The sequence below is a fragment of the Turicibacter sp. TJ11 genome (genome assembly GCF_021497505.1).
In the GTDB taxonomy this organism is placed as follows: Bacteria; Bacillota_I; Bacilli_A; order MOL361; family Turicibacteraceae; genus Turicibacter.
Genome location: NZ_CP069349.1, coordinates 2,070,343 through 2,128,013, shown reverse-complemented (window position 1 = coordinate 2,128,013; position 57,671 = coordinate 2,070,343). Strand labels below are relative to the sequence as shown.

Genomic DNA, 57,671 nt, shown 5'->3' with positions numbered 1-57,671 from the left:
TTAGTAATTATAGCACTAGATATACATCCAGTATTTTTTCATATCTTCATAGTCTACTAACTTCTATATGTTTACTATGATATACAAATTTTATATTTTTATCTGAAAATGATTGTTACTATTATTCTAATAGTAAATCATCTCCACTGCTAAAAAAGTAGAGGTTGTAAAATAAAGTGTGTAAACTCTTAGAACTGTTACCATAATAAGTTAACTATTTTCGAAGGAGTTTATTGTTATGACAAGAAAAGCTGCAATGAATCAATTATTTAATCTTATTCAAGATGAATACGAAATTAAATCAGCAGGGGATATCGAAGCTGCTCTATTAGACATGTTTGGAAGTTTTATCGAAAAAGCATTAGAGGCTGAATTAGACCAACATCTTGGATACAGCCGTTACGATTTTCGAAACAAAGCCACTTCAAATACAAGAAATGGACGGAAACCTAAAACCGTTCAGACTCGACTCGGAGAAACAACCATCCAAGCTCCACGAGATCGAGAAGGTTCATTTGAGCCTCAAATCATTCCTAAGCGTCAAACGAATGTTATTGGAATTGAGGATAAAATTTTAGCGCTTTATGCGAAAGGCTTATCAACACGCGATATTTCTAAAGCTTTAGAAGAGATTTATGGCTTTGAAGCGTCACATGAAACGATTTCCAATGTTACGGATAAAATCATTCCGTTAATTCAAGATTGGCAAAAACGTCCCTTAGAAGCTGTCTATCCGATCATTTATTTAGATGCTCTTCATGTCAAAGTAAAGGACGGAGTAGGAGCCTCAACTAAAGCTGTTTATTGTATCATAGGCGTCTCTTTAGATGGTCGTAAAGACGTTTTAAGTCTCTCGATCGGAGAATCAGAAAGTGCCTCTTATTGGATGAGTTTATTAGATGAATTAAAGGCTCGTGGTGTGCAAGATATTTGTATCGCTTGTGTCGATGGTTTAAGTGGTTTTAAACAAGCCATTCAAGCTGTTTTTCCTCATGCGCTCGTTCAACGTTGCTTAGTTCATTTAATCCGACAATCAACCCAATTCGTTTCCTATCAAGATAGAAAATCATTCTGTTATGATTTAAAACAAATCTATCAAGCCATCAATCGGCAAGCTGCAGAACAAGCCTTTGAGACCTTTAAGGATAAATGGAATCCTAAGGTGCCTTTAGCCGTTAGAGTGTGGGAAAATAACATCGAAGAGATTTATCAACTGTTTCATTTCCCTCAAGAAATACGAAAAATAATCTACACCACAAACTCTATTGAAAGCTACAATAGTCAATTAAGAAAAGTTCTAAAAGGTAAAGGAGCTTTCCCAAATGAAATTTCTGTGATGAAATTAATCTATCTTCAAACCATAGAAGTCACGAAGAAATGGCAACGTCAACTTTCAAACTGGAGTCAAATATTAAATCAATTATTAATCTTATATCCCGATCGTTTAACACCCTTTATATAATTTTAAAAAATTAGTTTACACACTTAACTTGACAAGGTCTAAAAGTATATAGCAAGTGACTTTGCGATATTATAGATCAAAAAACTATATTTATTAATATAATTAAAGTTAAGTATTTTGTTGTTTAAAGGAGTCAACAATTACATTTAAAAGTATTATCTTTCTAAATTGGTTATAGCTTGATTCAAAGTTAAAAAGAATTTTTTGAAAAATTATATTTTAATCTTTTTAAGATTCTCGTCAAATAATGTTTACTTAAAATGGTTCTATAATATTTGGTGTTGCTGATGAACCAACGCCTTTTTTATGGCATAAAAAAAGAGACATCAAGTCTCTATCCTGTTACACTGTTATCGACCAAGAAAACAATAGAAAGGATAGATTCGATGTCTCACTCATATTTTACTAGAAAACTTTTAACTATTAAAGATAAAAATATTTACTTCCCACCAGATTATCTTAAAGAAGTAAATCTTAATGGTTTGACTAGCTTTATTTTTAAAGGGATTTTATCCTATCAACCTACTCATTGCGAGCGCTGCGGAACTCTTTTTGATTCTAAATTTAAAAAGCATAGATTCAAAACGTCTCGAATTGTGATCCCAAAAGTTTCGCTTCATGACACCTTTTTAGAGTTAAAGAAACAGCGCTACTACTGTGGGCATTCTCAGTCGACGTTCACTCTAAAAACATCTCTTGTTGAAAAGAATCGCTTGATTTCTTAACACCAAATATGCCATTGCGTTAGAAGCACAAAATAAAATCTCGGAGTCAGATATTGCCCGTCATCATCGAGTCTCTCATTCTACTGTCAATCGTATCATTCATAGCTTCTATGAATCTCAATCACTAAATTTTAATCATCTTCCAGAAAATCTTTGTTTTCATGAATTTAAATCCGTTAAGTCTGCTGTGGGTTCCCTAGTATGCGAAGCATAAATCCTCTACTGCTATGGAATGGGCATATGTCCTTCATCTTTTGTGATGCCGATACCAAACAAATCATCGATATCATTGAAGATCGTCGCTTAAGCTCCCTTCAAGCTTATTTCAAACGATATACCAAGGAAGCTCGTGAATGTGTTAAACATATTGTGATTGATATGTATGCCCCTTATATGAGTTTGATTAAGGATCTTTTTCATCAAGCGAAAATTATCCTTGATAAATTCCATCTCATTCAACATCTCTCTCTCATGCACTGAACAAAACTCGAATCCGATTCATGAAAAAGTTTAAACCACATGCTCGCAAATTCAAACGTTATTGGCGTTTATTTTTAAAGTCACACACCTTAACTTAACACCACGACTTATCGTTCCATTTACTGCTTTAAACAACCGATGCGTGAGATCGATATCCTAAACTTTTTACTTAATTTATCTCCTGAATTCCAAACTGCTTTTCAAACGTTTAAAACGTATCAATCTTATATTGAAAACACACTAACCACTTCATACACCAATGCTCCCATTGAAGGAATTAACAATAAAATTAAAGTCACTAAACGAATCGCTTTTGGCTATCGAAGCTTTTACCATTTTAAATCAAGAATTCTTATCACTCAAAACCTAACCAAACCCAAAGTAAAAATCCTAGCAGCATAACCACTAGGATTTCAATTTAAATCACTCATTGTAATAGGTCAAAAATTAATCAGCAACACTATTTGACAAAGAGCCTATTAATTTATTTATTATACTTTATTAATTATTCCATTTCATCTTCGTGATAAATTACTAAGCCTTCGAATTCGTCTGCATCTTCGCCAACTTCTGCATTACTTTCATCACTGTAGTCATCTTCTGCTTCTTCTTCGTCTACAAAATCATCGTTTTCATGTTTATCTGTAGCATCTTCTTTGTAAACAATCTCATCAAATCCATCTGGTGTGATTACTTCGATTTCTTCATCATCAAAGTCAATATCGTATGTATCGTAATTAGCAACTTCATATTTTTGACGAGATTTTAAATCCCATTTATCTTCACCTACAGTTACGAATTTACCGCTTAATGTTAAATCTGTATAGAACTGTGGTAACTTAGATTGGAATTCTTCATCTGTTAACCCCATGATTTCACATACTTCTTTAGCGATTTTCTCAAATTTTTGAGGTTTGATTTTACGTTGAATTAGTAATTCTGCTACTTCTAACATTGACATCTCTTCATTATGTGTTGTCATTTTAATTCCTCCTCTATTTAATTACATTCTTTCAGGTGCAGTTACACCGATTAATTGTAATGCATTCTTAATTGTAATTTCTAATGCTTTAATTAAAGCTAATTTTTCATTTGTTTTTTCAGTGTTTTCTTCGTTAATCACTTTTTCAGCATTATATAAGCTATGGAATGCTGTTGCTAAGTCATTAATATAGTTACAGATTAAATGTGGCTTACGTTTAGCAGCCGCATCTGCAACGACCATTGGGAATTCACCCATTAATTTAATAACTTCAAATTCTTTTTCGTGAGAAATAAATTCATACTCATCTTTCAATGCGACAGAGAAACCTTTTTCTTCTGCTTGTCTTAAAATTGAACATGTTCTAGCATGAGCATATTGTGCATAATAAACTGGATTTTCATTTGATTTTTTAGTCGCTAAATCTAAATCGAAGTCCATTTGTGTTTCTCCACTTCGCATCACGAAGAAATAACGAACAGCATCCACTCCTACTTCGTCAACTAAGTCACGAATCGTTACAGCTTTTCCTGTACGTTTTGACATCTTAAATTCTTCTCCGTCTTTAATTAGACGAACCATTTGGATAATATCAACTTCTAACTTATCAGCTTCATATCCTAAAGCTTGCATCGCTGCTTTAACACGTGCAATATATCCATGATGATCAGCTCCCCAAATATCAACCAGCTTATCATTTCCACGATTTAATTTTTCAATATGGTTAGCGATATCCGGTGTTAAATAAGTGTATGATCCATCAGATTTTCTTAAAACGCGATCTTTATCATCTCCAAAATCTGTTGAACGGAACCATACTGCCCCATCTTGCTCATAGATATATCCCTTTTCTTGTAATAAATCGATCGATTCTTTAACTAGATTTTTATCATAGATTGCTTTTTCACTAGTAAATAAATCAAATTCAACTCCAAACATCTCTAAATCTTTTTTAATTTTGTTTAATTCATAATCTAAAGAAATTTGACGAATTAAATCATAATTTTCATCTAACTTATCTACAAACTGATCCTGATATTTTTCAGCCATCATTTTTCCTAATGAAATGATGTCAGGACCATGATATCCATCTTCAGGCATTTGAGCCTCTTTACCTAAAGCCTGTAAATAACGAGCATAGGCTGAAATCACAAGATTGTGAATTTGGTTTCCTGCGTCATTTACATAGTATTCACGTGTTACATCATAACCAGCCGTTGATAAAATACGGCATAATGAATCACCTAACGCAGCACCACGTGCATGTCCTAAATGTAAATCTCCTGTAGGGTTAGCAGAAACATACTCTACATTATACTTTAATGAATTTCCGGAGTTACTTTTACCAAAGTCAGCTCCTAGTTCAATAATATTTTTAATAGATTTAGTAAATGCATTTTTATTCATAAAAAAGTTAATAAATCCAGGTCCAGCAATTTCAACTTTCTCGACATTTGCATTTTCATTGTTAAAGTTATTTAATAGTTCCTCTGCGATCATACGTGGATTTTTTCTTGCCAATTTAGTTAATTGCATCGCAACATTTGTAGAATAATCCCCATGACTAACATCTTTTGAATTTTCTAAAATAATATTAAATTCATCATTTGCTTGAATATAGCCACATTTTACTACAGCTTCTTTAATTTCTTTTCTTAAATTATCTTTTAATGTTTGGATCATATATATTAAATGTCCTCCTTATTAAATTGAATTATTAATTTATAATTCCCAGACCTTTCACCTGATACAAATAAATCATAATCTAACGTTAACCGAATATTTGTATCATTTTCTTGTAACATATAACAATGTGTTTTGGCTTCACTATCTAACTGTCCATAAATCGTCTTAATATAGCCTAGTAGAGAATGCCCAATTTTATATGTTTGATCTATAATAACCTGTCCATCACGTCGAACTCGAATTTCTTCTTTATTAAATTCAATTCTACACTTTGTAATTGAATTATCCTCAAAATTTGTCTCATTGAAAAATAAATAATACTTTTCATCTTTTTTATAAAGAATTCCTGAGGTATCATAATTAGTTTCTGTTACATCAAGTCCTTGAGTAACCTTCATAGAAAAACTAACTAATCCAGATATTTTATTCATACTCATTTTACCATCATCCATAATGTGTAATTTTATCTACTAATTATAGCACAATTTATTTTATCGATTCTATATGATTATTGCAATAACTTTATAAATATATACGAGATAATCCACCTTTTAACATTCAAATAGTAAATCATTAACAATTAATTATCAAATTGCTAATATTAAATTCTAAAGAATCTTTTTATATTTAGTGGCTTTAACTATACCTAATCTAGTAGCTTAGACTATCTAAATTTAACTATTAATCGAAGTCTTTTACAAAAAGCCAATAATCTTCAGTTTCTGATGAATTGTCAATAAATGATTTATCCACAAGATCTACCTAAAAAAGCAACGAAAAAATCGTTGCTTTTTTGCATCAAAATACTTATATGCTTTATTTATTAATCTAAAATAAAACTTTTGATTTTAGAATTCTGCATTTTTAGGTGTACGTGGGAATGGAATAACATCACGAATATTTTCTACTCCAGTAATGTACATAATCATACGCTCAAATCCTAATCCAAATCCTGCATGTTTAACTCCACCGTAGCGACGTAAATCTAGGTACCAATCTAATTCGTCTTTTGGTACACCAATCTCGTCCATACGCTGCTCTAAAATCTCTAAACGCTCTTCACGTTGTGAACCACCGATTAATTCTCCAACACCTGGTACTAAAAGATCCATTGCAGCCACTGTTTTTTGATCATCATTTAAACGCATGTAGAATGCTTTAATATCTTTTGGATAATCTGTTACAAAGACTGGTGCTTTAAATACTTCATCCGTTAGATAACGTTCATGTTCTGTTGATAAGTCAATTCCCCATAATACAGGATTTTCGAATTTTTTATCTGCTTGTAATAAAATTTCGATAGCTTCTGTATATGGAAGACGTTTGAATTCAGAAGCTGCCACTGCTTTAATACGATCTAAGACTCCTTTGCTCACAAATTGATCAAAGAATGCCATTTCTTCTGGAGCATGTTCTAATACATAGTTAATAACGTATTTAACCATACCTTCTGCTAAATCCATATCATCCTGTAAATCAGCAAATGCGATTTCCGGTTCAATCATCCAAAACTCAGCAGCATGACGTTGTGTATTAGAGTTTTCTGCGCGGAATGTTGGTCCAAATGTATAAACATCACGTAAAGCTAATGCAAATGTTTCGGCTTCTAATTGTCCAGACACTGTTAAGTTCGTTGATTTAGCAAAGAAATCTTGTTTAAAATCAACAGCTCCTTCTTCTGTACGTGGTACGTTATTAAAGTCGAGTGTTGTCACTTGGAACATCTCACCAGCACCTTCTGCATCTGATCCAGTAATGATTGGTGTATGAACGTAAACAAAGTTTTTCTCTTGGAAATAGCTGTGAATAGCATGTGCAACTAAAGAACGTACACGAAATACTGCTGAAAATAAGTTTGTACGTGGACGTAAATGTGCAACTTCGCGTAAAAATTCTTTTGTATGACGCTTAGGTTGAATTGGATAGTTTTCCGGACAGTCTCCTTCTAAAATAACTTCCTGTGCCTTAATTTCGAATGGTTGTTTTGCGTTTGGAGTAGGAAGAACTAATCCGCGAACTGTAATCGCAGATCCAACACGGAACTTTTGAACTTCTTTAAAGTTTTCTAAGTTTTCTTCATATACAACTTGAATCGTTTCAAAGAACGATCCATCATTCACCATTAAAAATCCAAATGATTTTTGAGCTCGATTATTACGAACCCATCCATTTAATTCAACCACTTGATTAGCATAACGATCTAAGTTTCTAAATAATTGACGTACAACGATTTTTTCCATTAATGTATCCTCCTTTTAACTACTTTAAATTTTTTGTTGATTTAAATCTTATCCACAAAATTAACTTTTTATAAGCTTAATTTTAGTGATTAAAAAAATGTTTTTGTGGATAACTCATTCATAGTCTCTACTCATTTTTATAATAAGACAAAAGATAATGATGTTATTAATGATTTTATAACAACAAAAAAACAGTCTTCGCCCAAAAAGGGACGAATGACTGTTGATCCGCGGTACCACCCTAGTTTAAGAAGCTAACGTTCTTACCCTTTTCCTTTAACGCAGGATTTACGACTTAGTCTACTCGCACTTTTAATGTTGCTTTCGGTAAGTAACTCCAAGGTGTTCTTCACTTTTAACGCTGTATCAGGCTTCCACCATCCCCGACTCGCTATATCATAATTAAAAGCTACTCTCCTTTTCAACGTAAGTATTTACTTACTTAAGATATTATACTGTAAGTGATTATTAGTCAATAATTATCCCCAGAATTGTAAAAAAAACTAATTGTATACTTTTGATATTTTTACTCTCTTACTATTAGTGCGTTGTGAACAACTATAACACATTGTTCTATAATTAGAAGTTTAACTTTATTCATTGCACATATTGTAGAAGATTGTTGATTTTAATAAAGATTAGTTTAGATCTTTATTATTTATTTTTGTCGAATTATTTGTTTTATTATTTTATTAAATTTTGTATCAATTCGTCAGATTATACGGATTCATGAATCGCCCATTAAGACGTATAATGAGTTTATTAAATTATGTTATAATAGCTCATTATATCTAAAATAAAAGGAGTTTTTTTATGGGAATTATATTAGCTTCTCAATCACCAAGAAGAAAAGAATTATTGGAATTAGCAGAAATAGAGCATCGCATTGTTGTTAGTGAAGTTGAAGAGTTACTAGATAAGGATTTAGATGTAGCGGGACAAGTTCAAGATCTAGCCATTCAAAAAGCGTGTAAAGTAGCTGAATTATATCCACAAGAAACAATTATAGGTGCCGATACTATTGTCGTTTTAGATGGAAAAATACTAGGAAAACCTAAAGATGAACAAGATGCATTTAATACATTAAAAGCTTTGTCAGGACGCATTCATCAGGTAATGACTGGTGTGAGTATTATTAATAAAGAAAAAGAATTAATCACAAGCTTTGTTAATATTACAGAAGTAGAATTCTATTTTGTGACTGATGAATGGATTTTAAATTATATCAGCAGTGGAGAACCGATGGATAAAGCAGGATCATATGGTATTCAGGGAAAAGGATTTGAATTAGTTAAATCTATTTCTGGGGATTACTATAGCGTAATGGGATTACCAATTGCACAATTAAAACGAACATTAACGCATTTAAATTTAATTTAAGCAGGTCGATTTGATCTGTTTTTTTTATAGTTAATATATTATTTATTTAATAATAACTTTAATAATAACTGTTGTTGATAGTGTGGATAAATGTCTGAAAGTGTCGATTTTTCAATCTTTTTCACTGTGTATATCTTGTTGATAAGATGAGGATAACTGTCGAATATTGTCCACAAAGGTGTGAATTTGTTGTAGATAATTGATTCAAGATGTCAGATTTTGTTCATCTTCATTTTTTAGTTTTCGACAAGATTATTAAAATTTTGTTTTTATATAATCATTTATAACACTAATCTTAGATTGAAGTTGTTGGTTAGAAGAAAGAGATCCTTAATGAGTTAAATCAGATTCTAATAGCTTACATTTCAAATTAATAAAATAGTACAAAAGATAACTTGATGGGATTATATCTCAGTAAGTAGTAATATAAACATACAAATACTGTTATTAAATTAACTAAGTAATATCACTCAAAAGTTCATACTTTTTATGAAAATAATCTTTTTAATTATTAATATCGTAATATCGACTTATATGAATTATTTCACTATTTTAACTAATTGTTTAAAATACTGTTGTTTTTAGCAGCATATTTTTTTCATGAAGACCCAATTATTTTACTTATAGAGTTAACATAAATATTTTGAGATCTTTATTTTTGTGTAAAGAATAATAAAAATAGCTAGATTATTTATGATTCCATTCATATTAGTAACGCAACATACGATAGATTTAAAATTAGCTTTATATCATTTATAGTAGAGGGGGTGACATAATTATATATATTTATTTATATATAATAACCATAACAATAATAACTTTTGTGGATAATGGGGATAAATGTTTAAAAATGTCGATTTTATGATGTTTTCAGGTGTGTATATCTTGTGCATAAGATAGGGATAACTGTCGAATATTGTCCACAAAGATGTGAATTTGTTGTAGATAAGGAGTTTTTTTGTCGAATAAAAAGGACTAGATTTAAACTAATCTAGTCCTTTGTTTTTATTTACCTAAACAGAATTTGCTAAACAGCTCATCGAGTAGGGAATCTCCAATTTCTTCTCCTAAAATCTCTCCAAGTGAATACCAAGCATTTTTAATATCAATTTCAACCATATCCACAAGCATTCCTAAATTCATTGCATTAATAGCATCTTCGATAGAAGTAATCGCTTGTTTCAATTTTGCGATATGTCGAGCATTTGATAGATAAGTCATATCTGTTGAGCCAATATCTCCAATCTCAAACATTTTTTTAATCGTATCCTCTAAGACTTCAATTCCACGTTCAAGAACCATTGATGTTTCAACGAATGAAGGAAGTTCATCTATTTCGATACGTGTTTCTAAGTCTGTTTTGTTTAAAATAATAATACGATTTTTGTTCGCTGTTAAGTTTAATAATTCGCGATCATCTGGAGTTAAAGCTTCATTATTATTTAAAACAAGTAAAACTAATTCTGCTTCATCAATTAATTTCTTAGATTTTTCAACCCCAATAGCTTCAACAATATCTTGGGTTTCCCTAATTCCTGCCGTATCAATTAAATTTAACGTTAATCCTCCGATATTAATGTAACCCTCAACAGTATCACGTGTAGTTCCAGCAATATTAGTTACAATAGCTTTTTCTTCACGCATTAATTGATTTAATAAGCTTGATTTTCCTACATTAGGTCTACCAATAATCGCTGTTTTAATACCATCTCGAAGAATTTTTCCCGTTTGGGCAGTATCGAGTAATTTTAACATTTTTTCATGGATTTCTATCGAGCGAGGAAGTAAAAGATCGTTTGTCATTTCTTCCACATCATCGTATTCTGGATAATCAATATTTACCTCAATATTAGCGACGATATTTAAAATTTCTTCGCGCATCTCCTTGATTAGACGAGAAACACGTCCATCTAATCCATTTAAAGCTAGAGCTAGTGACTGCTCACTTTTGGCGTGGATAATATCCATAATCGATTCAGCCTGCGCTAAGTCAATACGTCCATTTAAGAATGCGCGTTTTGTAAACTCTCCTGGTTCAGCAATACGTGCACCGGCTACTAACAGTAGCTCAAGAATTTTATTCGTAACTAAAATTCCACCATGACAGTTAATTTCAATTACATCTTCAGCAGTAAATGTTTTTGGAGCTCTCATGACCGAGACAAGTACTTCATCTATTTTTTTATTTGTTTCTGGATCATATATATAACCATAGTTGATTGTATGGCTTGGAACAGTTGCTAAATTTTTACCACGGAATAATTTGCTGACAATTGAAATTGAATCATCTCCACTCACACGGATGATAGATATGGCACCTTCACCCATAGCAGTTGCAATTCCGGCAATTGTGTCTTGTAACATTTGGACACCTCCATTACAGTTATGTTAATTTTTAATATGATTTATTCGAAATATATTTATTTTAACATCTTCCTTAAAAAAACGTCAAAATAGACCTCTTACTAGAGGTCTATTTACTTTTTATATTTTATAACAATGTATCGATCAGGATCGACACCCTCAGATACAGTTTTAATATGCTTCCAATCGGATAAAGTTTGATGAATTAATCGGCGATCATAGGCATTCATAGCATCAAGTTTTACATCGATTTTAGTCTGTGTAACTTCTTTAGCAATTTTACGAGCGAAGTACTCAAGCTTTTGATTTTGCTGTTGTTTATAGCCGTTAATATCCACAAGAACTTTTAAATGATTTTTGGTATATTGATTGACGACTTGGCTAGTTAACGTTTGAATCGCTTGAAGCGTTTTTCCTTCACGTCCAATAATCATTCCGTTATTATTGCTGTTTATGTTAAATGTCACGAGTTTTTTAGTAGACTGTACTTCAATCGTTCCTTCTAAGCATAAATCATTTAGTAATTGAAGAAGATACTTCTTTCCCTCTTCAATGGGATCAAGATTTAGCCTAACTTCAGCTTTAATATAGGCTCCAATTCGGAATATTCCTTTCTTTTCTTCTAAGACATGAATCACTAAGTGTTGTTGGTCGTGATGAAAATGATTCTGTGCTGCCACAATGATATCATCCATAACTTTTCCTTCGAAGATTTTGGATTTCATTTTAATCACTTCTTTCTTAAAAATATATCCGACTAACGTTTAAATTCATGCTATGATTTTTCTGATTAGTTATTCCAAGTTAGATGATCGATAGATTCTAAATCAATATAATTTTTATTTTGGGATAATATCCATTTTTTTATATAATTGTTCTAATTTATCTTTAAATGTTAAATAATCTAAATCTTTTACACCTTTACGAGCAATGACGAAATAATCGTAGTTTGGATTCATTTCATGCTTATGCTCAGTTGTTACATTACGAATATAGCGTTTAATCTTGTTACGTTCAACAGCTTTTCCAATTTTCTTTCCAACTGAAATAGCGATTCTAAAGTTGTCATTATCTTGTTTGACATACTTATAAACAATAAAATAAGGATTTGCTTTAGAGCGTCCTTTTTTCATGACTTGTTCAATTTCTTGACTTTTTTTAATTCTATACTTTTTTTGCATGTTCTCACCCGCTATATTTTTTTAGCTAGTAAAAAGACCACTTTAAAGAGTGGTCTTATGCACATAACACTTTTCTACCTTTTTTACGACGACGAGCTAAAACATTGCGTCCTCCTGGTGTTGCCATACGAGCGCGGAAACCATGAGTTTTTGCACGTTTACGTTTGTTTGGTTGCCAAGTACGTTTCATCTATAACACCTCCTAAGAGTTTTATACCATAGCATAGTTCAATATTATAGTGAATCCTAACTATAAAGTCAATCATTACTTTTTGGATATATGTGTATGCACAAGTTATCCACTGTGGATATGTGATTAAGAAGAAGTTATCCCCGATTATAAAACTTCATTCCACAATATTATTCACAATTCGACAAGTTGTTTACACTCTACTTTGTGGATAATGGGGATAATTATGATAAACGTTGATATGACGATGTATTAAGCTGTTAATTATCCACTGTGGATTGTCGAAAAGTGTAGGACTTTGTTGGACTACACCACATATCCACAGTCATGTTTATAACTTTTTGTTGATTTTTTGAACATTGTGGACTTTTTTAAGATTTTGTTATGCTATAATGTTGATAGAAGAGACTTTAGGATGAGGTGTATGCGGTGGAAAAATATCAACGAATATGGGATGATGCTATTGATCGACTAAAATCTAATATTTCTCAACAATCTTTTGATATGTTCTTTAGTACTCCTAAAAAAGTATATAAAGTTAAAAATAATAAAATGTACGTTGTTGTTCAAAATAATCATGAACAATTTATGTTAGATAAATTTTATTTAAAAGAGGTAGTTGAAATGATTTCGGAAGTATCAGGATTCAACTACGATGTTAAATTTATTACAAATGATTATGTCAAAAATGATCAACACGCTTTTGATTTAACTAAACCTGATCCGAATCTTCCAAAATATTATCGAGGGAATTTAAATACTACTTATACATTTGATCGTTTTGTGGCAGGAAAAAGTAATCGTTTAGCTTACATGATTGCTTTGCAGGTCGCGGAACGCCCGGGTGAGGTTGCTAATCCCCTTTATATTTTTGGTGGGGTAGGTCTAGGAAAGACGCATTTAATGCAAGCGATTGGGAATTTTATTTTAGATGATAATCCATCATCTCGCATTTTATATTGTACGTCTGAGAAATTTATCGACGATTATCGCCATGCAACATTAGACAATAATTTTGAGGCATTTAAAGAAAAATATCGTAATATTGATGTTTTATTAATTGATGATATTCAATTTTTATCTAAAAAAGAACAAACACAAACCGAATTTTTCAATACATTTAATGAACTTTATAATAACAATAAACAGATTGTCATTACTTCGGATCGCCCAGCATCAGATTTAAAAGATATTATGGATCGTTTAACATCACGTTTTGAATGGGGACTACAGGCGGATATTCAAATTCCAGATACACAAACACGTATTGAAATTATGAAGAAAAAGTTAGCGGGAGAAAATATAAATTTAGAGGAGTTTCCAGAAGAAGTTTTAGAGTTTATTGCAAGTAAATTTAATAGCAATGTTCGTACATTAGAAGGGGCCTTAAAGCGATTAATTTTTTATGCAACCATCAATAATTCAGATTTTACTATTGAATTAGCGAATGAAGCTTTAAGAGACTTATTTAGAGCAGAACAGAAAAATTCAAAAGTAGATGTTAATAATATTATTAAAGAAGTCGGGGCGTACTATGATGTGTCAGTTGCTGACATTTTATCAAAAAAACGCAAGAAAAATATCGCATATGCACGTCAAGTAGCGATGTTTTTAACTCGTGAGTTAACAGGAAGTTCATTTCCTAAAATTGGGGAAGCTTTTAGTGGACGTGATCATACAACCATTATGCACGGTTGCGAAAAGATAGAAAAAGAGCTTAAAGAAAACGATGAACTTAAAAAAGCGATTAGCGATTTAAAACAAATTCTCTCTTAACTTATAAACAGGTAAGTGGAGATTGACAGATAGGTTATCTACAATCTATCCACAAGTTATCCACAGGTCTAAAAGACTCAGCTTATGCTGTTTTTAGTCATTATCCCCTATATCCACAAAAATTATTACTAAAACGATTATAAAAAAGCTATAATATATAACTATATAGGAGTGATTAATTTGAAAATTAAAGTTGACCGTCAATTATTATTAACCCAACTGTCGTATATTAGCAAAGCAATTCCTTCAAAAACACCATTACCAATTTTAACGGGAATTAAATTTGTAGTTTCAGAAGAAGGTCTTTATTTAACAACAAGTGATTCAGATATTACAATTAATACGTTTTTACCACTAGAGGTAAATGATACACAAGTGATTCAAATTGACTCAGTCGGATCAATTATTATTCCAGGAAAATACTTTATCGAAATTATTAAAAAATTAAATGGTGATAATATCGAGATTAGTACATTTGAAGGAAACTATGTCACAATCAAATGTGGGCGAAGTGAGTATACATTAAATGGTTTTGATGTTTCTCAATATCCAAATATTGAACTCATTAAAAACGATGATCCAATTCATTTAGAAAAACAATTACTAAAAACAATTATTCGTCAAACAGTTTTCTCAACAGCTAGTAGTGAAAATCGCCCAGTTTTAACAGGTGTAAACTTCCGTTACGATGCTGATGAATTAATGTGTGTTGCAACAGACAGTTTCCGATTATCTAAAAAGACTATTTTATTAAATAAGTTACATGATCCATTCAATATTGTCATCCCAGGGCGTAGCTTGATTGAATTATCAAAAATATTAGATGATTCTCATGAATCAGTAGATGTTTATTTATCAAATAATCAAATCTTATTCCAAATTGGAAACATTTCATTCCAATCACGTTTATTAGATGGAATTTATCCTGAGACAAAAGAATTTGTTCCAACAACATTCGGTATTGAGATTAAAGCAAATTATCATGAATTGTATAATGCATTTGATCGAGCAGCTTTAATTGCACGTGATCAAGTTTCAAATGTTGTAAAATTAAATATCTTACCTGAGGAAGGGAAGTTATTAATCACAGCTAACTCTCCTGAAGTTGGAAAAGTTGAAGAAGAAGTTCAAGTGGAGATGTTATCTGGAGGAGAATTACGTATTGCATGTAGCGCATTATTTATCATTGATGCGTTAAAAGCAATCAATAACTCTGATGTAATTATGAGTTTTAATGGAGATATGCGTCCTTTCATTTTACGTGATCAATACGATGAAACAACAATTCAGTTAATTGTACCTGTCCGTATGGAATAAAAGAGAGCCGTTTGGCTCTTTTTTTTGTGGATAAGTGGACAGTTATACACAAGGTATCTTGAGTATTTCGATCATTTTTGATAAAAAATGATGAATTTCGTTGTTAGATTCAATCGAACTTTAAAGTAACTTGAAGAAGTAAGCTGTGGACAATGAATGATTAGATTAAACCAATCAAACAAGAGAAAGAATCCACAGAATTGGTTTAGAGTCTAGAATCGTGACTTTTGTAATAATTGATCTTGTGTTAAAAAAAGACCAACTAAAGAGTTGGTCAGAGTAAATTACGATTTTTTTGTTGCTTGAATAAATTTTTTAAATACAGAATCACCTGAGTAATTTAAGATTCCATTTTTATAAACACGTGCTCCGAAGGTTAGAACCAAAATAATAACGACAATATTTAAAGCAATTGAAAGCCAAATCATCGATGTTGATACCGTCATCGTAGCTATGCGTAATGGCATAATGTATGGTGAAATGAATGGAATCATAGACATGATTTTAATAAATGGTGCTTCTGGAGATGTGATTCCAAATATTCCAATGTAGAATGAAACGACCCCGATAATCATGATAGGTGAAATGGCAATTTGATATTCTTCTACGGAACTAATAATCGAACTCAAAATAAGAACACTTACGAGATAGACAAGATAAGCAACAATTGCGAAAATGATGATATAAATGACAATTTTCGCTTGATCGGGTGAAATCATGATAGAAATATTCTCCATGATATCTTCAGGTAAGTTTTTTAGCATCGATTGAAAAGAAACGAGAAAAAGTGTCATAAAAATCGTCAATTGTGTGAGAGCGTATAGGCTATTATAAACAATTTTTCCGTAAAGTTGTTTCATTGGAGAAATAGAAGTGATGATAATTTCCATGACACGAGAAGTTTTTTCCTCCATCACTTCCTGTCCTGCATAAACAGAATAAAGGTATGAGAATAAAAAGATGAACATGATAGAGACATAGGCAATCGCTAGATTACCCATTGATTCTTCTGCGGTTTGAGCATTTTCATCTAAAGAAATTTTAGTCATAGAGAAGTTTTCAGTCAATAAATTAATTTGTTCTTGTGTTAGGCCAGCAGAGTGCATCGCGATTTCTTTATTGTAACTAGATAAAAGTTGCTCACCAATCGTGTAATGAGAGTTATTTGAAAAATCCTCAGCTACATAAGTTGCTTCAAGAAGATGTTGATCGTTATAGGCAATGACAAAATAAGCCGAAATCGTTCCATCTTCTATTTTTTTGTCTAGAACTTCCTCAGACTGATTGCTTTGTTCTAAATGAACATCAGATAATAAATGATTAAAATCTTCTTCAAATCTTGAATAAAGTTGCTTTGTTTTATCCACAATAACAATCGTCTCAGAATAATCAAAAGTTTCATTAAAAAATTTAACAATGGTTCCAAGCTGACTCAGCACTAATCCAACGATGATCAAGAAAATATTAAATCCGATGAAGACTTTACTTTTTATTTTTCGAAAATAGTTATACAGTACATAATTCCAAAATTTACTCTTCATAAGCTTGTCCCACCTTTTCAATAAAAATTTCATGTAGTGATGGTTCACAAATCATAAATTTTTCAATTTGATGATTTGGTTTTAAAGCGTCGAAGATAGTAGAGGTATACTGTTTATCATCAATTTGTACACACCATTCATCAGATTGACGTGTGACTTCAATGACATGAGGGATTGACTTAAGAAAATCATAATCAAGTTGTCCTTGAATTAAGATTTTTCGTGCATTGTAACGTTGTTTAATCTCTTTTAAATGTCCTTGTAGAACCGTTTTTCCTTTTCGAAGAATCGTTACACGATCACAAAGTGTCTCTATATGTTCCATTCGATGAGAAGAGAAGATAATTGTTTTACCTTGGTTTTTGAAATTAATAATTTCCTCTTTCATCATTTCTAAATTGATAGGGTCTAACCCTGTGAAAGGTTCATCTAGAATAATTAGTTCGGGATTGTGGATAATAGCGCAAATAAATTGGATTTTTTGTTGATTTCCTTTTGATAATTCTTTAATTTTTTTGTTTTTATAATGAGAGATTTCAAACTTCTCAAGCCAATAATCAAGTTCTTTTTCAATTTGATCTTCGCTCATTCCTTTTAGCATAGCAAGATAGCTGACTTGAGTTTTAACTGTTAATTTCTGAAGAAGTGCACGTTCTTCTGGAAGATAACCAATTAAATCATTAATGGATTCGTTTAGCGGATGATTATCCCAACTAATTTCACCTGACGTCTGCTCATAAAGTCCTAAAATCATTCGAAAGGTTGTTGTTTTACCGGCACCATTAGCTCCGAGTAAACCGTAAATCTCACCTTTTTTAAGACTAAGGTTTAAATCCATAACGGCATGAGTATCATGGAAGATCTTATTTACATTTTTTAAAACTAGCACCTGTTTCCCTCCCCATTGTTACAAAGTGATGATGCAAGGTTAGTCCAAGACATTGATATGTCTATTATGATATACAACGTTTAAGATGACAACTTTTTTATGCAATAGAATTTGGATACTGATATAGTTTATGGATTTTAAAATGAAAAAAATATAAAAAAACGTCTGATATTATCGATTTTTGTTTACTATTTTACACACAGATGTTATTTTTATTGTTTATTGTCGAGTTTTAGATGTAAAATAAGAATAGTATTTTAATAGAGTTGAAGTCTAAATGTTTACTGTAAGGAGTGAGCTTTATGATATATGATGTAATCGTCGTAGGTGGAGGACATGCTGGAATTGAGGCGGCTCTTGCACCTGCACGTATGGGTTGTCAGACATTAATGATTACTGGAGATATTAATCGTATCGGACATATGCCATGTAATCCAGCCATTGGTGGACCTGCCAAAGGAATTGTTGTGCGTGAAATTGATGCATTAGGTGGAGAAATGGGAGTTAACACAGATAAAACCCATATTCAAATGCGTATGTTAAACACAGGAAAAGGTCCTGCGGTACGTGCTCTTCGTGCACAGGCTGACAAAGTAGAGTATCCACGTGAAATGCAAAAAACGGTGTTATCTCAGGAAAACCTAGAAGTTAAAGAAGCCATTGTGGATAAGTTGATAGTAGAAGATAATATCGTTAAGGGAGTTCAACTGGAATCAGGTGAACAACTTTTTTCAAAAACGGTTATTTTAACAACGGGAACATACATGCACGCTAAAGTTATGATTAGTGATGAAATCAAATTAAGTGGACCTGATGGGGCTAAAACTTCATTAGGATTATCTCAAAATTTAAAAGATTTAGGATTTGAGTTATTCCGTCTAAAAACAGGAACACCGCCGCGTGTTGCAGCTGATAGTGTTGATTTTTCTAAAACAGAAATTCAACCTGGAGATGATGTTATTCGTGCCTTTAGTTTTGATACAAAAGAACATTTACCACTTGAGGATCAAGTTCCTTGTTATTTAACTTATACAGGAGAAGAAACACACCGTATTATTATGAGTAATTTAGAGCGTTCATCGATGTACTCTGGTGTCGTTGAGGGAGTTGGGCCTCGTTATTGCCCATCTATTGAAGATAAAATTGTTCGCTTTAATGATAAACCACGTCATCAAATCTTTTTAGAGCCAGAAAGTAAACACATTCCTGAAATTTATGTTCAAGGATTTTCAAGTAGTTTACCACGTGAAGTTCAAGAAGAAATGATTCGTACAATTCCTGGTCTTGAAAATTGCCGTGTTGTCAAATATGCTTATGCGATTGAGTATGACGCGATCAAACCAGTTCAGTTATGGCCATCACTTGAAACAAAGTTAGTTAAAAACTTATATAGTGCAGGACAAATCAACGGAACGAGTGGATATGAAGAAGCTGCTGGTCAAGGAATTATGGCCGGAATTAATGCTGCGCTTCGCGTTCAAGGAAAAGATCCATTAATTTTAAAACGAAGTGAAGCCTATATTGGAGTTTTAATTGATGATTTAGTTACAAAAGGAACGTTAGAACCTTATCGTTTATTAACATCTCGTGCTGAATATCGTTTATTATTACGTCATGACAATGCTGATTTACGCTTACGTGAGTACGGTCGTCAAGTTGGATTAGTAAATGATGAAAAGTATGAAGCCTTTTTACATAAAAAAGCAGAAATTGCAGCTGAAAAAGAACGTTTATCAGAAATTAAAATTACCCCTAAAGGCAATACGAATGATTATTTAGCAACGATTCCATCATCGCCACTTAAAGATGGAATTACAGCTTTAGAACTTTTAAAACGACCAGAAATAACTTATGAACATATTCATCATTTAATCGAAGAGAAAAACGAAGCAATCTCACAAGAAGCAATTGAGCAATTAGAGATCCAAGTGAAGTATGAAGGATATATTAATAAGGCCCTTCAACAAGTAGAAAAAGTTCAAAAGGTTGAAGAGAAAAAAATTCCAGACTCTATTGATTATGATGATGTACCAAACTTAGCTATTGAAGCTAAACAGAAGTTAAAAGATATTCGTCCATTAACAATCGGGCAGGCAAGTCGTATTTCAGGTGTAAATCCTGCAGATATTTCAATTTTAATGGTCTACATTGAATCAGGTCGTGCAAATAAAATCAGTGAATAATAATGAGAGTTAAGGTTGGAGACTTCCTTAACTCTTTATGTAATGTTGAAGGAGTAGAAGAGATGACACCGGAACAATTTTATGAGAAGTTAAAAGAATTTAACATTGAATTAACGGAAGAACAAAAATGGCAATTAAATCGTTATTACGAGTTATTAGTTGAGTGGAATGAAAAAATGAATCTAACAGGTATTACAGAAATTAATGAAGTTTATTTAAAACATTTTTATGATTCATTAATTGGATTTTTGATGTTTAAAGATATCCACAGTTGTCAAACATTATGTGATGTTGGATCAGGGGCAGGATTTCCGGCATTACCAGTTAAAATCGTTTTTCCACATTTAAAGATGGATTTAGTCGATTCCCTCGGAAAACGCGTAAATTTCTTAAATCATGTGATTGCTGAAACAAAACTAAAAAATATTACAGCCTATCATTCACGTGCTGAAGAATATGCGGCAAAACATCGTGAATCATTTGATATTGTAACGGCTCGTGCTGTAGCCCGTTTAAATATTTTATCGGAGCTTTGTGTTCCTTTAGTAAAAGAAGATGGATACTTTATCGCATTAAAGGGGCAAACTGGAGATGAGGAATTAGTCGAGTCAAAAAAAGCCTTAGAAACATTTGGCGTAGAGATTATTGATGTTAAACATATCGAACTTCCAGAAGAAGCGGGATCACGTACTAACATTTATACAAAAAAATACAAAAAAACACCGAAAAAGTATCCTCGAGCATATGGGCAAATCAAAAATAAACCATTAAAATAGGATTACCTGTCACCACGAAGGACATTACTATATAAATTCTAGAAAAAAGAAGAAAAGTACGTTATAATTTAAATATTACGTATGATTTTTGATTTTCATTATATTAAGGGGGATATAGGGTGTTTAACATTTTTTCAAGAGATGATTCACGGAATCAACCTAAAGATGAAGTAACTCAGTTGCCTATCTCGAAAATCGTTCCGAATAAATATCAACCAAGAAATATTTTTAATGATGAAAAAATTTTGGAATTATCAGAATCAATTAAAGAACATGGTGTTATCCAACCCATTGTTGTTAGAAAATTTAAAGATGGTTATGAGATCATTGCTGGAGAGCGACGTTATCGAGCATCTAAATTAATTGGATTATCTAATGTTCCTGCCATTATTCGTGATTATGACGATAAACAATCAGCTTCGATTGCGATTGTTGAAAATATTCAACGCGAAGATTTAACTGCGATTGAAGAGGCAGTTGCTTATAAACAATTGATTGATTTACATGGAATTACTCAAGCTGCATTGGCTAAACAAATGGGAAAATCTCAATCAACCATTGCGAATAAAATTCGTTTATTGAATTTATCTGAGACGGTTCAACAGGCAGTGTTGGAGAGAAAGGTAACGGAACGTCATGCACGTGCGTTGTTACTGGTTAAGGATGAAGTGCTTCAATTACAACTTTTAGAGAAGATTATTGAGAAAGACTTAAATGTGTCTGAAACCGAGCGTTTAATTGAAGAAACGTTAAATCCAAAAGAAAAAGCAACTAAGCCGCAAACGATTTCTCGTATGCCAAGAGATTGTCGAATTGCGATGAATACATTTAAACAAGCTATTATGATGGTTGAGAAAACAGGTATGAAAGTAGAGCATGAAACCGAAGAGTTTGATGATTCTTATGTGATTAAAATTTCATTACCTAAACATAAGCGCTAATAAAAACGACAGGTACTTTTGATGCCTGTCGTTTTATTTGCTGTGGAAAAGTAATGGGCTTTAATTCAGAAGATGGAATGGTTATTTTAGAGTTTGTAAGATCAAGTTATCCACAGATAAGAGAATTTCAGGGAACAATTGTTATTTAACTTTTAGTTTTTTTACGATGACAAAAGAGAGTCAAATAAAGTGTTTTGAAAAAAAGTGAGTTGTGGATAACTTCAAACGAGATTTAAATACCTAACGATAAAGAGAATATATTTTTGTAGACGATATCGTAATATTAAGTATTAAAAAGAGAATTATTAATGTTAAAAGTATAAGCTTTTACGACATTTTTAGATGAGTTAGATGATAAAAAAATCGAAGATTGTAAATAATAAGAGTCGATGCTACATATTACTTTAAAAAGTCTGAAATTTACTGAGCAAGTTCCAAAATTTTTTTTCATAACTAATCATTTCATGGTAAAATATTAACAAGTATGACTTTAGGAGGGTTAATATGGGGAAAATTATCGCTATAACGAACCAAAAAGGTGGAGTTGGTAAGACGACATCTAGTATTAACTTATCAGCATCCTTGGCTTACTTGGGTCATAAAGTATTACTTGTTGATATGGATCCCCAAGCTAACGCCTCTACTGGTATCGGTGTGTATAAAGGCGATGCTGAGTTAACAGTTTTTGATTTATTAGTGGATGAAATTCCAACTAATCAAGTTATTTTAAAAACAAATGAAGAAAACTTATTTTTAATTCCATCATCACAAGAATTAGCTGGTTTTGAATCAATGATTGTCATGGAAAAAGATCGTGAATTTAAGTTATTACCAAAACTTGAACAGGTAAAAGACTATTTTGATTATATTGTGATCGATTGCCCACCATCACTAGGACTTTTAACAATTAATGCATTATCAGCAGCAGATTCGACATTAATTCCAGTACAATGTGAATATTATGCATTAGAAGGATTAACACAGTTATTAAATACGATTCGTATTGTTCAGCGCCGATTAAATCGAAATTTATCGATTGAAGGTGTTTTATTAACGATGCTTGATCGTCGTACACGTCTAGGATTAGATGTCATTAATGAGGTTAAGTTATATTTTAAAGAAAAGGTGTTTAATACGATTATTCCACGTCTAGTCCGCTTAAGTGAGGCGCCGTCATTTGGAAAGTCAATTATTGCTTATGATCAAAAATCGTCAGCTGCTCAATTTTATATTGATTTAGCTAAAGAGGTGGTTAAAAATAATGTCGACTAATAGATTAGGAAGAGGTTTAGGTGCACTATTTCAAGAGCATGATATTGAAAGTATTGAGTCGTTTGAACAAGTAAAAGAGGGAGAAGTTATCCACCAATTAGAGGTGAATAGTTTAAGACCCAATCCTTATCAACCACGAAAATATTTTGATGAGAATAAAATTAAAGAATTAGCGATGTCAATTAAAGAGCATGGTGTTTTTCAACCAATCATCGTTAAAAAAGATATTAAAGGTTATATTATTATTGCAGGGGAACGTCGCTATCGTGCCGCACAAAAGGCAGGATTAGATACAATTCCAGCGATTGTCCGTGAATTTAACGATCATTTAATGATGGAATATGCCTTAATTGAAAACTTACAACGTGAAGATTTAACTGCCATTGAAGAAGCAGAAGCTTATCGCCTGTTAATGCAAAAATTAGATTTGACTCAAGAACGTTTAGGTGAACGTTTAGGTAAAAGTCGTGCATATATTGCAAATACAATGCGATTATTGCAGCTACCACGTGCCGTTCAAGATGATATTGAAAATAATGTAATTTCAGTAGGTCACGGAAAAGTTTTAGCAGGTTTAAAAGATGAAGAATTAGTTTTAAAATTAACCAATATTATTAAAGAAAAACAGATTTCAGTGCGTGAACTAGAAGAACTTGTTAAACAAGTTGGAGCAGAGCAACCTGAAGAAAAGAAACCTAAAAAGGAATTAAACCCACATTTAGAGTACGTGGAATCTAATTTGAAGTCTTATTTCGGAACAAAGGTGAAGATTAAAGAAAAACAAGGAAAAGGTCAGATCATTATTGATTATGTGACAATGGATGACTTAAATCGTTTACTCGAAATGATGGGGTTAGAATAGACTAAGGAGTGAACAATTTGAATGCATTTTTTCTGACTCAGGTACTAGAAAAAATCCAATTAAACTTATCGTCAGTCAATAAAGTACTGGCTGATAAAATCGAAAATTTCATTGCAACGGATCGACTGAATGAAATATTAGTGAATATCGGATTTAAAGTGATTAGTGTTCTTTTAGTTTTAATTATTATGTCAATTATTCGCCGTTTTGTTAAAAATTTGATCAAAAAAGCATTTGCGGTGAATATTGAACGTATTCAAAAAGTGACAGGTGGAACAGAAAGACGTAAAGAAACTTTTGAAAGTTTAGCTTTAAATATTTGGCGTTATACGATTAACATCTTAACAATCTTATGGCTATTATCAATCTTTGTGCCACTCGATAAATTATTAATCGCATCAAGTGGGATCTTTGTTGTGATTGGATTCGCAGCAAAAAGTATGCTAGATGATATTACAATGGGCTTTTTTATCATTTTTGAAGATTTATTCTCAGTTGGAGATTTTATTGAAATCGACGGAAACACTGGAACTGTAACGGAAATCGGATTACGTTCGGTTAAAATTCGCGTCGTAACAGGTGAAACGGTGATTATTCCAAATGGTAACATAGGTAAAGTTATCAATCATTCAGTTTCAAATGGACAAGCACTTTTAGATATTGGAATTGCTTACGAGGCTGATTTAGATAAAGCTATTTCTGTTTTAGAGCGTGTGGGGCAAGAAGCTTTTGATCAATATGAAGAAATCTTACAAATGCCTCAAGTTTTAGGCGTACAAGAGCTTGCTGATTCATCTGTTGTCATCCGTATGACGGCAGAAGTTGAGCCATTAAAACAGTGGTATATTCAACGAGAATTACGCCGATTAATTAAACTAGCCTTTGATCGTGAGAATGTTGAAATTCCTTATTCTAAAATGGTTGTTTATCAAAAAAATGAGGAGAGTGGATCAAATGAATAATGTAACATTTGGTTTAAACGATATTGTTGAAATGAAAAAACAACATCCTTGTGGAACGAATCGTTGGCAAGTTATTCGTTTAGGAGCAGATATTAAAATTAAATGTTGTCATTGTGAGCGTACTTTAATGATGCCACGACCCCAATTTAAGAAAAAAATGAAGAAGGTTTTAGAGCCTGCACAATAGACTTAAATATTATTATTTTTAAAGTGAAAAAAAGCGGCTCTTTGTCAACTGGTGTGGGTGAAGAAATTTTATACCTGTAATCGTGAGGGATTAAGCTGCTCATTGAGCAGTTTGATTCCTTTTATTTTTTTGTTCAAAGGTGTACTTATGGATAATCAAAATTCTAGCTTTGAAATGATAGAAACTACGGTATCCAAAGGCCATGCGTTTAATCACTTTAATCTTGTTATTAATCCCTTCAAGCACTCCATTGGTATAAGATGTTTCAATCGTATTTTTAATATAATCTTGGTAGTTAGTTAATGTTTTTAAAGCTGTTTTCATTTCAGGTGAAAGTAAGTCAGAGGGGTTTTGAATGGCATGATGAAAAGCATCAAAGTTGCGAAGTTTGATGGCCTGTTTGATGGTTTGATAGAAGTCATAAGTCGCTTTTAATTCAGGATCTAAAGCGAGTAAAAAGTCGATGATTTCTTGTTGAGAAATCTGCTTTTTGAAACAGTTAGAATAGAAGTAGTGGGTAGAATGGATATCCTCTTGGGCTTTTAATAAAAGGCGCCAATAATGTTTGAATTTATTGTAGAATTCTTTGTTTTGGTTCATGAAGCGAATACGAGTTTTATTGAGGGCACGAGATAAAAGTTGAACGACGTGGAACTTATCTAAAACAATTTTAGCGTTGGGAAACACCTCTTTAATGAGTGTCATATACGGAGCATACATATCAATAACAACGTGAGTTACACCTTCACGGGCCTCCTTAGAAAATCGCATGAAATAAGGTTTTAAAGTGCTTAGACGACGGTCTTCAACGATATCAATTAACTTCCCATTAGAAGCATCACAAAAAATGAATGACATAGCCCCTTCCGCTGATTTGACCGACTTAAACTCATCAAAACAAAGCACCTTTGGAAGAGAGTTAAAATGAAGGGGTTGTTGCTCGTACGATGTATGAATGATCCGATTGACCGTTGAATGGGATACGTTGAGTTCACGGGCAATATCTGACTCGGATTTTTTATGGCTAGCCTCTAGGAAAATAGCTTGTTTAAGGGGATTAGAAAGGTAACAATTAGATTCCACAAGAGAGGTTTTAAGCGTAAAGGTACGATCACAATGACGGCATTTATAGCGTTGCTTTTTTAAATCGAGATAGGTATCAAAGCCAGAGAGTTTCATCATCTTAATACGAGAGGTTTTGAAGCCGTGTTTAATGATTTGTGAGTCAAAGAGATGACCACAGTTGTAACAATGAGTCGGTTGAAAAGAGAGGATACCAGAAATCACCTTAGAGCGGATCCCGTTAATCTGAACATCTTTCATCCAATTTTCTGAAAAAGTAATATTTTTATCTTTTAAATCGAGTAAAGTTAAGATACAATTATTGTGAGACATAAACCCAATCCTTTCGTGTTTTTTTTTGGTCAATTACATGGTATAGAATTTGGGACGTGATGTCTCTTTTTTTATACTTATTTTTTATTCCAAATAAAAGAAGTGTGGGAATCACCCACACCAAATATTATAGAACCAAAAAAGCGTTCAAATCGTTGATTTGAGCGCTTTTTATTTGGGATTAACGTGTTAAAAAAATGTAAAATATGCTATAATATATATAGAAAGAAAAAGGTGATTAATATGCGAACTGAAGTACATATTACAAGTGAATTTATTACTCTTGGACAGTTTTTAAAGTTCGAGAATTTAATTGAAAGTGGTGGCAGTGTTAAGTTCTTCTTAGAGGAAGTTCCGGTCTTTATTAATAATGAGCAAGATAACCGCCGTGGTCGTAAATTATATCCAGGAGATATTATTTCGATTGAAGAATTTGGTGAGTTTATTATTGTGGCTGAATAGTAAAGGAGATTTTCATTGTTTATCAATCGATTATCACTGAAGCAATTTAGAAATTACCAAGATGCTTCTATAGAGTTTAAGAAGAATATTAATATTATCATTGGAAATAATGCACAAGGAAAGACGAGCTTAATCGAATCGATTTATGTTCTATCAACGACGAAGTCACATCGAACAAGTAAAGATTCGCAGCTCATTTTATTTAATGAAGATTTTGCTCGTATTGAGGCAGATATTACGCGAGCTGTTGATGAGTTGCATTTATCTTTAATTATTTCTAAAAAAGGTAAGAAAGCAAATTATAATGGAGTGGATCAAAAGAAATTAAGTGAATATGTTGGAAAGTTAATTGTGGTGATGTTTGCACCAGAGGATTTATCTTTAGTTAAGGGGGGGCCTCAATATCGTCGCCGATTCATGGATATGGAAATTGGACAGTTATCCCCAACTTACTTATATCACTTAGGTCAATACTCGAAGTTATTAAAGCAACGTAATGAATTACTTAAACAGTTACGTGTGAATCGTACGAATGAGTTACTTTTAGATGTTTTAACAGAACAGTTAGTACCACACGCTGTTTATGTATTAAATCATCGAATTGAATTTTTAAAAAAGTTAGAGACTTTTTCTAAGAAAGTTCACGGTGAAATTTCAAATCAATTAGAAGAAATTAATTTAAATTATGTCAATTCATTTAAAAATATCGAATTAAATGAAGAAGATATTTTTAAAAAATATAAAGATCTATATGATCAGGATATTCAATTAGGATCAACTAGTTTAGGCCCGCATCGAGATGACTTTAGTGTTTCAATTAATGGCGTTAATACACATCAATTTGGATCACAAGGTCAACAACGAACAGCTTCGTTATCGATGAAATTAGCCGAAATTGAGTTGATTTATTCAGTTTTAAATGAGTATCCCATTTTGTTGTTAGACGATGTTTTAAGTGAGCTAGATGATGCACGTCAAACACAACTATTAAATACGATAAAAAATAAAGTTCAAACCTTTATAACGACAACTAATATTGATGGAATTGATGAAAATGTCATTGAATTAGCTGATATTTTTACCATTGATAATGCCAAGATTAGGATAGGTGATCAGAATGACGCAAGAAGTATCGAAAACACAACAGTATGATGCTAGTAATATTCAAGTATTAGAAGGTCTTGAAGCCGTTCGAAAACGCCCTGGGATGTATATCGGTTCAACAAGTGGACGTGGATTACATCATTTAGTTTGGGAGATTGTTGATAACTCAATCGATGAAGCTTTAGCTGGATATTGTACTGAAATTAATATTGCGATTACAGAAAATAACGAGATTATTGTTAAAGATAATGGGCGCGGAATTCCAGTTGATATTCATCAGCAAACCGGAAAATCAACCGTTGAAACAGTTTATACTGTTTTACATGCCGGAGGAAAATTCGGTGGTGGCGGATATAAAGTTTCTGGAGGATTACATGGGGTAGGGGCCTCAGTAGTTAATGCGTTATCAGAACATTTAGAAGTTACGGTTAGCCGTAATGGAAAAAAATATTTTCAACAGTTCGAAAAAGGTCAGCCTATAGATGAGTTACATGTGATTGGTGAGGCTGATTCAACTGGTACTGAGGTTAAATTTAAACCGGATCCGACAATTTTTACTGAAACAACGGTTTATGATTATGATATTTTACGTAATCGTATTCGAGAATTAGCTTTTTTAAACAAGGGATTAAAAATCACGTTAGAAGATCTTCGTTCAGATAAACCACAACGTCATGAGTTCCATTATGAAGGTGGAATTAGTGAGTATGTTCGCTTCTTGAATAAAAATAAAGAAGCCATTCACGAAGAAGTCATTCATGTTGAAGGTGAGCGTGATGGAATCAGTGTTGAGATTGCTATGCAATATAACACGGGGGTAGCCGGAAACATTTATTCATTCGCAAATAATATTAATACACATGAGGGTGGAACACATGAAGCAGGGTTCCGTGCAGCATTAACACGTATTATTAATAGTTATGCGAAGAAGTTAAATCTATTAAAAGGTGATGATGCATTAATCGGGGAAGATATTCGTGAAGGATTAACGGCTATTATCTCTGCAAAGCATCCTGATCCACAGTTTGAGGGACAAACGAAAACAAAGTTAGGAAATAGCGAAGTTCGTCGTATTGCTGATAATGTCTTTTCAGAAGGATTTGAGCGTTTCTTAATGGAAAATCCACAATCAGCGAGACTAATTATTGAAAAATCATTAATGGCGGCTCGTGCTCGTATGGCTGCAAAACGTGCGCGTGAAATGGTTCGTCGTAAGTCACCTCTTGAGTCATTAGGGTTTAAGAGTAAGTTAGCTGACTGTCAATCACGCGATGCTAATATTTCAGAGCTATTTATTGTCGAGGGAGATTCTGCCGGAGGATCAGCAAAACAAGGACGCGATAATAAATTCCAGGCGATTTTACCTCTTCGCGGTAAAGTTTTAAATGTTGAAAAAGCTCGTATTGATAAAGTTTATGCTAATAATGAAATCAAAAGTATGATTCATGCGATCGGAACTGGAGTTGGAGATGAATTTGATCTTTCAAAAGCTCGTTATCATAAAATTGTGATTATGACCGATGCCGATGTCGATGGTGCGCATATTCGTACGTTATTATTAACATTCTTCTATCGTTATATGAGACCTTTAGTTGAGAACGGATATGTTTATATTGCTCAACCACCGTTATTTAAAATCGCTCAAGGAAAACGTATTGAGTATGTTTATACAGAAGAACAATTAGAAGCAGTAATGGCGTCTTTACCAGCAACTCCTCGACCAAATGTTCAACGTTACAAAGGGCTTGGAGAGATGAATGCTGAACAGCTATGGGAAACAACAATGGATCCAGAAGTACGTACATTATTACAAGTAACACTTGACGATGCTGTTGAGGCTGACGAAATTTTTGATATTTTAATGGGTGATCGCGTCGAGCCACGTCGAGAATTTATAGATGCTAATGCTAAATATGTTACAAATCTTGATATCTAATTGGAGGCAACTACATCTATAAGGAGGAACGAAAATGTCTGCATATGATCAAATTAAGCCACATAACATCGCAAAAGAAATGAAGACATCATTCATTGATTATGCGATGAGTGTTATCGTATCACGTGCTTTACCGGACGTTCGTGACGGTTTAAAACCTGTTCATCGTCGTATCTTATATTCGATGAATGACTTAGGAATGCATAGTGATAAGCCATATAAAAAGTCAGCCCGTATCGTCGGGGATGTTATTGCTAAATATCACCCTCATGGAGATTCATCGGTTTATGATGCAATGGTTCGTATGGCGCAAGATTTCAGTTATCGTTATCCATTAGTTGATGGACACGGAAACTTCGGTTCTATCGATGGTGATGGAGCGGCGGCGATGCGTTATACCGAAGCAAGAATGTCTAAACTATCGATGGAAATGATGCGAGATATCCACAAGAATACGATTGACTATCGACCAAACTTTGATGGTGAAGAACATGAACCAATTGTGTTACCTGCACGTTTCCCTAATCTTTTAGTGAATGGGACAACAGGAATTGCGGTCGGGATGGCAACTAATATTCCGCCACATAATCTATCTGAGGTTATTGATGGTTGTTTAGCCTATATGGATGATCCAGAAATCGATGTCTTAGGATTAATGCAATATATTAAAGGACCAGATTTACCAACAGGTGCTTTAATTTTAGGAACAAAAGGAATCCGTTCTGCTTATGAAACAGGAAACGGTTCGATTATGATGCGTTCAAAATGTGAAATCATTGAAGGACATGGTGGGAAATATTCAATTCTAGTGACAGAAATTCCTTATCAAGTCAATCGCGAACGTTTAATCGAAAAAATTGCAGAATTAGTAAAAGAAAAACGTATCGATGGAATTACAGATTTACGTAATGAATCAAATCGTGAGGGAACACGTATTGTTATTGAATTACGTAAAGATGTTAATCCACAGGTTATGTTAAATAATTTATTTAAATTAACACAATTACAAGTCTCTTACGGGATTAATATGTTAGCTCTTCAAGATGGGCAACCTAAAGTTTTAAATTTAAAAGAAGTAATTGCTGCTTACATTAAACATCAAGTTGAAGTCATTGTTCGTCGTACAAAATTTGACTTAAATAAAGCAGAAGATCGTGCTCATATTTTAGAAGGATTACGTATTGCATTAGATCATATCGACCGAATTATTGCGATTATTCGTGGTTCATCTAATGACGAAGAAGCATTAAACGCATTAATGTCAGAGTTTTCGTTATCTGATCGACAAGGGAAAGCTATTTTAGAGATGCGTTTACGTCGATTAACAGGATTAGAACGTGGCAAAATTGAAGAAGAATATCAAGGATTAGTGGCTTTAATTGCTGATTTAAAAGAGATTTTAGCGAATAAATCACGCGTTCATCAAATTATCCGTGACGAGTTATTAGAAGTTAAACAAAAGCATGGAGATGAACGTCGTACAGAGATTGTTCGAGGATCAGATTTTGATATAGAAGATGAAGATTTAATTCCAGAAGAACAGGTCATCATTACGTTAACGAATAACGGATATATTAAACGTCAACCAATTTCAACTTATCGTTCACAAAATCGTGGTGGACGTGGAGTTCAAGGAATGGGAACACATGATGATGATTATGTTAAGGAGTTATTATCGACATCAACTCATGATCATTTACTATTCTTCACAAATAAAGGTAAGGTTTACCAGAAAAAAGCTTATACAGTTCCTGAATATGGACGTACTGCTAAAGGATTACCGATTGTAAACATTATTGAAATAGCACAAGATGAGTATATTAGTGCAATCATTCCGGTTAAAGAGTTTAATGAAGATGAATTCTTATTCTTTGCGACACGTTTAGGAGTTGTTAAACGTACAACGTTAGCAGCATTTAGCAACATTCGTACAAATGGTTTAATCGCACTTTCTTTACGTGAAGATGATGAATTAATTGGTGTAAGAAAAACGTCAGGTAATGACGATATTGTTATTGCATCAAGTGGTGGAAAAGCTGTATGGTTTGATGAAACACAGGTCCGCCCAATGGGACGTACAGCAGCCGGAGTTCGAGGAATTTATCTTGATGAAAATGAACTTGCTGTTGGTATGGAAATGGTCACAATGGATCAAGAAATTTTAGTTGTAACAGAACACGGATTTGGTAAACGTACATCGATTAAAGAATATCGTAAAACAAGTCGTGGTGGAAAAGGTGTTAAAACACTAACCATTACTGAGAAAAATGGTACATTAGTTGCTATGAAAGCTGTAAATGGTGATGAAGATTTATTAATCGTAACGAATAAGGGAATTATTATTCGTACACCAGTTAGTCAAATTTCACAAACAGGACGTGCAACGCAAGGTGTTAAATTAATTCGTCTTTCAGATGATCAAGCGGTATCAAGTGTTGCTGTCGTTGAACACGAAGAAACAGAGGAATTAACAATTTCTTCTGAAGAAACTGTTGTGACAGATGATCAAGTAGTAACAGAAGAATAAAATAAATAAGGTCTTATGCGCATATAAAAAGAAACACAAGATATACTAATATTGACAAAAAAAATAGATAATGCTATATTACAATTAAATAAAAAAGCATTGATTAGGAATAGTACTTTTTACTTCATACTGTAGAGAGTCAGTGGGTGGTGCAAACTGATGTATAAGTAATTAGAAATCAACCTAGGAGTGGAATGAAGAACATTTTTATAAGTATTCATTCACGGTCTAACCGTTATCTTTGTAAGTGGTATCACAATTTTGTTCTACGTGGAACAAAATTGTGGACAACTAGGGTGGCAACGCGGGTTAAGTCTCGTCCCTAATATAGGGATGAGACTTTTTTATTTTCTAGGATGACTAATCAAAATTAATAAATAGGAGGAAAGAAACATGTTAGATTTAAAAAGAGTACGTGAAGATTTACAAGGAACTATTGCTCGCTTAGAAACACGTGGTGGAGATTTTAGCTATTTAAATCAAATTACACAATTAGATGAAAAACGTAAAAACATTATTTTAGAAGTAGAACAATTAAAATCTAATCGAAATGAAGTATCTAAGTTAATTGGACAGTATAAACGTGAGAAAAAAGATGCTTCTGAGTTATTAGCCCAAATGAACGGTGTTGGAGAAAAAGTTAAAGAATTAGATGAGCAATTACGTCTAATTGATGAAGAAATTAAAAATCTTTTATTAGGAACTCCTAATGTTCCATGTGGAACAATCGCTGTTGGGAAAGATGAAACAGATAATGTTGAAATTCGTAAATACGGAGAACCAACAACGTTTGATTTCGAACCAAAAGCACACTGGGATTTAGTTGCAGAGTTAGATATTATTGATTTTGAACGTGCTGGAAAAATTACAGGAAGCCGTTTTGCGGTTTATAAAGGATTAGGAGCTCGTTTAGAGCGCGCTTTAATCAGTTTTATGTTAGATTTACATACTGGAGATCATGGATATACTGAAATTTTACCTCCAGTTATCGTTAATCGTGCAAGTATGACAGGAACTGGACAATTACCGAAATTTGAAGAAGATGCATTTAAATTAGTAGATACGGATTACTTCTTAATTCCAACGGCTGAAGTACCAGTGACTAACTTACATCGTGATGAAATCTTAAATGCCGATCAATTACCAATTAAATATACAGCTTATAGCCCATGTTTCCGTGCAGAAGCTGGTTCAGCTGGACGAGATACTCGAGGAATTATTCGTCAACATCAATTTAACAAAGTAGAATTAGTTAAGTTTGTTAAACCAGAAGATTCTTATGCAGAATTAGAAACATTAACAGCAAATGCTGAAAAAGTATTACAATTATTAGGATTACCATACCGTGTGATCGAGTTATGTACAGGAGATATCGGATTCTCAGCAGCTAAAACATATGATATTGAAGTATGGTTACCATCATATAATGAGTATAAAGAAATTTCTTCATGTTCAAACTTTGAAGATTTCCAAGCACGTCGTGCTAATATTAAGTTCCGTCGTGATGCAAAAGCTAAACCAGAATTTGTTCATACATTAAACGGATCAGGTCTTGCAATCGGACGTACGGTGGCTGCTATTATTGAAAACTATCAACAAGCTGATGGAAGCATCGTGATTCCTGAAGTATTACGTCCTTATATGCGTAATTTAGAAGTTATTAAATAATTTTTTTAAAATGAAAAGGGTACACTTAGTACTCTTTTTATTATGGAAATGATGTCATTACTTAATCAAAAAAGCTCTATTTTAATCAGTGCTACGAAACTTTTATTATTAGTTTGATATAGATTGTTTTCATCAAATTCATCTAAGTCTTAGATTCTTTTTTTGCTAATTTGTGACGTGATAGGGGATTGTACTAGATTCATTTAAGTAAACATGTTAAAATGAATCATCGAAACAAAAAGCTAGCTTAAAAGATGAAATTAAGACCTTAACTAAAGTTTTTTGATAGAAGAATAGGTGATAGAATGAAGGTTTGTGTATTATCTAGTGGGAGTATAGGAAATGCTACAATTATTGAAACAGAACAAACATCTATATTAATTGATAGTGGATTGTCTTTGAAAAAATTACAGGAATTGATTAAAAAAAGTGGATTCGACGAGAATAAGATTGAACATATTTTAATTACTCACGAGCATGCTGATCATATAAAAGGTGTTGGGGTTTGTACACGAAAGTGGAAGTTAAATGTTTGTGCAACCCAAAAAACAATTGATGAAATGTATCGTAAAAATATTATTAAACCAGGCATTGAAAAGGTAATGGCAGTTGAAAAAGATGTTTGGTATCATCTTGGAGATTTAAGTATTATGCCATTTAGAATTTCTCATGATGCAGTTGATCCAGTGGGGTATATGATTAAAAAAGATGAAAAAACGTTAGTTTATGTGACAGATACCGGGTATATTACGGGTGACATTTTAAAAACCTTGAAAAATGCTGATGCATATATTATGGAAACCAATCATAATGTTGAGATGCTGCAAATGTGCAATCGTCCGTGGTCATTAAAACAACGAATTTTAGATGATTGTGGTCATTTATCAAATGAAGATTCGGCATATGCAATGAGTCAGCTTATTGGAGAAAAAACAAAGCATATTTACTTAGCTCATTTAAGCCAAGAAGCAAATTTACCTGATTTAGCTGAAATGACAGTGCGTCACATTTTAAAAGAAGAGAATATTGATTTAAATAAATTAAATTTACATATGACTTATGCGATGCATCCATCAAAAGTGATTAAGTTATAGGAGGAATAGGTATGTATAGTTGTTTAGAACATATTGAAGAATCAATGGATCATTTTTTAGATGAACACGGGAAATTACCCATTTTAGTAGAAGTAGAAATTGAGCATCGTTGTCATCATTGTGAAAATGCAGCTGTTTATAAGATTATTGAGGGAATGATGATTGATGAGGATGATTCATTCTAAAAAATATTAAACTTTAGAATTCAAATAAAAAATTCCCTACCTATCAGGGAATTTCTTTTCATGTATTGGAGGTTTTTTAATGAATATTACTATTATTTCGGTTGGGAAAATTAAAGAAAAATACATCAAGCTAGGAATTGAAGAATTTTCGAAGCGATTATCTCGCTACTGTAAATTAACAATGATTGAAGTACCAGATGAAAAAACACCTGATAATGCTTCAGATCGTGAGATGGAACTGATTAAAGATAAAGAAGGAAAACAAATTTTATCTAAGATTAAAGATAATATGTATGTTATTGCGATGGATTTACAAGGTGAAATGAAAACATCAGAGCAATTTGCTAAACAATTGAGTCAATTAGCTTTAAGTGGTGATAGTAATGTGGCGTTCATTATAGGTGGATCATTGGGGTTAGCTGATGAAGTCAAAAAACGTGCGAATTATAAACTATGTTTTTCTAAAATGACATTTCCTCATCAACTATTTAAATTAATTTTACTTGAGCAAGTTTATCGTGCGTATCGAATTAATAATAATGAACCGTATCACAAGTAAGTGCGAACTTTACCAAAATTGGATATATAAATGAAAGGTAGGTCTGCTTTAATTCTGCAATGAAACTCACAAAAATCTAAAATTTGAATTTTTGTAGGTTATTGTAGTTTTATTCATAGGTTCTTCGTTTTTCACCTATTTCAGCAAATTAGAATTTGTTTTTTCTAATCTATAGTATTGAAAGAAATTGTAAAACATTCCACAAATATATTTTTTATATTCATTTCAGATTTAGGTTAAAGTTAGTAGTTATTCTTTTGTGTATATAAGTTATTTGAAGTAATAAAGTTTCAATTGAATTTGGATAAATATGAATATAAAAGTATTGAAAAAAATAAAAGTTTATATATAATGTAATTATACTAAAATATAAACATGAAAAATATAAATGTAAAGGAGATGTAAATATGCGCAAAGAGGTAGTTTTTAACTAAACTAACTGAATAAGGATTATTTTAAAAAGTATATGAAAAAAATCTTGGATAACTCAAGGTTTATTTGTGGTAGAAACAATTATTAACCTAAATTATTCACCATAAAAATGTAAAAAGCGTTGAGTCCTTAGTGGAATCAACGCTTTTTATCTATTTTTTATTTCACCTTTTAAGTGAAGCATTTTGCTATGAAAATAATCTCTCATTTGATATCGTTTTAATTGCTAAACCAAAACATATTTAAGGAGAGATTACTTTTTTATGATACATCAAGACCAACTTCATTTCAATAAAAAGATTAAATTTAATTTTAAAGGTGGAGATTTAACGTCGGATGCAGGACTTTTATTAATCCAAGAATTTATGCATCACGTGAAGTTTCCAGAACTATTGAAACAACATTTTCATTTAGAAACTGATCAAGCGATTCGAACTCATACGAATCATGAGCTTTGTCTTCAACAAATCTTTCAAACGATTGCCGGTTACCACTGCGCTGATGATGCGGATGAATTGCGAGTTGAACCTTTATTGACAACTTTGCTTGATAAGCCCTCGTTAGCTTCTCAACCAACTTTATCTCGTTTTACTCATCGATTGACGCAGGAAACAAGTAAGCAATTTGAACTCATCAATCAAAAACTCCTTTCGCAATTTTATCAAGTCGAAGCTCCTAATCATTTTATTTTTGATGTGGATTCCACTCATTTTCAGACCTATGGTCATCAATATGGGAATGCCTTTAATGCTCATTATCAAGCCCAAGGGTTTCATCCCCTCATGGTTTTTGATGGAATGACTGGAGACTGTTTAAAAGTTGAGCTTCGTGCGGGGAATGTCTATACTTCAAGGAATATCGTTTCTTTTATTGGTCCCTTATTATCACGCTATCAAAAGGAGTTTCCATCGAGCTATCGACTCGTTCGCGGAGATAGTGGATTTGCTCATAAAGAACTTTATAAGTTATGCGAAACGTTAAACACAAACTATGTGATCCGTTTAAAGGCAAATGCCACTCTCTATCGTTTAGCTAAAGAAGTAACGGATGTTTTTTTCGAAGAGTGTTCGCTTCAATATTCTCAACAATTCTATGGGGAGTTTGACTATCAGGCAAAGAGTTGGAATCACCCAAGACGTGTCATTGTTCAAGTGAGACGAAAAGCAGGTGAACTCATTCCCGATTATTTATTTTTAGTGACGAACATGGAAACAAGACCAGAGATGGTTGTTAGCCTATACGCTAAACGTGGGACGATGGAAAACTATATCAAAGAGTGTAAAAATGGATTTAGAATGGATAAAGTGAGTCATAAATACTGGATGACTAATGTCAACCGAATTCAACTCGTGGTGTTAGCCTACAATCTCATCAACGGATTCAGACGATTAACGTTACCTCATGAGTTTTCTAAGATGCAGATTGAAACCTTACGCACTAAACTCATTAAAATCGCTGCAAAACGAGTGAAACAATCACGAAGAATCGTGTTCAAACTCTGTAGTCACTATCCCTACAAAGAAATTTTTCATCACTGTTTAAAAACGATCCAGTTGATTCAGTTAGAGTAAGTGAGTGGATTCGTTCTTTGAAAACGAAATATTTTTTAGAGAAACACATCACCAAGGGGGGAGTCTACCCTTTTTTAGGGAGCTGGAGTATTAATTTACCCAAATTTAAGATCAAAACGATAAAAAGCTGTGGTTTAGGCTAAAATTTAGTCTACCCACAGCTTTGTTTGAATGATCATGAATAATTCAGGATTAATAATATTGATATTACCATGTCTATTTGTGTACTCTAAAAATAATCAGTATTATAATGAGCATATTACATCTTTATTTGAAGAATAGGAAAACTGTGTTCTAAACACGGTATTTTTATGCCTATTTTTACTATATTTATAGATATGATATAAGACTTTAATTTGCATAGCTTAATCATAAGTTATATAAATTAAAGTTGTATATTTCATGTTTATATTTAGGTTATATAATTATGAGGCTGTAAGTGAATTATGTTCACTTACAACTTTTTTTATTTAAGGAGATTATTTTGATGATTTATATATTTAAATATGAAGATTATGAAAAACAAATAAATTTTTTTAAAAATACTAGGATGGTGATTATTAATGGTTAATAAACTTTCAGCATATAAAACTTATTTATTATTTTCAGCTATTACAGCAATGTGTTTTTCACTAGTAGCTACAGTTATGATAGTGTATCACATTGAAACGGTGCATTTAAATCCACTTCAGCTTATACTTGTTGGAACTACTTTAGAAGTAGCATGCTTTATATTTGAAATTCCTACAGGAATAGTTGCAGATGTGTACAGTCGTAAACTATCTATTGTTATTGGTGTAGTTTTAACAGGAGTGGGATTTATTTTAGAAGGTTCTATTTCTAGTTTCGTTTTCGTACTTGTAGCACAGATTGTATGGGGATTAGGTTCTACTTTTATTAGTGGATCTGTTGAAGCTTGGATTGCGGAAGAAGAGAAAGATAAAGATTTGGATAAAATTTATATAAAGGGAGCACAAGCAGGACAGATAGGATCGGTTATTGGAATAGTACTAAGCACTGTAATAGCTAATTTATCTGTAAGACTACCTATTATAGTTAGTGGAGTCTTATTTATAATTCTTGCATTATTTTTATGGTTATATATGCCAGAAAATAATTTTAAATCATCTGCTCCAGAGGATTTAAATACTTTTAAAAAGATGGGATATACCTTTAAATCTGGTCTTAAATTTATAAAAAATAAACCTATAATTATAATTTTGCTTTCAGTAACTTTATTTTATGGATTATCCAGTGAAGGTTATGATAGACTTTCTAATATGCATTTTTTACAAGATACTATGCTTCCTAAACTTGGAAACCTTAAACCAGTGACTTGGTTCGGAATTTTTGGAATTGCAGGAATGATATTGAGTGCTATAGTAATGCATTTTATGGAAAAGAAGCTTAAGGATGATGATAAGAATAAAAATGGAAAGCTGTTATTATGTATAAATATATTTTATATATCATTTATGTTCATATTTGCTATTACAAAAAGATTTAACTTAATGCTAATAGCTTATTTAGCGACAAGTACCTTTAGAACTATAAATGAACCTATATTTAGTGCATGGCTTAATGGACATATAGATGACAAGGCCAGATCTACTGTACTTTCTATAAATGGACAAATAAATTCCTTAGGTCAAATTTTAGGTGGACCAATTATAGGAATCATAGCTACAAATATTTCAGTGAGTATGGGTATAGCATGTACTTCGTTATTAGTAACACCGGTATTAGTGTTATATATTGTTGCTATGATAATGGATAAAAAGGTGGTTGATAGAGTTGGAGGTATTGATTATGAAGAAAATAATTAATATAGGAATCGTAGCACACGTGGATGCAGGAAAAACAACTATAACAGAAAACTTATTATATTATAGTGGAGCTATAAAATCAGTTGGAAGAGTTGATTTAGGCAATACACAGACGGATTCTATGGAGCTTGAGCGTAAGAGAGGGATTACCATTAAATCATCAACCATATCTTTTAATTGGAATAATGTCAAGGTTAATATTGTTGATACTCCAGGACATGTGGATTTTATTTCGGAAGTTGAACGTTCATTAAGTGTTTTAGATGGAGCGATACTAGTTATATCAGGAGTAGAGGGTATTCAGTCACAAACAAGAATATTATTTGAGACATTAAAGGAGTTAAACATTCCAACAATAATTTTTGTAAATAAGCTAGATAGAATTGGGGCAAATTTCAATAAAGTATTTGAAGATATAAAGAAGAATATGTCCAATAAAGTAGTTAGATTACAAGAAGTATATGATGTAGGAAGCAAAGCTGTTTATATAAAAAAACTATTTGATACATGCATGATAAATGATGATGCTATTGATGTTTTATCAGACTTAGACGAAGCATTTTTAGAAAGATATATTGGTGGAATAGAACCTGATAAAGAAGAAATACAAGAAAAGCTTTCATTATATGCAAGTGAAGGAAGTCTATATCCAGTATTTTGTGGTGCGGCAGCAATTGGACTTGGAGTTGAAGACTTATTAGATGGAATTTGTAGTTATTTTCCATTTGCAGGTGATGATTGTGAAAGTGATTTATCTGGAGTAGTATTTAAAATCGAAAGAACAAGTAAAAATGAAAAGAAGGTTTATGTAAGATTATTTGGAGGAAAAATATCTGTAAGAGATAAAATTCAAGTACCTAATAAGGAGATAGCAGAAAAAGTAAAGAAAATTAATAGGTTAGAAAATGGGGGAGTTGTTGAAGCACAGAGGATAGAAGCAGGGGATATAGGTATTTTATATGGACTTACAAGTTTCCAAGTGGGAGATGTTATTGGAATTTCAAATGATAAAATTAAAAATATATCTATAGCTAAACCAGCATTAAAAACAACAATTTCTGCAATTGATAAAGAAAAAAATCCAGAGCTATTTAAAGCATTAACATTACTTGCAGAGGAAGATCCACTACTAGAATTAGAGATGAATGACATAGATAAAGAAATTTATGTCAACTTATTCGGTGAAGTTCAAATGGAAATACTAAGTTCCATGTTAGATGATTTATATGGAATAAAAGTAGAGTTTTCGAATATTGAGACTATCTATAAGGAAACACCTAAAGGTTTTGGAGCGTCAATAATGCATATGCAGGAAGACTTAAATCCATTTTGGGCGACAGTAGGCTTAGAAATAGAACCAGCAGGGAGAGGCGAAGGTCTTAGGTATATTTCTAATGTTTCAGTAGGGTCATTGCCAAAATCTTTTCAAAATGCAATTGAAGAAGCAGTTATTAAGACAAGTAAACAAGGATTATTTGGATGGGAGGTTACAGATGTAAAAGTCACTCTTAGCTGTGGTGAATTTTTTAGTCCAGCCAGCACTCCAGCAGATTTTAGAAATGTGACACCTATGGTATTCATGGAAGCATTATATAAAGCACAAACTGTTTTATTAGAGCCATTACATGAGTTTGAGTTAAAGATTCCTCAAAATGCTTTAAGCAAAGCGGTATGGGATTTAGAAACTATGAGGGCAACCTTTGATAATCCTATTGTTATAGGGGATGAATTCTCAATAAAGGGATTAATTCCAGTAGAAAATTCAAAAGAATATAAAATGAAAATAGCTTCATATACAGAAGGTAGAGGAATGTTTGTGACAAAATTTTATGGGTATAAGGAAGCTTCAGCTGAATTTTCAAAAGCACGCAAAAAAACAACGTATGATCCATTGAATAAAAAAGAGTATTTGCTTCATAAACTAAACGCAATTAGAGATTAAATTTAAATAGATAAGTTAAATTTTTATATGTAGGATTTAAATATAAGACATTCAAAGCCTAAAAGTAAAGGAAGGGTCGTCTGAAGAAGATGAAGACCCTTCCTTTTTTCATGTTACTATGCTTAATTGTAAGTGCTTGAAATTTGTAATATAATGTAAATAAAGTTTTTAATAATAAGGGGACGCACAAATGAAAATCGACTTTAAAATAACAAAAGATGACTATATAAGCTTCAATTTACATCATTTAGAAAACTCGAAATCACAGAAAAGTACATTTAACATACTTAGATATGCTGTACCCATAGTACTTTCTATACCAATCTACTTTACAGGAACGGGGATATTTAATCAACCGAATATATATTGGATTATAGTAGCGATAGTTTTTTTAGTCATTTGGATTTTAACATATCCTAAGCAATACAAAAAATTAGTAGCTAAAGAAACTGATAAACTCATAAGTTAAGGAGATAATTCATCAATATTTGGAAGTAAGACTTTAGAAATTATTGATGGGACAATAGTAGTAAAAGGGGATTCTATATCAGAAACAGTATCGTTAGAAAGTATAAAAGATGTAAAAGTTTACGAAGATATGATCCTTATATATATAAGTGGATTTGTAGCTCATATAATTCCAAGGAGATATTTAGATAAAGAAATAGAGAAAGAACTTATGAAAGAGCTTAAAAAATGTAAGGCTTTAGAACAATTAAAGTAAAACGTGCTCCTTTGGAGGTGTAACGGAGAACCGTACCACAAATAAGTAAAGTTTTTACTAAAATTGTAAATAGATAAAAGCAGTTATAACAATTAAGAATCTTACTTGTATTAAATATACAGGTAAGAGTTCTAATTTAAAATAATGACTTAATATATTTATTGAAAATAGAATAATATAATAAAATATGAAGTAATAACTTACGATAAATTCGCGAATTAAATTCAATATAATAGAAGGGGAGGGCTCAAAATGATTTTTTGAGCTCTCCCCTTTATTTTATACTTTTAAAATTCACATGTTTCTCCATCAGCAGGAATTAATAATTTATCAGAGAATTGTTTTTCTACTGCATATTCTCTTAAATCTTTTCTAGATACCATTAAGTGGTTTACACCTTCCATATGAGTTGCTACAAATTGAGCATTAGGAGCTACTTTTACTGCTTCAAATAAATCATCTTTACTCATGATTAAATATCTCCCGTCAACAAATTGAGCATTACCAGCGTTTACTACTACAACTTCCGGACTATATTTAGCGAAGACACTTTTTAATTCATCATACCAAACAGTATCGCCCATCACGTAGAGTGTTTTTTTATCTGCGTGACTAAATACAACTCCACAAGCCTCATCTGCAGTACTTAACTGATGAAATAACTCTATGATTGAATCGTCAGAGTAATGTTTAGCAGGAGTTTTTGTTAATGTGATATCGCCAAATAGAGTTCCTTCTTCTTTTAAAACTTCTACATTGTTAAATCCTGCCTCTTTCATTTGATTTGCTTCATCCTCGTTTTGAGCAAACATCTTCATGTTTTTTGGAATAATTTCCATTGCTACTGGATCAAAATGATCTAGATGGATATGTGTTACAATGACAGCGTCCACATCAAGAATTTCTTCCATTGAAACTGGTAATTCTACAAGGGGATTATTTAAATGTTGATTATGAGTTCCTGGAAAGGGAGGATAAGTTCCCTTTTCAGCTAACATTGGATCTATTAAAAATTTCTTTCCTGCATATGTTACAATTAAAGTTGCATTTCTTATTTGTTTAATTTTCATATATAATACCTCACTTTTTATCTTTAAATTATTTTTATCGCTTATAAAATTTAATATTTAAGCTCAACAGCTTATATACTCAATATGCCATAGATTAGTTTCTGAAACAAACAGAAAAAAGGTAGTTTGTATCAACTAAAAGGTTGATTTATAATGTGTTTATTAAAATTATCATACTTACAGGAGGTTCTATGAGTCCAAGACAGTTAGAATATTTTTTAGAAATTTATAATCAAAGAAGTATAAAAAAAGCCGCAGAGAAATTAATTATCTCTCCTCAAGCAGTAAGTAAAAGCATTAAAGAGATGGAAGAAGAATTACAAGTAGAGTTATTTATTAGAGGAAAGAAGTCTTTAGAGCCAACAGTTGAGGCTGAGTATTTAAAAAATCATGCAATTAAAATATTGGAAGAGTTTGAGAAAATAAATACTATAAAAAACTTTACTCAAAGAGAAAATAAAGTTCTTACAATATATTCTGTAGATGGATTTCTACAATATGTAACAGTAAAGTTTATTGAAGATTTCCAAAAATATTTCTCTGGAATCACTTTAAATATTATTGAAACAACAGAAAAAGATATAGTTAAAAAGCTAGAGAAAAGGGAAATAGATAACGCAATTATAACTACACCTTTAGATAGTGAGGTTTTTAGTCATACTTATCTTTACAGTAATAAAAACTGTTTAGTTATTCATAAAGATAATCCTCTAGCTAAGAAGAAGAGTATCTCTGAATTTGAGTTAGATAAGCAACCTATTGCTGGTAAAGGCTCTGCTTATTCCTGTTATAATTCAAATATGAAAAAGTTTTTCCAAAGTAATATTAATCCTCAAATTATCTTAGAGACAACTAATGATTCTTTAATTATAGAAATGGCAGAGCATAATCTTGCTATAGGTATTACTCTTGACTACATTGCTTTTACTGCTAATAGCGAAAATATAGTCATTAAGCCTTTTGAACAAGAGGGAATAGTAAGAAATGTCTTTTGGATTGAAAATAATAATGCACTACTTACAAAAGAAGAACAAAGTTTTCGTAAGTTTCTTTTTAATTGGATTGAAGAGCATAAGTCACAACTTTTTAGTTGGATTTAGATAGATACTCAAAATCTTTTAATAAATGGCTATGTTAGCCACATTCATGATAAATAATATACTTTAATTCAAGCTCAACATCAGAATTGGTTCTTGATGAAAAGTTGATGACAATAGCTGAATCAAAGAGTTAGAATTTCAGTATTTTGTCATTAATAATGAGGATCTATTAGAGTTAAATAAAAGTAGTAAATTTTTTGATAATAACCTAGAGTTAATACTTATAATCAGTCATCAGATGAAAATAAAAAAGACTAGTTTGATACTAGTCTTTGATTAACTAATAAGGTTAATGAAAATGGTAATAATAGCTGAGTTAACGAAGTCAATAAAGAGACCTCCAACGATAGGAACAACGAAGTATGGAGTATGAGCAAAACCAAAACGATTTGTTAATTCATCCATATTGGCGATGGCATTTGGTGTTGCTCCCATCCCAAATCCACAAGTTGCAGAGGCAAAGACGACTCCTTCATAATTTTTACCCATTATTCGATAGATAATAAAATAAGCAAAAATTCCAACTAGTAGGACTTGAGCGATGAGCATGATTAGAAGTGGAAGGGCTAAATCAAAGAGTTGCCAAAGCTTTAGTCCCATCAGTGCCATTGTTAAGAAAAAGGATAGGGAAAGTCCGCCAATCGTTTCAATTTCTTTTTCATAGATTTCTTTTTTTCTAATATCATAGACGTTTCTAATCGTCGCTGCCACTAACATAGCACCGATATAAGATGGGAAGGTGAGACCTGATGTTTGGATTAGCTTAGATATTAGAGATCCAATCCCCATTGCAATGAATAAGAAACAAGCAGCATTCATTAACTTTTTAAAAGATAAGATATTAGGATTTTCTTCATTGAAATCTCCAACTTCAACAGGTTGATTGTTAGACGACTCATCATGTGTTGTTTTAACCTTATATCGAATGATGAGGTTTCGAGCAACAAATCCACCGATAATACTTCCCATGATTAAACCAAAAGTTGCAGAGGCAACAGAAACAGTTGTTGCCTTAGCAACCCCCATCTCTTCAAGCATCGGTCCAAAAGAGCCAGCAGTTCCGTGTCCACCAATCATAGGGATAGAACCTGTACAAAGTCCAAGTAAAGGATTTAAATTAAACAAAGAGGCTAGCGTCACACCGACACTATTTTGCAAGATGACAAGAAGAGCTGCTAAACCTAAAAAGATAATGACTTGTTTACCCCCTTGCTTCAAAACTTTAAAACTAGCGGTAAAGCCAATACTAGTAAAGAAAGTTGTCATAAAAAGATTTTGTAACGTCATATCTAAATTAAGTGTGATAATATCTGAAATATGTAAAAGTAAGGTCAGTAAAGCAAAAATAAATCCTCCAACAACAGCGGGTGGAATACAAAATTTAACGAGAGTAGAAACTTTCCATCTCATATATTTACCAAGATAAAAAATAGTAGAGACTAAAGCCATTGTTTCATAGATGTTTAAATTTAGTTCCATGTATCACCTACTCCTTTCCTAAAGGTATATTTTAATTCTAAATGATTTAATAATTAAATACAACTATTGGTATATCCAGTATAATCCAGTCGTATAAGAAATAGTGTTTTATTAAAAATAATAATCCTACAACTGAGGTAATCCATCTTTAGAGAGTGATTATTAAAAGTTTCTTTTAATAAGTTCCATTTTATATGCGTTCGAATAACATATAAGAAAAAGATGCTAACAGATTTTTATATATTTTTTAAAATTGCTAATTTAATTTTTATTTGTAATAAATTAACGAGATAATTGATTAATAGATCCACTCATAGTTTATCTAGTCCAATGCTTAGCGCTTTTAATATAAAGATGGAGGGTAAGAGATGTGTACAGCAATTACTTTAAAATCAAAGGATCAGCATCACTTTTTAGCACGAAATTATGATTTTGTAAAAGGAGCAGAGCTTAGAGTGGCATTAGCACCACGACGTTTTTCCTATCTAAATAAGCTAACAAATAAAAGCATACCTAGTAAATATGCTGTTTTAGGGATGTCAGTTTCAAGTGATGGTTATTTTATTTTTGCTGATGGTGTGAATGAAAAAGGTTTAACATGTGCTATCTTAGAATTACCTAGTCAAAATATATGGGCTGATCAATTAATAGAAGAAAAAGAAAATATTCTACCTTATGATGTAACTTTTTGGATTTTAGCAAACTTTACAACGGTTAAAGAGTTAAAAGAAGGATTAAAAAATTTAAATATAGTGGCACCTTTAGATGATCAAGGTGCTTTAGCTACACAAGTTCACTGGTTGGTTTCAGATGCAACGGGTGATTCTATTGTTATTGAAAAAACCAGGACTTCATTTCGAGCTTATTACAATAAGGTAGGAGTTTTAACTAATTCTCCAACTTATGATTGGCATTTAACTAATTTAAATAGATATCTCAATGTATCAGACAAACAATCAAATGATGTCAAATGGGGCAATGAATTACTAAAGCCTTATTCTCAAGGTTTTGGAGGATTAGGACTTCCTGGGGATTATTCGTCATCTTCTCGTTTTGTTAAAGCCTCTTTTTTAAGAAATCATATTAATTTAGATGTTAATTATGAAGGAGGAATTTTAGAATGCTTCCGTATCTTAAATAGTGTAGCCATGTTAGAAGGAATTGTTCAAACACGTTCAAATGAGTCTTTTATTACGCTTTATACTTCATGTATATGCTCCAATCAGCAGATTTATTATTATTCAACGTATACTAATCCACAGATCTATGCGATTGATTTAAAAAAAGAAGTATTAGATGGAAATACACTGAAGTTTTATTCTTATCCTGATCAATTAATTATTCATCATCAAAACTAAAAAAAGTTTACCTTATGAATAGGTAAACTTTTTTTGTGGATAATTAAAATTCAGTTTCAGTAACTAAGTCCGAATTCATACTTAAGTCTTCATTAGATACTGTTTTTTCGATTTTTTCAAATGGAATTTTTGGGAATAAGAAACGAACTAGTGGTGAAACGACCAGTAAATTTAATGGAAGAGCCATAATAAAGTTACGTGCAATACATAGAGGATAAATTTTTAAAGTTGTTAGATTAAATCCAACGGCTAAGATGGCCCCATACATTGACATGAATAATACCATTCCGATTACCATACAACTTGAAATAGCTAAAATAATTTTAATTGGTTTTGTTTCAGGTGTTGGTTTCACTAATTTAAAAGCAATTTTCTTAGCTAGTTTTCCAACAATAAAAAGATCAATAATTAAAGCTACCATAAATCCGAGCCAAAATTCTTTTAACAAATGAATAAAAAATTGATTACTTAATCCTTCATTTAAGATCATGTTATAAATCGTCATTCCAAGTACCATAAAGAAGCACATAAGTAATGTAAATATCATTTTTTGAAATTTAGTTTGTCCCATTGTTTTTTATCTCCTTTAACATAAGTCTTTGTCAACTTAGTTTACTAAATAATTATAAGGTTTTTATAATAATATGTCAACTTAGTTTACGTTTTGGGGATCGAAAGAGATATGATACAATAGTACTAAATGAAAGATGAGGTGATGTTTGTGAATAAACATCTAGAAGGATTAAATTTAATTGATTTAATTAGTGAAAAGCATATTGTATTAAGACGTACAGTAGAAGAAAGATGGTCAAGTAGCGAAGAAGAAGAGATTTCACATACAGAAGCCCTACTTTTAGCAAAACTCAATATGGGAAAAATCTCATTAGCAGAAGTTGCTAGATGTGCGAATGTTTCCAGACAAGCAATGTTTAAATGTGCTAAAAAACTAGAAGAAAAAGGATATTTAACGTTTATTAGTCAAGAAGGACATCATAAGTATACACAACTTACCTCAAAGGGGGTTGCTTACTGCGAGCGAAGCCGTCAACTTAAAATGGAAATTGAACAGGAGATTAGTCAAAAAATTGGAGAAGAATCAGTAGAGTTGTTAAAACAATTACTTATGATTGATTGGATTTAAGAATAAATTAGAGTAAAAATGTTAGTCAGATTATAATAAAAAAATAACGAAACGATCTTTTTTTTTACAATGAGAACTAAATATATAAACAAAAATCTTTTTTTAGGTAATTATGATTAATTCAACTTTTTATAGAAAGTATAGTTATAATGTAGGGTAATGAATTAAAGTTTTTAGATTATGGGAAATATTTACAATATTATGGGTAAATGTAAAAAGAATATAAAGTAGACGTCATATAAATATATAGAGCTTAAGTAGCACTAAACATCAATACATTTGCTTAAGACTATATATTATAGGAGCGATCGCAATGGACCTAGCCTTTTTACAAAGCTTTTGTGTACCCACTATTGTTGGAATCTGTTTATGTGTGGGTTACGTTATTAAAGATAGCTTAACCTTTATTCCTAATAAGTATATTCCACTCATCATGGCAGTTCTTGGACTATCATTAAACGTCTTTATTAATAATTCATTAACAGCTGACGTTATTCTTGCCGGATTAGTTTCTGGACTTGCTAGTACAGGAACACATCAATTTTTTAAAGAAATGATGAAAGTTCAAGAAATTGAAGATGAAAACTCTAGTGACGATTCAAATGACAATAATGCTACCTCATAAAGAGGTAGTTTTTTTAATGTTGAAAAAATAAAAATGTGGATAACAGACGAGTGATAATCTATAGGTAGAAAAAAGTAATATATTTTATCTAATAAAGGTACTGTGGATAAAATAGTTCTAATACTAATAAAAAATTTATTTTACTTAGATCTTACTTATCTATGGCATCATTTAATAGATCAAAGATTGGTGAGAAAGATTCAAGAGATGAGTAATTTTTATCCATGTCGTGCACTCTAAGAGTGTTATTATTTTCATATAGTTAAACTCAAAGACACTTTTGAAAAAAATGACGTTTTATGATATGATAATGACTCATGGAAGTCGTTAGAATGGAGGAATGAAGATGTCAGCTTTACCAAATTGCCCTAAATGTAATTCAGAATATACATATGAAGATGGAAGTATGTTAGTTTGTCCAATGTGTGCTCATGAGTGGAGTCCAGCGGCTGAGGCTGAAGCAGCTGAAGCGAATGTCATTCGTGATGCGAACGGAAATATTTTAGCAGATGGAGATACTGTTACTGTCATTAAAGATTTAAAAGTTAAAGGAAGTTCTTCAGCCATTAAGCAAGGAACTAAAGTAAAAGGAATCCGTTTAGTGTTTGATTCACCAAATGGTCATGATATTGATTGTAAAATCGATGGATTTGGAGCGATGAGCTTAAAATCTGAATTCGTTAAAAAAATCTAATTAAAAAGACGTTCATTTCACGAACGTCTTTTTAATTAGAAAAGATTTATAAATAAAGGGTTCCATTTATCAAAAAAAATTTTAAAATTATGATAAAATTGGTTAAACAATGATGTTAAAGAGGTGAATATAATTAGCAAGTTTAAATATTTTATTATCAGTATATTAATGATTTTACTTGTTACTGTTTCATCAATTGAAATTAAAAATCGAAAGTTTATTCATGAGATTCAACTCAGTGCAATTAGTGAAACAAACGATTTTAATTATTCATCAGATTTATTGATGAATAAGCTAAATTCGCCTTTTTTAAGTGAGTCAGATAAGTTATTTATTTCAGGCTATGTGAATTTGATTGATGGGAATGATGAGTTAGCTACTGATTATTTTAGGGATGTAACCACAAAGGATAATCAAATTAATAGTGCCTATAGCTATAAAGTTTTATCTCACTTAAACCATTCCGTCGATGATAAAAAGTCATTAGAGTATTCTAAAAACGCCTTTGAATTGATTCCTAAGTCTCAATATGGAAAAAATTATGATTTAATTGAAAGTATTGTTCAATGTATCTTATTAGATCATGAAAAAAAATCGTTATCTGTTTCCATTTTAGAACAGGTTGTATCTGATTCAAATCCAATGAGTGATGAGCAACAGTTAAAATATTTAAAATTATTAGGGAATGTTTATTATTATAATCGAAGCTATGCTGAAGTGATTGAAACAAATTTAAAGATTATTAGTTTGTCTCATTCGATAAATGATTGGTATAGTAAGGGGATGGCTTTGCTTCGTATTGCAACGGTCACTTATCACATAGGTGCATATGAGGCAGGGATGGATTTATTAGAAAGCATCGAATCTAGTCAGATAAAAGATGTTAAGCTAAAAAATGATTTAGAAATTAAGAAACTCATTTCAATAGCGATTCTTAAGCATCATATAGGACAAGTGGATGAATCAAATGAGCTAACTTTTAAATTAGATCATTATAAATATCAGTTATCTGATAAAGAAGTAGAAATTATGAATTTTTATCAAACTGTTATGTTAGCATTATTCTATATTGAACAACAGGAGATAGAAAATGCGCAAATTAAATTAAAAGCATTAGCTAACTATATCGATAAAGATTACTCAGATTATTTTATTAATACGAAAAATACTTATTATTTTATTAACGGTTTATTTCATAAACAAACTCAAAATTATGACGAGGCCATTAAAAATCTTGAATTGATATTACCGTATGTGGATGAGCAATCTAATCTATTCAATCAAATTTTATATTATGAGCAATTAATAGATACTTATCGATTGGCAAATGAGGTAGAAAAGGAAGCAAAATATAATCAAGAACTTATTTTATTACGTCAAAAACAGACTGACTTGGTTTTAGGGGAATATTTACAATACATGAGTTATCGTTTTGACTATGATCGCTTAATTAACGAACGGTTGTTTTTAACAGTTATTAATTTATTAGTCTCTATTTTATTAATTATAATAACGATCATATTTGGTGAAAAATTCATTCATCCCAAAATTAAAGTTTCTTCGACTCGTAGAGAGATTCGAAACTATTTAGAAAATGAGAATTATTTCATTGTTTATCAACCGATCGTGAACCCTAAAACAGATGAGGTGATGGGGGCTGAAGCGCTTCTTCGTCTACAAGTAGATAATCAATTAATTATGCCAGATAAAAGTATTGAGCAAATTGAATCTTGTCATATGATGGGGGAAGTAACCACCTGGATTTTGAATAAAGTATTAGATAATTATGGAGTGTTATCCGCAAGTAAGAAGTCTAAGCCATTTTATATTTCCATGAATTTAACGTTTCGGGAGATTGAAAATGATGACTTTTGTCAGACCATTGCCAAGGTTTTAATGGAATCTAATGTGCCTAAACAAGCGATTTGTTTAGAAATAACAGAGAGTGTTCGAGGAAATAATGACACGAAGGTTAGAGAAAATATTAGTTATCTAAAAGATGTCGGTTTTAAAATTGCTCTTGATGATTTTGGTATGGAGTATTCAAACTTCTTCTTATTAGATAAGTTCGATTTTAATTTAATTAAACTGGATAAATATTTCATTGATCATATCGGAGAATCATCAAATGAAGCTTTAATTGGTGTTATCTACTACTTATCTCAAAACAAAGATATTACGATTGTTGTAGAAGGTGTTGAAAATGAATTACAACAGTCCATGATCAAAAGAATTCCGTTACACCAAATTTACATTCAAGGATATTTTTACAGTAAACCTTTAGAGTTAACTGAGTTTCAACAATTTATTAAAAGTCGATATGAAAATAGTTAAAGAGCTATAACTAAATTAGTTATAGCTCTTTTTTATAAGATAAAGAAGGATGCTGCAATAATGAGATAAACAGAAAGAAGTTGAACGCCTTCTAACCAATTCGACTCTCCATCATGAGCGACCTTATTAGCAATGATAATTGCAGCTAATAGCGCAACTAACTCAAATTCATTAAAGACGATACTCATTGGGGTAAAGAATAAACTTAAAAAGATAAGAATGGGCGCAACAAATAAAATAATCTGTAAACTTGATCCGATAGCAATCTCAAGTGCAACGTCCATTTTATTTTTAAGAGCCATTGTAATGGCTGTACTATGTTCAGCAGCATTCCCGATAATCGGTATTAAAATGATTCCAACGAAAAATTCACTCCAACCTAAACTTTCAGTAATGGGTTCAATTCCACTAACTAAAAATTCACTTTCAATAGCGATCACAACGGTTGAGAGAAGAAGAATGAGGAGAGCTTTTGGTAATGACCATTTCGCTTGATGATTCAAATCTTCTGTTGGTGAAATGGCATAAAGATGTTTATGTGTACTAAATGAAAAGAGAAGACTTAAGGCATAAATGATAATCATAATAACAGCGACAAATAAACTTAATCCTTCATAGCGTGTATTGAGTAAACTCGGATCGACCGTATGAGTAAATAGCGCAGGAATACAAAGTCCTAATACCGCAAATAACAACATACTAGATGAGACATCCGATACTTTTTCATTAAATTTTTGTGTTTTATATTTTAACCCTCCCGCTAACATGCTCGCCCCTAGTACAAGTAAGATGTTTCCGATGACAGCTCCAGCGATAGATGATTTAACGACTTCAAATAATCCTTGTTTTAACGCAAAAAAGGAAATGATTAATTCTGTTGCGTTTCCAAACGTCCCATTTAAAAATCCACCAATTTTAGGTCCTGCATAAAACGAAATTTCTTCTGTTCCTTCTCCCATTAATCCTGCTAATGGAATAATTGATAAACAGGCAAGAATAAACATGATCGTTGGTGAAAAGTTTAAAAAATAACCGATGAAACTAATAGGAACAAAAATAAGCATATATTTCAAAAGCTTCATAAATAAACCTCCAGTAGTATAAGTCACCTATTTAGTATCTACTTTTATAAGTAAAAAATAAGTAAATGATTCCTATTTTTATTAAATCTAAAAAGAATTATACTGTTTTGGGGATAAAGGAAAATCTTGCTCCTGTGATTAAGATTAAAGAAGATTCAATGATTCTGAAGAAGTTTAGATGTTGTGGATAAGTAAAAGTAGAGGTGTTTTTTCGATAATTTTTTAACTATTTATTTAAAGCGAGACACTTTTATACTATAATCCATAAATAGAGCTAAGTACGAAAGGATGAGTCAAAAATGGCGTTACCAAAAGACTTTTTAGATAAAATGAAGACGTTACTAAACGAAGAGTATGACGCATTTATTGCAAGCTATGAACAAGAAAAATCTCTTGGATTACGTTTGAATACATTAAAAACAAGTATGACACAATTTGAAAATTTAAATCCATTTCATTTAAAATCGATTCCGTGGGTAAAAGAAGGATACTTTTATCAACAGGCTGAGCGACCTGGAAAACATCCTTATCATGAAGCGGGAGTTTATTATATTCAAGAACCGAGTGCTATGTCAGTTGGAACGTTTGTTGAAGCTGTACCGGGTGAAAAAGTATTAGATTTATGTGCGGCACCAGGTGGAAAAAGTACACATGTTGCTTCACAGTTGCAACAAGAGGGCTTACTCATCACGAATGAAATTTATCCACAGCGTGCTAAAATTCTTTCACAAAATATTGAGCGTATGGGAATTAAAAATGCGATTGTATTAAACGAAAGTCCACAAAAATTAGCGAAGCACTTCCCTCTTTATTTCAATCGTATTGTGGTTGATGCACCATGTTCAGGAGAAGGAATGTTTAGAAAAGATGAGGTCGCACAAGAAGAGTGGAGCCTTGAGAATGTTGAAATTTGTGCAAATCGTCAACAAGATATTTTAGAGGAAGCCGCTAAAATGTTAAAACCAGGTGGACGCATCGTTTATTCAACGTGTACGTTTGCTCCTGAAGAAAACGAGCAAGCCATTGCTAAATTCATTAAAAATCATCCAGAGTTTGAAATTGAGACGATGCAGGCATATGAGGGGTTTAAACCTGGACAATTAGAGTGGGCAAAAGAAGACGTTGAGGGAATTGAAAAAACATATCGTTTATGGCCACATCACATTCATGGAGAAGGTCATTATGTCGCTGTCTTAAAGAAATTAGAAGATGATCATTTTGAAGAACCAAAGCGTCAGTATGTGAAACCGTTAAAAGATAAGAAAAAACTTCAAGAATTTTTAACGTTTGCTAAAGAGACGTTAATCGATGTTCCAAAAGGAGATTATGTGTTATTTGGGGATCAACTGTACATCGTACCTGAAGAGATGTTAACATTTGAAGGATTAAAAGTCATTCGAGCAGGTTGGCACTTAGGAACGATGAAGAAAAATCGTTTTGAACCCTCTCATGCATTAGCTTTATCATTAACTTCACAAGATGTGAAGCATTCAATTTCATTTACATCTTGTGATGAGGCTATTACTGCTTATTTACGTGGAGAAACGATTCCTTTTGACGGCGAAAAAGGTTGGTATTTAGTTTGTGTGGATGGTTATTCACTTGGATGGGCAAAGCTTGCTAACAACATGCTAAAAAATCATTATCCAAAAGGATTGCGTTGGAATTAATATTCCCGATGGGCAAAAAGTCTATTGCCACTTATGAATAATATTTATTTTGATAGTTAGTAGCCATCTTCATTGAAAGATGGCTTTTTTGAAAATATAAATCATTATTTTCAAAAAAACATAATAAATGTGGAAAAATATTGTAATTTAATGCTTGGCATAATATAATAAAACTATAAAAATGAATACAGACTCGTATATGCCTGATGATATGGATTGGGCGTTTCTACCCGCAAACCGTAAAAGTGCGGACTACGAGGCACTGTTGAATGTTTTTTTAGATATATATTTTTTAGTATATATCGACATGGGCAGTACCTCATCTTAACACGAGGTACTGCTTTTTTTATAACTATTTGGCCATAAATAGTGATTCTAGATCCACAGTAATCTAGAAAATAATTAGCCTTTCATAAAGGCTCAGAAACAAAAAATAATTTCTCATTAAATCAGTTATTTTTTGATTTCTGTAAAAAAAGGAGTGTATGATGGAGATGAGTAACAAGGAGAAAAATTTAAGTCAAACAAATTTAATTTATGGGGTTGATGATAACCCAACACTTGGAAAGAAAGTTTTATTTGGGTTACAGCATATTTTTGCGGCTTTCTCAGGAATTGTTGTCGTGCCGCTTGTCATTGCAGGATCACTGGGGTTTGATAGTAGTATGACAACCTCATTAATTAGTGCTTCAATCTTAGCAGCAGGATTAGCAACGATTATTCAAGCTTATGGAATAGGTCCAGTTGGTTCTCGTGTGGCTTGTATTATGGGGACAGATTTTACATTTGTTTCACCTGCGATTTCAGTTGGATCAACATTAGGAATGGCAGGAATTGTTGGAGCAACCATTTTAGGTTCATTATTTGAAATTATTTTAAGTTTCTTTATTAAACCATTAATGAAGTTATTCCCACCGATTGTAACTGGAACGGTTGTTTGTTTAATTGGATTAACATTACTACCAGTTTCTATTGATTGGGCAGCGGGTGGAACAGGTGCTGCTGATTATGGAAGTTTATTAAACATTTCTATTGCGATGTTAGTGTTAGTTGTGACATTATTATTAAATCGTTATGGAAAAGGCATGATTAGTAGTGCTTCTATTTTAATTGGAATGATGGTAGGGTATATCGTTTGTATTCCACTTGGAATGGTTGATTTTAAATCTGTATCAGATGCAAGCTGGTTTGCGATTCCTAATATTTTAGAGTATGGAATTATTTTTGATTGGAAAGCAGTTTTAGCTTTTATTCCGGCTTACTTTGTAACGACGATTGAAACGGTTGGATGTTTAAAAGCCATTGGTGAAACATCTAATGTTGAAATGACTGAGAAAAAAATCGGAGCTGGAATTTTAGCCGATGGTTTAGGAAGTATTTGTGGAGGATTAGTCGGATCATTTTCTAATACGTCATTCAGTCAAAATGTTGGTTTAATTTCGTTAACAAAAGTAGCAAGTAAACATGTCGCTGTTATGGCAGGTATTTTATTAGTTTGTTTAGGTTTATTTCCTAAATTAGCAGGTGTAATTAATGGAATTCCACAACCTGTATTAGGTGGGGTTGGACTTGTGATGTTCGGAATGGTTGCTGCAGCTGGAATTAAAACGTTAAGTCGTGTTGAGTTAACGGATCGTAATCTTTTAATTATTGCGACTTCAATGGCATTAGGTTTAGGTGTAACGTTCCGTCCTGATTTTATTTCAGGATTACCTGAAGCATTACAAATGATCTTTTCATCAGGTATCTCAACAGGAACGATTGTCGCTTTAGTTTTAAATGTCGTATTAAAAGAAACTCAACAGTGTGCAGTAAAACTAGAAAAAGTGGAGGTTGCTTAGGTGGAGACGTTAAAACAACGAATTTTAGCAGATGGAGTTGCATTAAGTGAGACAGTACTAAAAGTAGATTCTTTTTTAAATCATGGAGTAGATGCTCAGTTAATGTATGAAATCGGAACAAGTTTTAAAAATTATTTTGAACATCACCAAGTGACTAAAATCTTTACGATTGAAAGTTCTGGAATTGCACCAGCTGTTATGACGGCGATGCAAATGGATTTACCGATGGTAACATTGAAAAAACAATCATCTAAGATTTTAAAAGATGACTTATATCAAACAACGGTTCATTCATTTACTAAATCAACGGATTACCAATTAACGTTATCTAAAAAATATATTTCAAAAGATGATCATGTTTTAATTATTGATGATTTCTTAGCTAACGGAGAGGCTGCTTTAGGAGCTATTCGTTTAGTTGAAGAAGCAGGAGCAAAAGTAGCGGGGATTGGGATT

Annotated in this window: 52 protein-coding genes, 1 riboswitch and 2 other annotated features (1 of these 55 running past the window's edge); of the genes, 37 read left to right on the top strand and 15 right to left on the bottom strand. The window is 32.0% G+C overall.

The genetic code is table 11. The annotated features are described in order from the left end of the window. Positions 1-238: 238 nt before the first annotated feature. The 5 genes from JRC48_RS10145 to JRC48_RS10130 all read left to right on the top strand — a co-directional run bounded on the left by JRC48_RS10145 (position 239) and on the right by JRC48_RS10130 (position 3,069). A complete protein-coding gene (locus JRC48_RS10145) occupies positions 239-1,462 on the top strand; it encodes an IS256 family transposase (protein ID WP_235069444.1) in 1,224 nt (407 codons plus the stop codon). Between the two features lie 386 nt (positions 1,463-1,848). Then, the gene (locus JRC48_RS10140) at positions 1,849-2,187 is read left to right on the top strand and encodes a transposase family protein (protein ID WP_235069443.1); all 339 of its coding nucleotides are present in this window, start codon (positions 1,849-1,851) and stop codon (positions 2,185-2,187) included. A gap of 13 nt (positions 2,188-2,200) precedes the next feature. Further along, positions 2,201-2,401: a helix-turn-helix domain-containing protein gene (locus JRC48_RS12800; RefSeq protein WP_370630402.1), complete on the top strand. Its 201-nt coding sequence runs from the start codon at positions 2,201-2,203 to the stop codon at positions 2,399-2,401. After that, a complete protein-coding gene (locus JRC48_RS10135) occupies positions 2,389-2,667 on the top strand; it encodes a transposase (protein WP_235069442.1) in 279 nt (92 codons plus the stop codon). The genes JRC48_RS12800 and JRC48_RS10135 overlap by 13 nt, the downstream gene beginning before the upstream one ends. Before the next feature lie 138 nt (positions 2,668-2,805). Continuing rightward, positions 2,806-3,069: a transposase gene (locus JRC48_RS10130; protein ID WP_235069441.1), complete on the top strand. Its 264-nt coding sequence runs from the start codon at positions 2,806-2,808 to the stop codon at positions 3,067-3,069. A gap of 103 nt (positions 3,070-3,172) precedes the next feature. Here JRC48_RS10130 and rpoE read toward each other — a convergent pair whose 3' ends face one another. The 4 genes from rpoE to asnS all read right to left on the bottom strand — a co-directional run bounded on the left by rpoE (position 3,173) and on the right by asnS (position 7,575). Continuing rightward, positions 3,173-3,649, bottom strand: a complete 477-nt coding sequence (gene rpoE / locus JRC48_RS10125) for a DNA-directed RNA polymerase subunit delta (protein ID WP_235069440.1) — start codon at positions 3,647-3,649, stop codon at positions 3,173-3,175. A gap of 21 nt (positions 3,650-3,670) precedes the next feature. Further along, positions 3,671-5,332 (bottom strand): arginine--tRNA ligase, encoded by a 1,662-nt coding sequence (gene argS / locus JRC48_RS10120; RefSeq protein ID WP_304941317.1) that lies wholly within the window; start codon positions 5,330-5,332, stop codon positions 3,671-3,673. Between the two features lie 5 nt (positions 5,333-5,337). Beyond that, positions 5,338-5,772 (bottom strand): DUF1934 domain-containing protein, encoded by a 435-nt coding sequence (locus JRC48_RS10115; RefSeq protein WP_235069439.1) that lies wholly within the window; start codon positions 5,770-5,772, stop codon positions 5,338-5,340. Positions 5,773-6,183: 411 nt separating this feature from the next. Next, on the bottom strand, positions 6,184-7,575 hold the full coding sequence (gene asnS / locus JRC48_RS10110; RefSeq protein ID WP_235069438.1) for an asparagine--tRNA ligase: 1,392 nt from the start codon (positions 7,573-7,575) through the stop codon (positions 6,184-6,186). 205 nt (positions 7,576-7,780) lie between these two features. Next, positions 7,781-8,009, bottom strand: a binding site (T-box leader). A gap of 379 nt (positions 8,010-8,388) precedes the next feature. On the opposite strand from asnS, the gene JRC48_RS10105 reads away from it, so the two are divergent. Further along, positions 8,389-8,955: a nucleoside triphosphate pyrophosphatase gene (locus tag JRC48_RS10105; protein WP_235069437.1), complete on the top strand. Its 567-nt coding sequence runs from the start codon at positions 8,389-8,391 to the stop codon at positions 8,953-8,955. A 1,005-nt stretch (positions 8,956-9,960) separates the two neighbouring features. Here the strand turns inward: JRC48_RS10105 and mnmE are convergent. The 4 genes from mnmE to rpmH all read right to left on the bottom strand — a co-directional run bounded on the left by mnmE (position 9,961) and on the right by rpmH (position 12,690). Next, complete coding sequence (gene mnmE, locus JRC48_RS10100) at positions 9,961-11,319, bottom strand: tRNA uridine-5-carboxymethylaminomethyl(34) synthesis GTPase MnmE (protein WP_235069436.1); 1,359 nt, start codon at positions 11,317-11,319, stop codon at positions 9,961-9,963. A gap of 113 nt (positions 11,320-11,432) precedes the next feature. Beyond that, positions 11,433-12,044, bottom strand: coding sequence for an RNA-binding cell elongation regulator Jag/EloR (gene jag, locus JRC48_RS10095; RefSeq protein ID WP_235069435.1), 612 nt, complete (start codon positions 12,042-12,044; stop codon positions 11,433-11,435). A 114-nt stretch (positions 12,045-12,158) separates the two neighbouring features. After that, the gene (rnpA, locus tag JRC48_RS10090; RefSeq protein ID WP_235069434.1) at positions 12,159-12,500 is read right to left on the bottom strand and encodes a ribonuclease P protein component; all 342 of its coding nucleotides are present in this window, start codon (positions 12,498-12,500) and stop codon (positions 12,159-12,161) included. 55 nt (positions 12,501-12,555) lie between these two features. Next, positions 12,556-12,690 (bottom strand): 50S ribosomal protein L34, encoded by a 135-nt coding sequence (rpmH, locus tag JRC48_RS10085; RefSeq protein ID WP_006784010.1) that lies wholly within the window; start codon positions 12,688-12,690, stop codon positions 12,556-12,558. Between the two features lie 429 nt (positions 12,691-13,119). On the opposite strand from rpmH, the gene dnaA reads away from it, so the two are divergent. Together dnaA and dnaN are read left to right on the top strand one after the other, a co-directional pair. Beyond that, positions 13,120-14,466, top strand: coding sequence for a chromosomal replication initiator protein DnaA (gene dnaA / locus JRC48_RS10080; protein WP_235069433.1), 1,347 nt, complete (start codon positions 13,120-13,122; stop codon positions 14,464-14,466). Positions 14,467-14,646: 180 nt separating this feature from the next. Then, entirely contained in the window at positions 14,647-15,783 is a 1,137-nt protein-coding gene (gene dnaN, locus JRC48_RS10075) for a DNA polymerase III subunit beta (RefSeq protein ID WP_235069432.1), read from the top strand. Between the two features lie 284 nt (positions 15,784-16,067). Here dnaN and JRC48_RS10070 read toward each other — a convergent pair whose 3' ends face one another. Together JRC48_RS10070 and JRC48_RS10065 are read right to left on the bottom strand one after the other, a co-directional pair. Then, positions 16,068-17,324 carry an ABC transporter permease gene (locus JRC48_RS10070; protein ID WP_235069431.1) on the bottom strand — a complete coding sequence of 419 codons (1,257 nt, stop codon included), beginning with the start codon at positions 17,322-17,324 and terminating at the stop codon, positions 16,068-16,070. Beyond that, complete coding sequence (locus JRC48_RS10065) at positions 17,314-18,213, bottom strand: ABC transporter ATP-binding protein (RefSeq protein ID WP_235069430.1); 900 nt, start codon at positions 18,211-18,213, stop codon at positions 17,314-17,316. Before JRC48_RS10065 ends, JRC48_RS10070 begins: the two co-directional genes overlap by 11 nt. Positions 18,214-18,515: 302 nt before the next feature. Here JRC48_RS10065 and mnmG point away from each other — a divergent pair, with 302 nt between their 5' ends. From mnmG to JRC48_RS10030, 7 genes are all read left to right on the top strand, one after another. Then, complete coding sequence (gene mnmG / locus JRC48_RS10060; protein WP_235069429.1) at positions 18,516-20,396, top strand: tRNA uridine-5-carboxymethylaminomethyl(34) synthesis enzyme MnmG; 1,881 nt, start codon at positions 18,516-18,518, stop codon at positions 20,394-20,396. 62 nt (positions 20,397-20,458) lie between these two features. After that, positions 20,459-21,172 (top strand): 16S rRNA (guanine(527)-N(7))-methyltransferase RsmG, encoded by a 714-nt coding sequence (gene rsmG / locus JRC48_RS10055; RefSeq protein WP_235069428.1) that lies wholly within the window; start codon positions 20,459-20,461, stop codon positions 21,170-21,172. A gap of 119 nt (positions 21,173-21,291) precedes the next feature. After that, complete coding sequence (gene noc / locus JRC48_RS10050) at positions 21,292-22,113, top strand: nucleoid occlusion protein (protein ID WP_235069427.1); 822 nt, start codon at positions 21,292-21,294, stop codon at positions 22,111-22,113. A gap of 504 nt (positions 22,114-22,617) precedes the next feature. Then, a complete protein-coding gene (locus JRC48_RS10045) occupies positions 22,618-23,385 on the top strand; it encodes a ParA family protein (RefSeq protein WP_235069426.1) in 768 nt (255 codons plus the stop codon). Next, positions 23,375-24,247 carry a ParB/RepB/Spo0J family partition protein gene (locus tag JRC48_RS10040; protein WP_235069425.1) on the top strand — a complete coding sequence of 291 codons (873 nt, stop codon included), beginning with the start codon at positions 23,375-23,377 and terminating at the stop codon, positions 24,245-24,247. The genes JRC48_RS10045 and JRC48_RS10040 overlap by 11 nt, the downstream gene beginning before the upstream one ends. Before the next feature lie 17 nt (positions 24,248-24,264). Further along, a complete protein-coding gene (locus JRC48_RS10035) occupies positions 24,265-25,209 on the top strand; it encodes a mechanosensitive ion channel family protein (protein WP_235069424.1) in 945 nt (314 codons plus the stop codon). Further along, the gene (locus tag JRC48_RS10030; RefSeq protein WP_235069423.1) at positions 25,202-25,396 is read left to right on the top strand and encodes a DUF951 domain-containing protein; all 195 of its coding nucleotides are present in this window, start codon (positions 25,202-25,204) and stop codon (positions 25,394-25,396) included. The genes JRC48_RS10035 and JRC48_RS10030 overlap by 8 nt, the downstream gene beginning before the upstream one ends. Positions 25,397-25,495: 99 nt before the next feature. On the opposite strand, the gene JRC48_RS10025 is transcribed toward JRC48_RS10030, so the two are convergent. Then, the gene (locus JRC48_RS10025) at positions 25,496-26,791 is read right to left on the bottom strand and encodes an ISL3 family transposase (protein ID WP_235069422.1); all 1,296 of its coding nucleotides are present in this window, start codon (positions 26,789-26,791) and stop codon (positions 25,496-25,498) included. Between the two features lie 243 nt (positions 26,792-27,034). Between JRC48_RS10025 and yaaA the strand changes: the two genes are divergently transcribed. The 13 genes from yaaA to JRC48_RS12795 all read left to right on the top strand — a co-directional run bounded on the left by yaaA (position 27,035) and on the right by JRC48_RS12795 (position 42,821). After that, positions 27,035-27,253 carry a S4 domain-containing protein YaaA gene (yaaA, locus tag JRC48_RS10020; protein ID WP_235069421.1) on the top strand — a complete coding sequence of 73 codons (219 nt, stop codon included), beginning with the start codon at positions 27,035-27,037 and terminating at the stop codon, positions 27,251-27,253. A gap of 15 nt (positions 27,254-27,268) precedes the next feature. Continuing rightward, complete coding sequence (gene recF, locus JRC48_RS10015) at positions 27,269-28,405, top strand: DNA replication/repair protein RecF (protein ID WP_235069420.1); 1,137 nt, start codon at positions 27,269-27,271, stop codon at positions 28,403-28,405. Further along, positions 28,365-30,293 carry a DNA topoisomerase (ATP-hydrolyzing) subunit B gene (gyrB, locus tag JRC48_RS10010; RefSeq protein ID WP_370630401.1) on the top strand — a complete coding sequence of 643 codons (1,929 nt, stop codon included), beginning with the start codon at positions 28,365-28,367 and terminating at the stop codon, positions 30,291-30,293. Before recF ends, gyrB begins: the two co-directional genes overlap by 41 nt. 34 nt (positions 30,294-30,327) lie before the next feature. Further along, entirely contained in the window at positions 30,328-32,820 is a 2,493-nt protein-coding gene (gyrA, locus tag JRC48_RS10005) for a DNA gyrase subunit A (RefSeq protein ID WP_235069418.1), read from the top strand. A gap of 90 nt (positions 32,821-32,910) precedes the next feature. Beyond that, positions 32,911-33,147 (top strand) — a binding site (T-box leader). Between the two features lie 66 nt (positions 33,148-33,213). After that, on the top strand, positions 33,214-34,488 hold the full coding sequence (gene serS, locus JRC48_RS10000; protein ID WP_235069417.1) for a serine--tRNA ligase: 1,275 nt from the start codon (positions 33,214-33,216) through the stop codon (positions 34,486-34,488). Positions 34,489-34,793: 305 nt separating this feature from the next. Next, positions 34,794-35,582 carry an MBL fold metallo-hydrolase gene (locus JRC48_RS09995; protein ID WP_235069416.1) on the top strand — a complete coding sequence of 263 codons (789 nt, stop codon included), beginning with the start codon at positions 34,794-34,796 and terminating at the stop codon, positions 35,580-35,582. Between the two features lie 11 nt (positions 35,583-35,593). After that, positions 35,594-35,767 (top strand): CxxH/CxxC protein, encoded by a 174-nt coding sequence (locus tag JRC48_RS09990; RefSeq protein WP_235069415.1) that lies wholly within the window; start codon positions 35,594-35,596, stop codon positions 35,765-35,767. 79 nt (positions 35,768-35,846) lie between these two features. Then, positions 35,847-36,326 (top strand): 23S rRNA (pseudouridine(1915)-N(3))-methyltransferase RlmH, encoded by a 480-nt coding sequence (gene rlmH / locus JRC48_RS09985; RefSeq protein ID WP_235069414.1) that lies wholly within the window; start codon positions 35,847-35,849, stop codon positions 36,324-36,326. Between the two features lie 695 nt (positions 36,327-37,021). Further along, complete coding sequence (locus tag JRC48_RS09980; protein ID WP_235069129.1) at positions 37,022-38,329, top strand: IS1380 family transposase; 1,308 nt, start codon at positions 37,022-37,024, stop codon at positions 38,327-38,329. 563 nt (positions 38,330-38,892) lie between these two features. After that, a complete protein-coding gene (gene tetA(P), locus JRC48_RS09975; protein ID WP_006440994.1) occupies positions 38,893-40,155 on the top strand; it encodes a tetracycline efflux MFS transporter TetA(P) in 1,263 nt (420 codons plus the stop codon). Continuing rightward, complete coding sequence (tetB(P), locus tag JRC48_RS09970) at positions 40,139-42,097, top strand: tetracycline resistance ribosomal protection protein TetB(P) (protein ID WP_006440995.1); 1,959 nt, start codon at positions 40,139-40,141, stop codon at positions 42,095-42,097. The genes tetA(P) and tetB(P) overlap by 17 nt, the downstream gene beginning before the upstream one ends. A gap of 190 nt (positions 42,098-42,287) precedes the next feature. Then, a complete protein-coding gene (locus JRC48_RS09965) occupies positions 42,288-42,566 on the top strand; it encodes a hypothetical protein (RefSeq protein ID WP_049039694.1) in 279 nt (92 codons plus the stop codon). Positions 42,567-42,581: 15 nt separating this feature from the next. Next, on the top strand, positions 42,582-42,821 hold the full coding sequence (locus JRC48_RS12795) for a YcxB family protein (protein ID WP_200820157.1): 240 nt from the start codon (positions 42,582-42,584) through the stop codon (positions 42,819-42,821). 287 nt (positions 42,822-43,108) lie between these two features. Here JRC48_RS12795 and JRC48_RS09960 read toward each other — a convergent pair whose 3' ends face one another. After that, complete coding sequence (locus JRC48_RS09960) at positions 43,109-43,891, bottom strand: MBL fold metallo-hydrolase (RefSeq protein ID WP_235069413.1); 783 nt, start codon at positions 43,889-43,891, stop codon at positions 43,109-43,111. A 191-nt stretch (positions 43,892-44,082) separates the two neighbouring features. On the opposite strand from JRC48_RS09960, the gene JRC48_RS09955 reads away from it, so the two are divergent. Continuing rightward, positions 44,083-44,991 carry a LysR family transcriptional regulator gene (locus JRC48_RS09955; RefSeq protein ID WP_235069412.1) on the top strand — a complete coding sequence of 303 codons (909 nt, stop codon included), beginning with the start codon at positions 44,083-44,085 and terminating at the stop codon, positions 44,989-44,991. Positions 44,992-45,267: 276 nt separating this feature from the next. Here JRC48_RS09955 and gltS read toward each other — a convergent pair whose 3' ends face one another. Beyond that, positions 45,268-46,470, bottom strand: a complete 1,203-nt coding sequence (gene gltS / locus JRC48_RS09950) for a sodium/glutamate symporter (RefSeq protein ID WP_235069411.1) — start codon at positions 46,468-46,470, stop codon at positions 45,268-45,270. 368 nt (positions 46,471-46,838) lie between these two features. Between gltS and JRC48_RS09945 the strand changes: the two genes are divergently transcribed. Then, the gene (locus JRC48_RS09945) at positions 46,839-47,828 is read left to right on the top strand and encodes a linear amide C-N hydrolase (RefSeq protein WP_235069410.1); all 990 of its coding nucleotides are present in this window, start codon (positions 46,839-46,841) and stop codon (positions 47,826-47,828) included. A 43-nt stretch (positions 47,829-47,871) separates the two neighbouring features. On the opposite strand, the gene JRC48_RS09940 is transcribed toward JRC48_RS09945, so the two are convergent. Then, the gene (locus tag JRC48_RS09940; protein ID WP_235069409.1) at positions 47,872-48,399 is read right to left on the bottom strand and encodes a DUF2798 domain-containing protein; all 528 of its coding nucleotides are present in this window, start codon (positions 48,397-48,399) and stop codon (positions 47,872-47,874) included. A 150-nt stretch (positions 48,400-48,549) separates the two neighbouring features. Between JRC48_RS09940 and JRC48_RS09935 the strand changes: the two genes are divergently transcribed. From JRC48_RS09935 to JRC48_RS09920, 4 genes are all read left to right on the top strand, one after another. After that, complete coding sequence (locus JRC48_RS09935; RefSeq protein WP_235069408.1) at positions 48,550-48,969, top strand: MarR family transcriptional regulator; 420 nt, start codon at positions 48,550-48,552, stop codon at positions 48,967-48,969. A 313-nt stretch (positions 48,970-49,282) separates the two neighbouring features. Continuing rightward, on the top strand, positions 49,283-49,594 hold the full coding sequence (locus tag JRC48_RS09930) for a phage holin family protein (protein ID WP_235069407.1): 312 nt from the start codon (positions 49,283-49,285) through the stop codon (positions 49,592-49,594). A gap of 346 nt (positions 49,595-49,940) precedes the next feature. Continuing rightward, a complete protein-coding gene (locus JRC48_RS09925) occupies positions 49,941-50,288 on the top strand; it encodes a zinc ribbon domain-containing protein YjdM (RefSeq protein ID WP_235069406.1) in 348 nt (115 codons plus the stop codon). A gap of 123 nt (positions 50,289-50,411) precedes the next feature. After that, entirely contained in the window at positions 50,412-52,622 is a 2,211-nt protein-coding gene (locus JRC48_RS09920; protein ID WP_235069405.1) for an EAL domain-containing protein, read from the top strand. A gap of 32 nt (positions 52,623-52,654) precedes the next feature. On the opposite strand, the gene cax is transcribed toward JRC48_RS09920, so the two are convergent. Beyond that, on the bottom strand, positions 52,655-53,704 hold the full coding sequence (gene cax, locus JRC48_RS09915; RefSeq protein WP_235069404.1) for a calcium/proton exchanger: 1,050 nt from the start codon (positions 53,702-53,704) through the stop codon (positions 52,655-52,657). A gap of 299 nt (positions 53,705-54,003) precedes the next feature. Here cax and JRC48_RS09910 point away from each other — a divergent pair, with 299 nt between their 5' ends. From JRC48_RS09910 to JRC48_RS09900, 3 genes are all read left to right on the top strand, one after another. After that, the gene (locus tag JRC48_RS09910) at positions 54,004-55,374 is read left to right on the top strand and encodes an RsmF rRNA methyltransferase first C-terminal domain-containing protein (RefSeq protein WP_235069403.1); all 1,371 of its coding nucleotides are present in this window, start codon (positions 54,004-54,006) and stop codon (positions 55,372-55,374) included. A 173-nt stretch (positions 55,375-55,547) separates the two neighbouring features. After that, positions 55,548-55,649, top strand: a riboswitch (purine riboswitch). A gap of 219 nt (positions 55,650-55,868) precedes the next feature. Continuing rightward, positions 55,869-57,215, top strand: coding sequence for a nucleobase:cation symporter-2 family protein (locus JRC48_RS09905; protein ID WP_235069402.1), 1,347 nt, complete (start codon positions 55,869-55,871; stop codon positions 57,213-57,215). After that, positions 57,216-57,671, top strand: the 5' portion of a protein-coding gene (locus tag JRC48_RS09900) for a xanthine phosphoribosyltransferase (RefSeq protein ID WP_235069401.1). It continues 120 nt past the right edge of the window; 456 of the gene's 576 nt are visible here — the first part of the coding sequence; it begins with the start codon at positions 57,216-57,218; the stop codon falls past the right edge of the window.

Excerpts from the sequence above, each read along its gene's own strand:
- JRC48_RS10145 (WP_235069444.1), top strand. The coding sequence starts at position 239 with ATGACAAGAAAAGCTGCAATGAATCAATTATTTAATCTTATTCAAGAT.
- JRC48_RS10140 (WP_235069443.1), top strand. The coding sequence starts at position 1,849 with ATGTCTCACTCATATTTTACTAGAAAACTTTTAACTATTAAAGATAAA.
- JRC48_RS10135 (WP_235069442.1), top strand. The coding sequence starts at position 2,389 with ATGCGAAGCATAAATCCTCTACTGCTATGGAATGGGCATATGTCCTTC.
- JRC48_RS10130 (WP_235069441.1), top strand. The coding sequence starts at position 2,806 with ATGCGTGAGATCGATATCCTAAACTTTTTACTTAATTTATCTCCTGAA.
- rpoE (WP_235069440.1), bottom strand. The coding sequence starts at position 3,649 with ATGACAACACATAATGAAGAGATGTCAATGTTAGAAGTAGCAGAATTA.
- argS (WP_304941317.1), bottom strand. The coding sequence starts at position 5,332 with ATGATCCAAACATTAAAAGATAATTTAAGAAAAGAAATTAAAGAAGCT.
- JRC48_RS10115 (WP_235069439.1), bottom strand. The coding sequence starts at position 5,772 with ATGAGTATGAATAAAATATCTGGATTAGTTAGTTTTTCTATGAAGGTT.
- asnS (WP_235069438.1), bottom strand. The coding sequence starts at position 7,575 with ATGGAAAAAATCGTTGTACGTCAATTATTTAGAAACTTAGATCGTTAT.
- JRC48_RS10105 (WP_235069437.1), top strand. The coding sequence starts at position 8,389 with ATGGGAATTATATTAGCTTCTCAATCACCAAGAAGAAAAGAATTATTG.
- mnmE (WP_235069436.1), bottom strand. The coding sequence starts at position 11,319 with ATGTTACAAGACACAATTGCCGGAATTGCAACTGCTATGGGTGAAGGT.
- jag (WP_235069435.1), bottom strand. The coding sequence starts at position 12,044 with ATGAAATCCAAAATCTTCGAAGGAAAAGTTATGGATGATATCATTGTG.
- rnpA (WP_235069434.1), bottom strand. The coding sequence starts at position 12,500 with ATGCAAAAAAAGTATAGAATTAAAAAAAGTCAAGAAATTGAACAAGTC.
- rpmH (WP_006784010.1), bottom strand. The coding sequence starts at position 12,690 with ATGAAACGTACTTGGCAACCAAACAAACGTAAACGTGCAAAAACTCAT.
- JRC48_RS10070 (WP_235069431.1), bottom strand. The coding sequence starts at position 17,324 with ATGAAGAGTAAATTTTGGAATTATGTACTGTATAACTATTTTCGAAAA.
- mnmG (WP_235069429.1), top strand. The coding sequence starts at position 18,516 with ATGATATATGATGTAATCGTCGTAGGTGGAGGACATGCTGGAATTGAG.
- rsmG (WP_235069428.1), top strand. The coding sequence starts at position 20,459 with ATGACACCGGAACAATTTTATGAGAAGTTAAAAGAATTTAACATTGAA.
- JRC48_RS10045 (WP_235069426.1), top strand. The coding sequence starts at position 22,618 with ATGGGGAAAATTATCGCTATAACGAACCAAAAAGGTGGAGTTGGTAAG.
- JRC48_RS10040 (WP_235069425.1), top strand. The coding sequence starts at position 23,375 with ATGTCGACTAATAGATTAGGAAGAGGTTTAGGTGCACTATTTCAAGAG.
- JRC48_RS10030 (WP_235069423.1), top strand. The coding sequence starts at position 25,202 with ATGAATAATGTAACATTTGGTTTAAACGATATTGTTGAAATGAAAAAA.
- JRC48_RS10025 (WP_235069422.1), bottom strand. The coding sequence starts at position 26,791 with ATGTCTCACAATAATTGTATCTTAACTTTACTCGATTTAAAAGATAAA.
- yaaA (WP_235069421.1), top strand. The coding sequence starts at position 27,035 with ATGCGAACTGAAGTACATATTACAAGTGAATTTATTACTCTTGGACAG.
- gyrA (WP_235069418.1), top strand. The coding sequence starts at position 30,328 with ATGTCTGCATATGATCAAATTAAGCCACATAACATCGCAAAAGAAATG.
- serS (WP_235069417.1), top strand. The coding sequence starts at position 33,214 with ATGTTAGATTTAAAAAGAGTACGTGAAGATTTACAAGGAACTATTGCT.
- JRC48_RS09995 (WP_235069416.1), top strand. The coding sequence starts at position 34,794 with ATGAAGGTTTGTGTATTATCTAGTGGGAGTATAGGAAATGCTACAATT.
- JRC48_RS09990 (WP_235069415.1), top strand. The coding sequence starts at position 35,594 with ATGTATAGTTGTTTAGAACATATTGAAGAATCAATGGATCATTTTTTA.
- rlmH (WP_235069414.1), top strand. The coding sequence starts at position 35,847 with ATGAATATTACTATTATTTCGGTTGGGAAAATTAAAGAAAAATACATC.
- JRC48_RS09980 (WP_235069129.1), top strand. The coding sequence starts at position 37,022 with ATGATACATCAAGACCAACTTCATTTCAATAAAAAGATTAAATTTAAT.
- JRC48_RS09965 (WP_049039694.1), top strand. The coding sequence starts at position 42,288 with ATGAAAATCGACTTTAAAATAACAAAAGATGACTATATAAGCTTCAAT.
- JRC48_RS09960 (WP_235069413.1), bottom strand. The coding sequence starts at position 43,891 with ATGAAAATTAAACAAATAAGAAATGCAACTTTAATTGTAACATATGCA.
- JRC48_RS09955 (WP_235069412.1), top strand. The coding sequence starts at position 44,083 with ATGAGTCCAAGACAGTTAGAATATTTTTTAGAAATTTATAATCAAAGA.
- gltS (WP_235069411.1), bottom strand. The coding sequence starts at position 46,470 with ATGGAACTAAATTTAAACATCTATGAAACAATGGCTTTAGTCTCTACT.
- JRC48_RS09945 (WP_235069410.1), top strand. The coding sequence starts at position 46,839 with ATGTGTACAGCAATTACTTTAAAATCAAAGGATCAGCATCACTTTTTA.
- JRC48_RS09940 (WP_235069409.1), bottom strand. The coding sequence starts at position 48,399 with ATGGGACAAACTAAATTTCAAAAAATGATATTTACATTACTTATGTGC.
- JRC48_RS09930 (WP_235069407.1), top strand. The coding sequence starts at position 49,283 with ATGGACCTAGCCTTTTTACAAAGCTTTTGTGTACCCACTATTGTTGGA.
- JRC48_RS09925 (WP_235069406.1), top strand. The coding sequence starts at position 49,941 with ATGTCAGCTTTACCAAATTGCCCTAAATGTAATTCAGAATATACATAT.
- cax (WP_235069404.1), bottom strand. The coding sequence starts at position 53,704 with ATGAAGCTTTTGAAATATATGCTTATTTTTGTTCCTATTAGTTTCATC.
- JRC48_RS09910 (WP_235069403.1), top strand. The coding sequence starts at position 54,004 with ATGGCGTTACCAAAAGACTTTTTAGATAAAATGAAGACGTTACTAAAC.
- JRC48_RS09905 (WP_235069402.1), top strand. The coding sequence starts at position 55,869 with ATGAGTAACAAGGAGAAAAATTTAAGTCAAACAAATTTAATTTATGGG.